This is a genomic window from Arthrobacter sp. ZGTC212, assembly GCF_002929255.1.
GTDB lineage: Bacteria > Actinomycetota > Actinomycetes > Actinomycetales > Micrococcaceae > Arthrobacter_B > Arthrobacter_B sunyaminii.
On the sequence record NZ_PJIJ01000001.1, the window covers coordinates 280399 to 335115 of the forward strand.

The 54717-nt window shown below is 65.3% G+C and carries 58 protein-coding genes and 1 tRNA gene (2 of these 59 cut by a window edge); 28 read left to right on the forward strand and 31 right to left on the reverse strand.

Translation table 11 applies throughout. The features are described from left to right. The 3 genes from pstS to CXQ89_RS01420 all read left to right on the forward strand — a co-directional run. Positions 1-591, forward strand: partial view of a phosphate ABC transporter substrate-binding protein PstS gene (pstS, locus tag CXQ89_RS01410; protein ID WP_237688626.1) — the 3' portion only. It extends 525 nt beyond the left edge of the window; 591 of the gene's 1116 nt are visible here — the last part of the coding sequence; the start codon falls outside the window, past its left edge; it ends in the stop codon at positions 589-591. A gap of 112 nt (positions 592-703) precedes the next feature. Next, a complete protein-coding gene (locus CXQ89_RS01415) occupies positions 704-904 on the forward strand; it encodes a hypothetical protein (protein ID WP_237685543.1) in 201 nt (66 codons plus the stop codon). 31 nt (positions 905-935) lie between these two features. Continuing rightward, positions 936-2207 (forward strand): AI-2E family transporter, encoded by a 1272-nt coding sequence (locus tag CXQ89_RS01420; protein WP_181032196.1) that lies wholly within the window; start codon positions 936-938, stop codon positions 2205-2207. A gap of 3 nt (positions 2208-2210) precedes the next feature. Here the strand turns inward: CXQ89_RS01420 and CXQ89_RS18280 are convergent, their stop codons facing one another. Beyond that, entirely contained in the window at positions 2211-2357 is a 147-nt protein-coding gene (locus tag CXQ89_RS18280; protein ID WP_181032197.1) for a hypothetical protein, read from the reverse strand. 282 nt (positions 2358-2639) lie between these two features. Beyond that, complete coding sequence (locus CXQ89_RS01425) at positions 2640-3593, reverse strand: lantibiotic dehydratase C-terminal domain-containing protein (protein ID WP_181032198.1); 954 nt, start codon at positions 3591-3593, stop codon at positions 2640-2642. Between the two features lie 635 nt (positions 3594-4228). On the opposite strand from CXQ89_RS01425, the gene CXQ89_RS01430 reads away from it, so the two are divergent. Then, positions 4229-4744 carry a hypothetical protein gene (locus CXQ89_RS01430; protein WP_104160039.1) on the forward strand — a complete coding sequence of 172 codons (516 nt, stop codon included), beginning with the start codon at positions 4229-4231 and terminating at the stop codon, positions 4742-4744. A 114-nt stretch (positions 4745-4858) separates the two neighbouring features. Here the strand turns inward: CXQ89_RS01430 and CXQ89_RS01435 are convergent, their stop codons facing one another. Next, a complete protein-coding gene (locus CXQ89_RS01435; RefSeq protein ID WP_104160040.1) occupies positions 4859-6130 on the reverse strand; it encodes a multidrug effflux MFS transporter in 1272 nt (423 codons plus the stop codon). A gap of 86 nt (positions 6131-6216) precedes the next feature. Here CXQ89_RS01435 and CXQ89_RS01440 point away from each other — a divergent pair, with 86 nt between their 5' ends. Beyond that, positions 6217-6693: a MarR family winged helix-turn-helix transcriptional regulator gene (locus CXQ89_RS01440; protein WP_258059784.1), complete on the forward strand. Its 477-nt coding sequence runs from the start codon at positions 6217-6219 to the stop codon at positions 6691-6693. On the opposite strand, the gene CXQ89_RS01445 is transcribed toward CXQ89_RS01440, so the two are convergent. The 4 genes from CXQ89_RS01445 to CXQ89_RS01460 all read right to left on the reverse strand — a co-directional run bounded on the left by CXQ89_RS01445 (position 6686) and on the right by CXQ89_RS01460 (position 9607). After that, complete coding sequence (locus tag CXQ89_RS01445) at positions 6686-7159, reverse strand: PGPGW domain-containing protein (RefSeq protein WP_104160041.1); 474 nt, start codon at positions 7157-7159, stop codon at positions 6686-6688. The two genes, CXQ89_RS01440 and CXQ89_RS01445, sit on opposite strands and share 8 nt — an antisense overlap. Before the next feature lie 55 nt (positions 7160-7214). Beyond that, entirely contained in the window at positions 7215-7862 is a 648-nt protein-coding gene (locus CXQ89_RS01450) for a hypothetical protein (protein WP_104160042.1), read from the reverse strand. Between the two features lie 161 nt (positions 7863-8023). Beyond that, positions 8024-8281: a hypothetical protein gene (locus tag CXQ89_RS01455; protein ID WP_104053407.1), complete on the reverse strand. Its 258-nt coding sequence runs from the start codon at positions 8279-8281 to the stop codon at positions 8024-8026. Positions 8282-8356: 75 nt separating this feature from the next. Beyond that, on the reverse strand, positions 8357-9607 hold the full coding sequence (locus tag CXQ89_RS01460; protein ID WP_104160043.1) for an MFS transporter: 1251 nt from the start codon (positions 9605-9607) through the stop codon (positions 8357-8359). A 168-nt stretch (positions 9608-9775) separates the two neighbouring features. Between CXQ89_RS01460 and CXQ89_RS01465 the strand changes: the two genes are divergently transcribed. From CXQ89_RS01465 to CXQ89_RS01485, 5 genes are all read left to right on the forward strand, one after another. Next, complete coding sequence (locus CXQ89_RS01465; protein WP_258059785.1) at positions 9776-10111, forward strand: ClpX C4-type zinc finger protein; 336 nt, start codon at positions 9776-9778, stop codon at positions 10109-10111. Positions 10112-10183: 72 nt separating this feature from the next. Then, positions 10184-11065 carry an alpha/beta hydrolase fold domain-containing protein gene (locus CXQ89_RS01470; protein WP_104053404.1) on the forward strand — a complete coding sequence of 294 codons (882 nt, stop codon included), beginning with the start codon at positions 10184-10186 and terminating at the stop codon, positions 11063-11065. A 65-nt stretch (positions 11066-11130) separates the two neighbouring features. Next, a complete protein-coding gene (locus CXQ89_RS01475; RefSeq protein WP_258059786.1) occupies positions 11131-11805 on the forward strand; it encodes a TetR/AcrR family transcriptional regulator in 675 nt (224 codons plus the stop codon). Between the two features lie 35 nt (positions 11806-11840). Beyond that, positions 11841-14381: an MMPL family transporter gene (locus tag CXQ89_RS01480; RefSeq protein WP_104160044.1), complete on the forward strand. Its 2541-nt coding sequence runs from the start codon at positions 11841-11843 to the stop codon at positions 14379-14381. Between the two features lie 199 nt (positions 14382-14580). Beyond that, the gene (locus CXQ89_RS01485) at positions 14581-15558 is read left to right on the forward strand and encodes an aldo/keto reductase (protein WP_104160045.1); all 978 of its coding nucleotides are present in this window, start codon (positions 14581-14583) and stop codon (positions 15556-15558) included. Positions 15559-15575: 17 nt separating this feature from the next. Here CXQ89_RS01485 and CXQ89_RS01490 read toward each other — a convergent pair whose 3' ends face one another. Together CXQ89_RS01490 and CXQ89_RS01495 are read right to left on the reverse strand one after the other, a co-directional pair. Continuing rightward, a complete protein-coding gene (locus tag CXQ89_RS01490; RefSeq protein WP_104160046.1) occupies positions 15576-16052 on the reverse strand; it encodes a hypothetical protein in 477 nt (158 codons plus the stop codon). A 141-nt stretch (positions 16053-16193) separates the two neighbouring features. Beyond that, positions 16194-16688 (reverse strand): NUDIX domain-containing protein, encoded by a 495-nt coding sequence (locus tag CXQ89_RS01495; protein ID WP_104160047.1) that lies wholly within the window; start codon positions 16686-16688, stop codon positions 16194-16196. Positions 16689-16794: 106 nt separating this feature from the next. Between CXQ89_RS01495 and CXQ89_RS01500 the strand changes: the two genes are divergently transcribed. The 3 genes from CXQ89_RS01500 to CXQ89_RS01510 all read left to right on the forward strand — a co-directional run bounded on the left by CXQ89_RS01500 (position 16795) and on the right by CXQ89_RS01510 (position 19152). Next, a complete protein-coding gene (locus CXQ89_RS01500; RefSeq protein ID WP_104160048.1) occupies positions 16795-17697 on the forward strand; it encodes a Rieske 2Fe-2S domain-containing protein in 903 nt (300 codons plus the stop codon). 148 nt (positions 17698-17845) lie between these two features. Then, on the forward strand, positions 17846-18610 hold the full coding sequence (locus tag CXQ89_RS01505) for an aminoglycoside phosphotransferase family protein (protein ID WP_181032200.1): 765 nt from the start codon (positions 17846-17848) through the stop codon (positions 18608-18610). A gap of 53 nt (positions 18611-18663) precedes the next feature. After that, on the forward strand, positions 18664-19152 hold the full coding sequence (locus tag CXQ89_RS01510; protein ID WP_104160050.1) for a hypothetical protein: 489 nt from the start codon (positions 18664-18666) through the stop codon (positions 19150-19152). Between the two features lie 43 nt (positions 19153-19195). Here the strand turns inward: CXQ89_RS01510 and CXQ89_RS01515 are convergent, their stop codons facing one another. From CXQ89_RS01515 to CXQ89_RS01525, 3 genes are all read right to left on the reverse strand, one after another. Continuing rightward, on the reverse strand, positions 19196-20659 hold the full coding sequence (locus tag CXQ89_RS01515) for a serine hydrolase (protein WP_104160051.1): 1464 nt from the start codon (positions 20657-20659) through the stop codon (positions 19196-19198). Positions 20660-20744: 85 nt separating this feature from the next. Further along, a complete protein-coding gene (locus CXQ89_RS01520) occupies positions 20745-21263 on the reverse strand; it encodes an NUDIX domain-containing protein (RefSeq protein ID WP_258059788.1) in 519 nt (172 codons plus the stop codon). Further along, the gene (locus tag CXQ89_RS01525) at positions 21260-21802 is read right to left on the reverse strand and encodes a GNAT family N-acetyltransferase (RefSeq protein ID WP_104160052.1); all 543 of its coding nucleotides are present in this window, start codon (positions 21800-21802) and stop codon (positions 21260-21262) included. Before CXQ89_RS01525 ends, CXQ89_RS01520 begins: the two co-directional genes overlap by 4 nt. A gap of 118 nt (positions 21803-21920) precedes the next feature. On the opposite strand from CXQ89_RS01525, the gene CXQ89_RS01530 reads away from it, so the two are divergent. The 3 genes from CXQ89_RS01530 to CXQ89_RS01540 all read left to right on the forward strand — a co-directional run bounded on the left by CXQ89_RS01530 (position 21921) and on the right by CXQ89_RS01540 (position 24413). Next, entirely contained in the window at positions 21921-22745 is an 825-nt protein-coding gene (locus tag CXQ89_RS01530; RefSeq protein WP_104160053.1) for a DUF1295 domain-containing protein, read from the forward strand. A gap of 144 nt (positions 22746-22889) precedes the next feature. Further along, on the forward strand, positions 22890-23624 hold the full coding sequence (locus tag CXQ89_RS01535; RefSeq protein WP_104160054.1) for a glucose 1-dehydrogenase: 735 nt from the start codon (positions 22890-22892) through the stop codon (positions 23622-23624). 96 nt (positions 23625-23720) lie between these two features. After that, positions 23721-24413: a TetR/AcrR family transcriptional regulator gene (locus CXQ89_RS01540; RefSeq protein WP_104160055.1), complete on the forward strand. Its 693-nt coding sequence runs from the start codon at positions 23721-23723 to the stop codon at positions 24411-24413. On the opposite strand, the gene CXQ89_RS01545 is transcribed toward CXQ89_RS01540, so the two are convergent. The 5 genes from CXQ89_RS01545 to CXQ89_RS01565 form a co-directional block, all read right to left on the reverse strand. Further along, positions 24404-25057, reverse strand: a complete 654-nt coding sequence (locus tag CXQ89_RS01545) for a GNAT family N-acetyltransferase (protein WP_104160056.1) — start codon at positions 25055-25057, stop codon at positions 24404-24406. The genes CXQ89_RS01540 and CXQ89_RS01545 overlap by 10 nt on opposite strands. Before the next feature lie 50 nt (positions 25058-25107). Beyond that, a complete protein-coding gene (locus CXQ89_RS01550; protein WP_104160057.1) occupies positions 25108-27192 on the reverse strand; it encodes a xanthine dehydrogenase family protein molybdopterin-binding subunit in 2085 nt (694 codons plus the stop codon). Next, on the reverse strand, positions 27189-28268 hold the full coding sequence (locus tag CXQ89_RS01555) for a xanthine dehydrogenase family protein subunit M (RefSeq protein WP_104160058.1): 1080 nt from the start codon (positions 28266-28268) through the stop codon (positions 27189-27191). Before CXQ89_RS01555 ends, CXQ89_RS01550 begins: the two co-directional genes overlap by 4 nt. Beyond that, positions 28265-28882, reverse strand: a complete 618-nt coding sequence (locus CXQ89_RS01560; protein WP_104160059.1) for a (2Fe-2S)-binding protein — start codon at positions 28880-28882, stop codon at positions 28265-28267. Before CXQ89_RS01560 ends, CXQ89_RS01555 begins: the two co-directional genes overlap by 4 nt. 129 nt (positions 28883-29011) lie before the next feature. Further along, positions 29012-29088, reverse strand: a tRNA-Met gene (locus CXQ89_RS01565). A 97-nt stretch (positions 29089-29185) separates the two neighbouring features. Between CXQ89_RS01565 and CXQ89_RS01570 the strand changes: the two genes are divergently transcribed. Next, positions 29186-30067, forward strand: a complete 882-nt coding sequence (locus CXQ89_RS01570) for a metal-dependent hydrolase (RefSeq protein WP_104160060.1) — start codon at positions 29186-29188, stop codon at positions 30065-30067. On the opposite strand, the gene CXQ89_RS01575 is transcribed toward CXQ89_RS01570, so the two are convergent. The 3 genes from CXQ89_RS01575 to CXQ89_RS01585 are packed head-to-tail and all read right to left on the reverse strand — an operon-like array spanning position 30064 to position 33315. Next, positions 30064-32469 carry an excinuclease ABC subunit UvrA gene (locus CXQ89_RS01575; RefSeq protein WP_104160061.1) on the reverse strand — a complete coding sequence of 802 codons (2406 nt, stop codon included), beginning with the start codon at positions 32467-32469 and terminating at the stop codon, positions 30064-30066. The genes CXQ89_RS01570 and CXQ89_RS01575 overlap by 4 nt on opposite strands. Before the next feature lie 43 nt (positions 32470-32512). Further along, on the reverse strand, positions 32513-32884 hold the full coding sequence (locus tag CXQ89_RS01580) for a VOC family protein (protein WP_104160062.1): 372 nt from the start codon (positions 32882-32884) through the stop codon (positions 32513-32515). Between the two features lie 29 nt (positions 32885-32913). Next, positions 32914-33315, reverse strand: a complete 402-nt coding sequence (locus tag CXQ89_RS01585; protein ID WP_258059913.1) for a VOC family protein — start codon at positions 33313-33315, stop codon at positions 32914-32916. 215 nt (positions 33316-33530) lie between these two features. Here CXQ89_RS01585 and CXQ89_RS01590 point away from each other — a divergent pair, with 215 nt between their 5' ends. Beyond that, positions 33531-34010 carry a nucleoside deaminase gene (locus tag CXQ89_RS01590; RefSeq protein ID WP_104160063.1) on the forward strand — a complete coding sequence of 160 codons (480 nt, stop codon included), beginning with the start codon at positions 33531-33533 and terminating at the stop codon, positions 34008-34010. A 32-nt stretch (positions 34011-34042) separates the two neighbouring features. Here CXQ89_RS01590 and CXQ89_RS01595 read toward each other — a convergent pair whose 3' ends face one another. After that, positions 34043-34573 carry a GNAT family N-acetyltransferase gene (locus tag CXQ89_RS01595; RefSeq protein WP_104053383.1) on the reverse strand — a complete coding sequence of 177 codons (531 nt, stop codon included), beginning with the start codon at positions 34571-34573 and terminating at the stop codon, positions 34043-34045. A gap of 135 nt (positions 34574-34708) precedes the next feature. Here CXQ89_RS01595 and rlmN point away from each other — a divergent pair, with 135 nt between their 5' ends. Further along, the gene (rlmN, locus tag CXQ89_RS01600) at positions 34709-35962 is read left to right on the forward strand and encodes a 23S rRNA (adenine(2503)-C(2))-methyltransferase RlmN (RefSeq protein ID WP_237685545.1); all 1254 of its coding nucleotides are present in this window, start codon (positions 34709-34711) and stop codon (positions 35960-35962) included. 269 nt (positions 35963-36231) lie between these two features. On the opposite strand, the gene CXQ89_RS01605 is transcribed toward rlmN, so the two are convergent. Together CXQ89_RS01605 and purB are read right to left on the reverse strand one after the other, a co-directional pair. Then, positions 36232-36645, reverse strand: a complete 414-nt coding sequence (locus CXQ89_RS01605) for a VOC family protein (RefSeq protein ID WP_104160064.1) — start codon at positions 36643-36645, stop codon at positions 36232-36234. Between the two features lie 93 nt (positions 36646-36738). Next, on the reverse strand, positions 36739-38160 hold the full coding sequence (gene purB, locus CXQ89_RS01610; protein WP_104160065.1) for an adenylosuccinate lyase: 1422 nt from the start codon (positions 38158-38160) through the stop codon (positions 36739-36741). Between the two features lie 233 nt (positions 38161-38393). Between purB and CXQ89_RS01615 the strand changes: the two genes are divergently transcribed. Together CXQ89_RS01615 and CXQ89_RS01620 are read left to right on the forward strand one after the other, a co-directional pair. Next, the gene (locus CXQ89_RS01615; RefSeq protein WP_104160066.1) at positions 38394-38681 is read left to right on the forward strand and encodes a hypothetical protein; all 288 of its coding nucleotides are present in this window, start codon (positions 38394-38396) and stop codon (positions 38679-38681) included. After that, positions 38682-40049: a hypothetical protein gene (locus CXQ89_RS01620; RefSeq protein ID WP_104160067.1), complete on the forward strand. Its 1368-nt coding sequence runs from the start codon at positions 38682-38684 to the stop codon at positions 40047-40049. Here the strand turns inward: CXQ89_RS01620 and CXQ89_RS01625 are convergent. After that, on the reverse strand, positions 40026-40424 hold the full coding sequence (locus tag CXQ89_RS01625; protein ID WP_104160068.1) for a phage holin family protein: 399 nt from the start codon (positions 40422-40424) through the stop codon (positions 40026-40028). The genes CXQ89_RS01620 and CXQ89_RS01625 overlap by 24 nt on opposite strands. Before the next feature lie 104 nt (positions 40425-40528). Between CXQ89_RS01625 and CXQ89_RS01630 the strand changes: the two genes are divergently transcribed. The 5 genes from CXQ89_RS01630 to CXQ89_RS01650 all read left to right on the forward strand — a co-directional run bounded on the left by CXQ89_RS01630 (position 40529) and on the right by CXQ89_RS01650 (position 45768). Beyond that, positions 40529-41668 carry a histidinol-phosphate transaminase gene (locus CXQ89_RS01630; protein WP_104160069.1) on the forward strand — a complete coding sequence of 380 codons (1140 nt, stop codon included), beginning with the start codon at positions 40529-40531 and terminating at the stop codon, positions 41666-41668. A 145-nt stretch (positions 41669-41813) separates the two neighbouring features. Further along, entirely contained in the window at positions 41814-43019 is a 1206-nt protein-coding gene (gene pdhA, locus CXQ89_RS01635) for a pyruvate dehydrogenase (acetyl-transferring) E1 component subunit alpha (RefSeq protein ID WP_374952966.1), read from the forward strand. Beyond that, on the forward strand, positions 43016-43990 hold the full coding sequence (locus tag CXQ89_RS01640) for an alpha-ketoacid dehydrogenase subunit beta (RefSeq protein WP_104160070.1): 975 nt from the start codon (positions 43016-43018) through the stop codon (positions 43988-43990). The genes pdhA and CXQ89_RS01640 overlap by 4 nt, the downstream gene beginning before the upstream one ends. Before the next feature lie 45 nt (positions 43991-44035). After that, positions 44036-45490 carry a dihydrolipoamide acetyltransferase family protein gene (locus CXQ89_RS01645; protein ID WP_104160071.1) on the forward strand — a complete coding sequence of 485 codons (1455 nt, stop codon included), beginning with the start codon at positions 44036-44038 and terminating at the stop codon, positions 45488-45490. A gap of 68 nt (positions 45491-45558) precedes the next feature. After that, entirely contained in the window at positions 45559-45768 is a 210-nt protein-coding gene (locus CXQ89_RS01650; RefSeq protein ID WP_104053370.1) for a hypothetical protein, read from the forward strand. Here the strand turns inward: CXQ89_RS01650 and CXQ89_RS01655 are convergent. The 7 genes from CXQ89_RS01655 to CXQ89_RS01685 form a co-directional block, all read right to left on the reverse strand. Further along, positions 45765-47057: a PLP-dependent aminotransferase family protein gene (locus CXQ89_RS01655; RefSeq protein ID WP_104160072.1), complete on the reverse strand. Its 1293-nt coding sequence runs from the start codon at positions 47055-47057 to the stop codon at positions 45765-45767. The two genes, CXQ89_RS01650 and CXQ89_RS01655, sit on opposite strands and share 4 nt — an antisense overlap. A gap of 47 nt (positions 47058-47104) precedes the next feature. Next, positions 47105-48070: a LuxR C-terminal-related transcriptional regulator gene (locus CXQ89_RS01660; protein ID WP_104053368.1), complete on the reverse strand. Its 966-nt coding sequence runs from the start codon at positions 48068-48070 to the stop codon at positions 47105-47107. Positions 48071-48130: 60 nt separating this feature from the next. After that, entirely contained in the window at positions 48131-48598 is a 468-nt protein-coding gene (locus CXQ89_RS01665) for a ribose-5-phosphate isomerase (protein WP_104160073.1), read from the reverse strand. A gap of 7 nt (positions 48599-48605) precedes the next feature. Beyond that, on the reverse strand, positions 48606-49412 hold the full coding sequence (locus CXQ89_RS01670; RefSeq protein WP_104160074.1) for a triose-phosphate isomerase: 807 nt from the start codon (positions 49410-49412) through the stop codon (positions 48606-48608). 9 nt (positions 49413-49421) lie between these two features. Beyond that, on the reverse strand, positions 49422-51155 hold the full coding sequence (locus CXQ89_RS01675; protein ID WP_104160075.1) for a dihydroxyacetone kinase family protein: 1734 nt from the start codon (positions 51153-51155) through the stop codon (positions 49422-49424). Between the two features lie 3 nt (positions 51156-51158). Then, positions 51159-52154 (reverse strand): 3-hydroxyacyl-CoA dehydrogenase family protein, encoded by a 996-nt coding sequence (locus tag CXQ89_RS01680; protein ID WP_104160076.1) that lies wholly within the window; start codon positions 52152-52154, stop codon positions 51159-51161. Between the two features lie 136 nt (positions 52155-52290). Next, on the reverse strand, positions 52291-53004 hold the full coding sequence (locus CXQ89_RS01685; protein ID WP_104160077.1) for a GntR family transcriptional regulator: 714 nt from the start codon (positions 53002-53004) through the stop codon (positions 52291-52293). A gap of 231 nt (positions 53005-53235) precedes the next feature. Here CXQ89_RS01685 and CXQ89_RS01690 point away from each other — a divergent pair, with 231 nt between their 5' ends. Both CXQ89_RS01690 and CXQ89_RS01695 read left to right on the forward strand, forming a co-directional pair. Beyond that, positions 53236-54657 carry a GntP family permease gene (locus CXQ89_RS01690; RefSeq protein WP_104160078.1) on the forward strand — a complete coding sequence of 474 codons (1422 nt, stop codon included), beginning with the start codon at positions 53236-53238 and terminating at the stop codon, positions 54655-54657. 30 nt (positions 54658-54687) lie between these two features. Then, positions 54688-54717: the beginning of an SDR family NAD(P)-dependent oxidoreductase gene (locus tag CXQ89_RS01695; protein WP_104053361.1), read on the forward strand. The gene runs 741 nt beyond the window's last position; the window shows 30 of its 771 coding nt (coding positions 1-30); it begins with the start codon at positions 54688-54690; the stop codon falls past the right edge of the window.

Consider the following 54717-nt stretch of genomic DNA (forward strand, 5'->3'; position numbering starts at 1 on the left):
CCTGACCTCCCGGTAACTCCGGTCAGCCGGGCCGATGACTCCGGCACCACCGAGAACTTCACCGAGTATTTGCATGACGCCGCTCCTGATGCCTGGCAGGACAGCCCTTCGGGGACATGGCCGGGCGGTTTGGGCGGTGAAAACGCACAGGGGAACGCCGGTGTGGTCAGCACGGTGACCCGCACCGAGGGTGCCGTGACCTACGCGGACGATTCCGTCATCGACGACTCCATGGGCACCGTCAATCTGCTGGTCGGGGAGGAGTACGTTCCGATCAGTGCAGAGGGCGCGTCAATCGCCGTCGAACAGGCCAGCCGCGTTCCGGACCGCGGCCCCCATGACATTGCCCTCCACCTGGACCGCACCACCACGGTCCCCGGCGCCTATCCGCTGGTTCTTGTTTCCTACCAGATCTACTGCAGCGGCTATGAGGATCCGAACACAGTGGAGCTGGTAAAGGCGTTTGGGCTGTACGTGGTCAGCGACGAAGGACAGGCGGCCTCGGAGGACGCTGCCAAGAGTGCTCCCATCCCGGCAACCCTGGCGGAACAGGCCCGCGAGTCCATCGAAAGCATCGGCACCCTGCCCTAGCTGGGCGCATCGGCCGCCTGTCACCTTGGGCGGCCGCCACTTAGGCAACCCCCCTTGCGCGGTCCGGACCGCGGTGGCAACGTTGTTTCACCGCGAGTTTAAGGGGGCAGCAATGCAACCGATCCAGATCGAGCGCTGGTGGCCGTATCTAGACGGTTCGGCCAAAATGTGGCTGCGGGAGAACCTTCGTGACGAAGGCCTCCCACGAAAGGTGCAGGACCGCATCGCGGAAGCGGGCGGCCCGGTGATTGAGCCGATTCTTGGGGAACGGGACTGGGTCTTCATCGAAACCCAGCCGCAGCTGACGGAATAACTTCCCCTGCCGGGTGAGGCAAGATGGAACGGTGACTACGACCGATTCTCCAGCCTCGCCGCCCCAAAAATCTTCTGTCGAAGCGTCATCTGCGGCCGGTGCGGTTTCCGGCAGCGGCAGGTTGAAGCCCCGCGGCACCTTTGCCCGCGGCCTCGCCGCATCATCGGTATGGGTTGCCCGGGGGCTGATCGTGCTGGCCGGGCTGGTGGTGGTGTGGTTCGGTATCCGGTCGCTGTGGTCCATCGCCCTTCCCGGCCTGCTGGCCCTGCTGCTGTCCTCAATCCTGTGGCCGGTGAACCGGGTTCTGCGAAAGGCGCTGCCCAAGGGGATTGCCGCACTGCTCTCCCTCGTGGGCCTGCTGGCTGCCGTCGCCGCCGTGGCCGTTCTGGTGCTTCCCTCAATCTCGTCCGGCTCGAAAGAACTGGTCCGGCGGGCAGGGGAGAATCTTCAGGATCTCAGCGACTTCGTTGCCGGGCTTCCCTTCGCCGTCCAGACGGTTGACTTCAATGAACTGCTCGACGCCGGTCTGGCACAGCTGCAGGAACACAGCAGCGACATCATTTCCGGTATTACCGCCGGGCTGGGAACCGTCACCTCTGTCACCGTGGTGTTCCTGCTGACCCTGGTGTTCACGTTCTTCTGCCTGAAGGACGGGGACAAATTCCTGCCCTGGGCCAGCCGCTGGACCAACAACCAAGCCTTTGTGCACGCGGTCCGGGTGTCCGAAGAGGCATGGAAAACCCTGTCCGCCTACATCTTTGCCCAGGCAACCGTAGCTCTGGCAGATGCCGTCTTAATTGGCCTCGGCCTGTGGTTCCTGGACGTGCCGCTGGCCCTGGCCCTGATGGTGCTGATCTTCTTTGCCAGCTTCATACCCATTGTCGGAGCCGTGGCCACCGGGGTCCTGGCCACCATGGTCACCCTGGTGGCGCACGGATGGGTGACAGCGCTGATTGTCCTTGGTCTGGTGCTGGTGGTGCAGCAGCTGGAGTCCAACATCCTGCAGCCCTTCCTCGTGGGCAAGACCCTGAAGCTGCATCCCGCCGTCGTGCTGGGAGCCGTCACCGTCGGAAGCACGCTCTTTGGTATCGTCGGCGCGTTCCTGGCGGTCCCGGCCACCGCCGTCGGCATCGTGGTGCTGCGGTATCTGCGGGACCAGTCGCTGACCCCGGCCAACGCCGCCGTGTCGGGTGAGGTGCCGGCTGCGGCCGGGGCGGACGAGGTTCACGGACCGCAGCCGCAGCCTCCCGAGCCGGTTGAGGCTCAGATGTCGCCGGACGCTGGCCGGCCCGGCAGTGTGTGAAAGCTAACCGCGGAAGATGTAGTTGGGCTCGTATTTGGTGGAGCCGGAGACGCGGTGCACCCGCTGAGTGCAGAAGGGGTCGTAGACCTCAATCTCCAGCCGGGCAGTCACCGGATGGGGATGGTAAATGCAGGTGCAGGAGAAGTGCATGCCCGGGGCCGCCTTTCAGATTCCCGTTTACCGTGTTGCGTGCCGCGGGAGGGCACGCGCTTCGTCCCTTCATATTTTGTCAAAGTGGACAGACGGGGAAAAACGGGCCGGAAACCGGCGTTGACCGGTTAGTTCACCGGTTAGAGGACGGGTTAAAGAGGCGGGGCGCCTCCGGTGGTCTCACTTCCGGAAGCGCCCCTCGCGTTGCCTTATTAGTATTACCAATTGACCTGTGAAGATCCTGAAAGTGCTGCGGTAATGGCGGGCGCCGCAGGCTTTTCCCTAGGGGGCCATCCGAAGGAAGTCCGCTTCACGTTCCTTGCTCCAGGACCGTGCATATAGTCCCAGCCCGGCCTCGTCCCGGACGGATATGCCCAGCCGGTTGAGCATGAGGCGGCTTTGGTACACGGTCAGCTGCTGGGCGCTTCGGCTGGCCCTGACCTTGTCCGCCCGGTACAGGTAGGTGTCGATGGCCCGGGACCAGCGCTTGCGCCAATTGTCCACGGCCGGCTCCGAAGCTGTTGCGGCCATCAGTCGGTGGGCCGGAAGGATCCGTGGCGCCAGCTGGGACGTCAGGGCGTTGCGCATGTGGGCAGCCTGGGGGCCGGATCCCGCGGTGCAGCTGCGAAGATGGCTGTCCCAGTAGAAGTCCCACGAAATGGCCCGGCGGTCCGCCCAAACCGGGGACCGCGGCCCGCGCATCATGGCGTAGCCGGCATCAAAGAGAAGCAGGGCGGCCAGGGAAGACCGGCTGTTTACCTTCGGAAAGCGGGATGTTGCCCAAGCTGCCAGATCAGAGGACAGCTCGAAGACCTCTTCCGCCAGGGCCAGTCCTTCGGCCCCGCCGTACTTTGCCAGATCGGATTCGGCTCGGGGGGAGACGGGCCCGTAGTCCCACCGGGTGGGTACGGCATCCTCCCGGTATTCGGAAGTCTGCAGCTCCCCGAGGCGGGGGGCGGCCTGGTCAACGAGTGCGCGCATCAGGGATTCCAGCCGGTCCAGGACCCGGGGAGAACCAAGGATCCGGACCTGAATGAAGGGGTGCGCCGGATCCATGCACCGCGTATGGAACCACCGCTGGGCGCCCCAGGACCTGCCCTGAGCTGCCAGCGGGATGACAACGTCAGCAAGGACGGCGTCGCACAAGTCCGTATCTGTAGGCTGGATGGTCAGTGACCACCACTCGGCTCCGTTGGTCAGCGGCTTAACCTGTTGTGCTGCTGCTAACTGGCTCATTGGAGATCCTCCCGTTTGCGTCATGCCGAAGGTGATTTCCGGCCTTTGGAGAAAAGAGATTGAAAACCGCTGCCCGTCCGGCCTGGGGCAAGTCGGGCGGCGGTGCGGACACAGTGGTGGCGCTGTCGAACCACTGTTGGGGTGGGGGTCGCCATCGGGCGGGATCCGGCGCCTGCGCCATGAATCAGAAGATTTCACTTGCCGCGCCGGCCGGAGGGTGGAAACTTAGACGGGTGCTTGGATACGGATACAAAATGTCTGCCGGCTGGATGAAGATGTGATGCCGTCAGGCTCACATCCTTCCAGCAGCCACGCCGTAACCACCAGAGACTTTTTCAAATTATCTTCAAAACCGAGAAACTAGTTGCATCTGCGGAAAAAAGGGGTACAACACCCGCAGGAGACATGCGCGGAGCGCGCTGCCTCATGCCGGCTCGACACCGTCACAGCGGAAGTCGATTTCTCGTGGGCACGGGGAGCGGGTGGAGAACCGGCATGTGTCCGGTCCCTCTGGTGCGGACGGTTGCCGAGCCTTACAATCCAATACGTTGCCGACGACGACATTTTTGCCGGCAAGGCTGATGCAACCGCGGCCCGCAGCTGGTCAGCCAACATTTACGGATCGGCAAAGGCACATGAAAGACCACTGGTGGGCGGCGGAAGTTGCCGGCAGGCTCAGCACCTTTTTGGAGGGTGCCTTCTCCGGAGTGCAGTTCGAGGTCCTCCCTCTCGTGGCCTACGACGTTGCCACCATCGACGTGGCTTGGACCGACGGTCCCGCGCTCCACGAGGTGGATCTGATCGCTATGGAGTACGTACTGCGCCTGCATGTGGACCTCTGCGCCGCAGCCGGCGGGCTCGGCCCCAGGATTGACCGGATTTCCAAGCGGCGAACGATGAGTCCGGGGGTCGAGGGCAGGTTGTTGAAAGTGCTGGCAGCAGACCTGAACACCGACGTGGAGGACCTCGACAGGCAGCGGATGTATCCGCTGCCTTCGGTTCTGGCTCCGTCCGGGTGCTGTGCCAAAGGCTTAGTGGGTGAATTTTTGGACCAGCTCTTCGAATCGACCAGTCTCAGCGGCGTGGGGCAAATGTCCGGGGGAGGCGGCAGTTCGGACTCGCTCCCGTGCCGGTGCGTCTTGTGTGCATGACCGTCGCGGCCGGCACGGTGGGGCCGGTTAAACAGATTCCCTTCCGGTTGCCTTGACGGCGTCCGGAAGGGAATCAGCGAGGTGCAGACGCGGGGCGTCCAGCAGGTTAAGCAACTAGGAGGCGGACCGGAGGGCATCCTTGACCGGCAGATCGGATTCGTCACCAGCGGGGGCTGTGCTGGTCTTGCGGGTCAGTGTTACGTAGGAGATGGCTGCCAGCAGGGCAAAGCTGACCATGGCGATGCCCATCGGCACGGCCGTTTCCTCTCCGCCGAGACCCACCAGGGGTGCCACTGCAGCTGCCAGCACGTACTGCAGGCAGCCCAGGAAGGCTGAGCCCGTTCCGGCATGATGGCCGGCTTCTCCGAGGGCCAGGGCTGTGGCATTGCCAAAAATGAAGCCCAGGGATCCCTGGAACACAGCGAACAGGACCAGCATCGGAACCATGGGTGTCCCGGAAAGCGCGAAAATCAGCAGTCCGGCTGCCGCCAGCACAGCCACTACCAGGCCGATGGAGATCATCGTGCGGTAGGCGACCTTGCCGGCAAGCGCAGCGGCGATGACGCTGACAATCGTGATGCACAGGGCGTTCATGGCGAAGACCAGGGAGAACCGGGTTTCCGACAGGCCCATGATGTTCTGGATGATGAACGGGGAGGCGGAAATGTAGGCAAACAGCCCGGCAAAGGCGAAGCAGAAGGTCAGCAGGTAGCCGGTGTAGTTGCGGTTGCTAAGGACCATGCCGGCAACGTGCAGGGTGGTCTTGATGCCGCCGCGGTTGCGGTCTTCGGCGGCCAGAGTCTCCTTGACTCCAAACAGGCCCCAGACGGAGAGCAGCAGGATCAGGGCGGCCAGGGTCCAGAACACCGCACGCCATCCCGCGGCGGCAATGATCGCACCGCCGGCCAGAGGTGCAATGACGGGGGCGATGACGCAGATGATGGTCAGTACGCCCAGCAGCTTGGCAGCGGCGGCACCGCGGGCGGTGTCGGAGACAATGGCCCTGGCGAGGACGACGCCGGCAGCACCGCCCAGCCCCAGGAGGAACCGTGCGCCGGCCAGGATTTCCGCGTTCGGAGCAACCGCACAGACAACGCTGGCCGCGGCGCAGACAAAGGTGCCCACCAGCAGCGGCTTGCGCCGTCCGATGCCGTCCGACAACGGACCAATAAACAGCTGCCCCAGGCCAAGGCCTACCAGGAAGGTTGTCATGGTCAGCTGGACGCCGGCTGCGGTGGTGTCCAGATCAGCTGCCATGCCCGGGAATGCGGGGAGGTATAGGTCAATGGACAGCGGGCCCAGCGCGGTCAGCAGGGCCAGGAGAAGAATGAGTTGTCCGCTCGTGCGGTGCACGGCGGAGGGAGGAGTGGTGCTGGAATCAGGCATGGTTTCTTTCGAGGGGGCGGGTGGGGGAGCGCTCAACTATACATATGTGCACATATGTATGTCAAGATATGAGCTAGGATTGGCGCATGGTGGACAACACGGATGCTGCGGCGCGACGGCGCGAATTGGCCATGCTCCTGCGGGACCTTTCCTGGACCATCCATCGGCGGGTTCCCGATGTCACGGGGATCGAGCCGCTGACCTCGACGGATCTTGCCGTGCTGAAGCATGTGCTGGAGGCGCCCGGGATGACGGTGACTGAACTGTCGCGGCACATGGCACTGAAGCAGAGCAATACGAGTGCGGCCGTCCGGACACTCGCCGACCGCGGACTGGTGACCAAAGAGAGCAGTGCAAGTGACCGGCGTATCAGCCGGTTGTTTCCGACGGACAAAGCAATGGCCCAGGATGAGGCCATTGGGGATGCATGGGCAGGTCCCATCCGAAAGGCGCTGGCAGGGTTGGATGCTGCGCAGGCCGCCGCGCTGGATGATGCCGTACAGGCGCTTCAGGAGCTGAACTCCCGGCTGCGTTCAGACCAGACCTTCCCGGGTTCTAGCTAAGATCTTCGGATTTCGCCTGCTGCGGCGATCCCGTCCCGCGGAACCGGCGGTAGCTGTACGCAATCAATGCCAGTGCGATGAGCCCTGAAAGAATCAGGCCCGTCCCTGTGCCCCAGCCGCCGGGCAGCCACAGGCTCTGGCTGTAGGGCCACCAGCGCGGCGGCCTGGCCCACACGCCCCAGACAACGCCGGTGGCCATAACCAGGAGTGCGCCGGTGATGCTGGCGCTAATCCTCAGCCAGGTCTGCACACCCTGCTCCGCCGCCTTGAATGCCTTGGCCTTAACCGGACGCAGGAGGCGGTTGGCCCACCGGTACCGCAGCGACAGGACGGCCAGGCCGCCGACCAGGCCCAGGAGTCCGGGTCCGGGCAGTACCAGGGCAACAAGCCCGAAGGCGATCAGCAGCCAGCCTGCAACTTCGATCCCTGTCCGGCGCACCCACGGCGGAAAGCTGTCTGATTTCACCGGTCCGCCGAAAATGGGCAGTGCTGTGCTGCATGCTGTGGTGGGTGCATTGTGTTCAGTCGCCCAGCCCGGCCTTGTCGACGCGGCGGTGGAAGCGCATCCCGGCCAAGCCTCCGAGGACGGCGCCGCCCAGGGCAACAAGGGCAGCAATGACCGCGGAGATGACAGCCGCTGCCGTGTTGTCGCCGGAGAGCTGGGGGTAGGTGTTGAGCTGGGCGTTGATGTCCAGTTCGCTGCTCGCCACAGCGCCGATGAGGGCCAGCACAAGGGCGATCACGATTCCCCAAATCCACACGGCCACGCCCTGCATAACGCCGTTAAACCGGGCCATCCGCCCAGCGACGTAGCCGCCGCAGAAATAGGCCACAAACAGGATGACCATGAGGAGGATGACTCCGGCCACGCCTGCGCCCTGAGGATTCGCTGCGGCCTCCCCGGCGGCATCAACGTTGTTGGCGAGCAGTGCCGCCCCAAAAGCTGTGGCAATTGCACTCAGCAGCACCGTGGTTCCCGCTGCTGCTAGCCAGCCGAAGAAGGCGGAGCCGATCTTGACGCCGCCAAACTGTTCCTTCTCCCGGCCGACAACCCGTTCGCGGCTTTCGGTTCCGCCGTCACGGGCAGCCGGGTTTGCTGCCCCCTGGCCCGTGCCGGCCCGGTTCGGTTTGCGGGCAGGCTGCCCCGCCGCTCCTGCGCTGGTACTCATGGGAGGACTCCTTGCGGTTGCTGGGTATGGGCGCCTCCGAGAACCCCTCTCTCAAGAATAGAAAGAATGAGACCCAAAACACAGGGCGCTTACTAACTCATTCGAACAGCCGATCAGCAGATCCAGGCCCCGCAACCCGGAAATGCCTCATGCACGGGGAATCAGGAGGCAGGCTTCGCCTCGGAGGCGGGGCTTTCCTCATCAATTTCCAGAGCCGGCTGCTCCTCGCGTTCTTCGCGCTCTTCAGCCTCCCGGCTGGGGGACTCCTCGTTGTTGTCCTCCGCCTTTGCCTGCTTCTCCGCCTTCACTTCGTCGAGAAGCTGAGCAGTCACCTCGTCATTAAACTCGTCCCGGGTGCCGGCGAGGTTGTTCTCGGTGGCGTCGGCTCCGAAATTGATGGGCTGGTCCTGGTTGCTCATGGTGTTCTCCTGCCGATGGTTGGATCGTGAAGTCAAAGGATGAGACTTTCAGTACCCTCCACCCTTGCATATCGCTCACCGATACTCCGCCAGTTCCCGCGAGCGAATCACCGGAACAGCGGCGGCGCCGGCAAGTACGATCCACACACCCAGCAGCGGGAGGGTGCCAGCCAGCCCGGCCGCAGCTCCTCCCAGCAGGGCGGCGGCCGGCATCACCCCCAGCGTGATTGTCCGCTGCGCCGCGGCCACGGACGCCAGTTTGCCGGGCGCAACGCTCCGCGGAAGCACCTCGGCTCCTGCCACGCCTGACACTGACACGAGAAAACTCCAGCCCAGTGACTGAACCGCCAGCCAGGCCAGTTCCGGCCCGGGGAGCCAGGGGCAGAGGGCTGCTCCGGAGACGCACAGCGCCGACGCCGCCGCGGCGCCTGTCCGCAGGTTACGCAAACCCCATGCAGCCGTTAGAAACGGTGCCGCTGCGGCGCCGCCGATGGCTCCTGCGGCAGCCAATGCGCCCAACCCCGCGAATAGGGGAGGGGCTATGTCCAGGTCCCGGAGAATAAACACCGGCAACACGGTGTTGCCCAGCATCGCTCCGGCATTGGTAAGGGCCCCCGAAACTGTCAGTGCCCAAAGTGCGGGCGTGGCCCGAAGTGTGCGGAAGCCGCTGCCCAAATCCCGGCGGATTTTTGCTGTCCCTCCCTTGGCAGGAGCCGGTGCAGCGCCGAGCCTGATGCCCAGTTGCAGCATCGCAGACATGCCGTAGGAAGCTGCGGCGGCAGCCAGGGCCGCGCCCATGCCCAGGATGCCCAACAGTGCTGCGGTGCCGGCGGCGGCCGCCGTTGACGCGGTCTGGGTGGCAACAGCCAGTTGCGAGTAGGCATGTTTCAATGTGCCGGCGGGTGTCACCCGCGGAATCACGGTGCTGAGAGCGGTGGTGAAGACAACATCGGCGATCCCCACCGTGACGGCTGCCCCGAGCAGCAGCGGGCCGCTGAGCCAGCCGGTGAAAGTGGAGATGGCCAGCGTTGCCGTGACAAGGATACGCAGGCATGTGGCTGCGGTCATGACGCGCCGGCGGTCCTTCAACCGATCGATTACGGCACCCGCCGGCACGCCTAGAAGCAGAAATGCGGCCAGCCCTGCTGCGTTGAGCACACCCAGAAATTCCGAGCCCAGCCCAAGCGCGGTCACCGCGAGGATTGGCAGCAGGGTTCGGGTGAGGGCGTCCGCGAACCCCTCGACAGTGTTTGACCCGAGCAGGAACCGGAACGAAGCCTTTTGTCTGCCCGGCAGGTCGGTGCTGATTGCTTGTTGTCGTGCCATGGTTCCCCCGAAGCGTTCTGTCAGGCCACTCCTGACGTCCGATATACTGTCAGGTAATTCCTGACAGAACAAGGGGTCATTTTCAGCATCCGGCAAACGAATAGACTGACCTCTATGCCCGACTCCTCCAGAGATGCATTAGTGCCGGCATCCACCGCGGCACCGTTCATGTGTTCTTTCTGTCTGCGTTCCAGGAAGGAAACGGGACTGTTGGCCGGGGCGCCTACAGCCTCCATCTGCCGTGACTGCGCCGCTCGCGCCACCGCTCTGCTCGATGCCGCCCCGGTTTCCGGGGAAACGCTTCCGGATACTCCTTGGGGCGGGCTCTCCGATGACGAACTGATGGCCCGGCTGCCGCAGGTTGCCGAGGCGCGGGAGCAGGTCGAAGCCCATCTCCGGCGCTGGGTCGAAGCCGCCCGGGTGCGCGGAATCAGCTGGGCCAGCATTGGTTCGGCCCTGGGGATGTCCCGGCAATCCGCCTGGGAGAGGTTTCGTCAGCACTAGGGGTGGGGGATTTCTTTGTCGGTGCCCTAGGCTGAATCCACTCAGACGAGCAACGGCAAAACCGGAGTTTCCATGTCGCTTTCAATGAGGTTGGCCGGGCTGGCCCTGCGTGCGGCGCCGCGGGCCTTCCGGACACCGGAGGTGGTCCGGCGCACCGCTGCACGGCGGCGCCGGCCTTCCGTTCCGCTCACTCTTCGCCGTTTATGCCGGGTGCGGGAGGAAGTCGTGGCCGGGTTTCCGGTGATGACGCTGACCCCCAGAAAACCGTCGGGACGGGAGCTGATTTACCTTCACGGCGGTGCTTACGTCTTCCCGCTGCGGGAGGCCCACTGGTGGATCATCACCGCCCTCATCCGCCGTACCGGAGCCACGGTTACGGTGCCGCTGTACGGGCTGGCACCGTGGCACTCGGTGGCAGAGGCCCTGCCGTTCGTCGAGGCCGTGCACCGGGCCGTTGCCCGCCGGGCAGCCGGCGCCCGCGTCTTCCTGGCGGGTGATTCAGCCGGCGGCGGACTGGCTCTGGCGCACGTGATCGACCGGCGCAACCGGAGCGAAAGCCAGCCACAGGCTGTGTTTCTGTTCGCCCCCTGGGTGGACTGCACCATGTCCAACCCGGGCATCCCCGTGCTGGAACGGCGGGATCCCATGCTGGACATCCCCGGGCTGGTGTACTGCGCCCAACTTTGGGCCCGCGGCCTTCCGCTGGACTCCTGGCGGGTCAGCCCGATTAACGACACCCTGGCAGGGCTGGCGCCGGTGTATCTGTTCCAGGGAGGACGGGATCTGCTGTTGCCGGATGCAGAACGCTTCGCGGTCAAAGCGGCCGCGGCGTCATCGCCGGTGGAGCTGCAGGTCGCCCCCGACGGATTCCATGTCTACGTTGCCGCCACCTTCACCCCCGAAGCCCGGGCCGCACTGGATGGTGTTGCCAGGGTGGTCAACGGCGTCGAATAAACGTCGCACCGAGGGTATCGGAGGCAAATTGCACTTGGTGCATCGTTGCACGTAGTGTATGAAGCGTGCAGACTTCCGTGCCCGCAGAAGACCGCCGCCAGGCGCTCAAGGACCGCCACCGGCAGGCGATCATAACGGCTGCGGCGGCGCTGATGCATGAGGGTCAAACCACGGATTTCTCCGTTGACGAACTGGCGCAGCGTGCGGACGTTTCCCGCCGCACCGTGTTCAATCACTTCGCTTCCATCCGTGACATTGTGTCCGAGGTGTGCAGCGGCGTCCTCAGCTCCGCAGTGGAAAGCCTCACCGCGGTATCACCGGTGGATGCTGCCCGCCCAGGCATGTTCGCTGAGATTGCCGAAGCCTTCCGTGCCGCCGACCTTGTAGCGCCCATGGCGTATCTCACCCGCCTGCTTGGCCCGGGCGCAGTTCCGGACTCCACGCCGCGCCAGGCGCAGGCCCATCCCATCGCCCTGCGTGCGTTCACCGAACTGAATGACCGGCTGTCCGTGGCGATGCTTAGCCGGTATCCGGAAGCGGACCGGCTGGGAGTCGACCTGCTCGTTGGTTCACTGACCAGCGGGTTGGGCGTTCTTTATCATCACTGGCACTGTGCCACCGGGGCCGTGGATACCCCCGAAGCGCGCCGGGTCTGGTCGGACCTGCTTGATGCGCTCCTGGAAAAGGTGCGATCGGGCTATGTCTCCGACCCGGCCTCCCCACAAACACTCCACCCGTAGTTCCCACCCATTCCCATATAAGGACAGACCCTCAAATGGCTGAATTCCTCTACCGCCTCGGAGCCGCGGCCGCCCGCCGCGCGAAAACCGTGCTCGCGGCATGGATCGGAGTGCTGGTGCTTGCCGGAGCGGCCTTCGCCCTCTTCGGCGGCACGCTTGCCACCGGCTTCTCGATTCCCAATACCCCCACCACTCAGGTCACTGACCACCTGCGGGAGAAACTTCCGCAGGCTTCCGGCGGTTCCGGCTCCGTGGTGGTCCAGACCGAGGACGGTTCGGCGTTCACCGATGCCCAGCGTGAGGACATCTCCGCGCTGGTAGCCAAGGCCGGTGACGTGGACGGCGTGGAAACCGTCGTCGACCCGTTCGCCACCGAGGCGGAGCGTGCCGCGCAGGCTAAGCAGCTTCAGGACGGGCTGGCCCAGATCGAGGCCGGCCGAGCCCAGATCGACTCCGGCCGGGCCCAGTTGGAGGCCGGACAAACCCAGCTCGACGCCGCGCGGGAGCAGGCCGAAGCGGCCGGTGCCCCGGCGCCGATGATTGCCGAGCTGGATGCTCAGCAGGAGGTCCTGGACGCCAACCGTGCCGAGCTTGACGCGCAGAGCGCCGAGTTGGAAGCCGGCGCCGTGCAGGCCGAACAGGGCGCCGCTCTGTTGGAGATGGCCACTGAAATCCGTACCGTGTCCGAGGACGGAAGCGCGGCAGTGGTCAACGTGGTCTTCAGCGAAACGCAGATGGAGGTCGAACAGGACACCAAGGACGCCCTGGTCGCAGCCTTTGAGGATGAGCCGATCGACGGCGTCAAGGTGGACTTCTCCTCCGAGGTTTCCGCCGGCGTCCCCAGCATCCTGGGTGTCGGCGAGGTGGTGGGCCTCGCGGTTGCCGCCGTCGTGCTGGTGGTAATGCTGGGCACCTTCATCGGTGCCGGCCTGCCGCTGGTGACCGCACTGATCGGTGTGGGCATCGGCGCCGCCGGCGCGCTGGCCTTCTCCGGCGTCGTCGAAATGGCGTCCGTCACCCCCATCCTGGGCGTCATGCTCGGTCTGGCCGTGGGCATCGACTACGCCCTGTTCATCGTCAACCGGCACCGCCGCCAGCTGAAGGCCGGCTACGGCCTGGAGGAATCCATTGCCCTGGCCAACGGCACCTCCGGCAACGCAGTGGTGTTCGCCGGCGCTACGGTCTTCATCGCCCTGCTGGCGCTGAATATCACCGGCATCCCCTTCCTGGGCCTGATGGGAACGGTGGGTGCGGCCTGCGTGGCCATTGCGGTCATGATCGCCACGACACTGACTCCGGCGCTGCTCAAGCTGGCCGGCATGAAGATCCTCAGCCGCAAGGAGCGCGCGGCACTGGACAAGGACCAGGAGGCCTCCGCCTCCGCCGGCAAGCCGGAATCCATCCCGGTGAAGCAGATGTCCACCCTGCGCGCCGTGCTCACCGTGGTGGTGTCCATCGCGGGGCTGCTCGTTATTGCCATCCCGGCGATGGACCTGCGCACCAACCTGCCCGACGGATCTTCCGAGGCCCACGACTCCACCCAGTACCAGGCGTATGAAGCCGTCTCGCAGAAGTTCGGCGAGGGCCAGAACGGCTCGCTGTTGGTGGTCGCGGACCTGCCCGGCAACCCCAGCGAGGAAGAAGCACTGGTGGCACAGGGCGAGATCGCCCGTACGCTGTTCGACCAGCAGGACGTGGCGGCCGTGGCTCCCATCGGCTCCTCCGAGGACCGCACCGTCACCGCCTTCCAGGTCATCCCGGCTGAAGGTCCCACCAGCGAGTCCACCCAGGAACTGGTGCACACGCTGCGTGACCTGTCCCCAATCGACACCGAGAACGGTGAGGTGGAGCTGGGTGTGGCCGGCACCGCCAGCGGCAACATCGACATTTCCGAGAAGCTCTCCGAAGCGCTGCCCATCTACCTGGGCGTAGTGGTGGGCCTGTCCCTGCTGATCCTGATCCTGGTCTTCCGGTCCATTTTTGTTCCGGTGATCGCGACGCTGGGCTTCATCCTGTCCTACTTCGCAGCCATCGGCGGCGTGGTGGCCATCTACCAGTGGGGCTGGCTGGCCGGCATCTTCGGCGTGGAGACCCCCGGCCCGGTACTGAACTTCCTGCCGACCATCCTGGTGGGCATCCTGTTCGGCCTGGCCATGGACTACATGCTCTTCCTGGGCTCGGGCATGCGCGAAGCCTTCGTGCACGGCTCGCCGGCGCGCGTGGCCGTGATGCAGGGCTTCCGCAACGGACGCTCCGTGGTCACCGCGGCCGCGATCATCATGGTGTCGGTGTTCGGCGGCTTCATCTTCTCGCACAGCACCATGATCCGGCCCATCGGCTTCGCGCTGGCCTTCGGTGTCCTTGTGGACGCCTTTGTGGTGCGGATGCTGCTGATCCCGGCCCTGATGCACCTGGCCGGAGACAAGGCCTGGTGGCTGCCGAAGTGGCTGGACAAGATCCTGCCGGATGTTGACGTCGAGGGCGCGTCCCTGGAACGACGCCACCCGCATGAGACGGGGGAAGCAGGGGAAGATACTCCTTCCGCGAAGGCCGACGGCGTGACTGCCCGCAGCTGATCTGCCTCACCCGCTGCAGTGCCAAGGTGCCGCTCTTCTCCGGTCGGAGTTGGGCGGCACCTTCGCTTAACCTCCCCGGCGCGTGCCCGCCCGGGTGGCCGCGGACCCTTCCCGCGGACCGGTTCGCCCTCCTAGCCTTGAAGTGGCCCGTGTTCCGCGGCCCAAACGGCCTCAGGCCAAACCACCAGAGGAGCCTGCTATGCGTACCACCACGCTGGGAATCAACGGACCGGAGGTCGGCGTCATCGGCCTGGGCTGCATGGGCATGACCTACGCCTACGACATGAACGCCAAACGGGACGAGGAAACGTCCATCTCGGTAATCCGCGGCGCCATTGAACTTGGTGCCACCCTGATTGACACGGCGGATGTGTACGGGCCGTACACCAATGAGGAGCTGGTGGGCCGGGCGCTGGGCGACGGTTACCGGGACCGGGCCGTGCTTTCCACCAAGGTTGGTTTGGAAGTCAGCAACGCCGCTCCCGCCGCCGGCACCATGCCCGGGCTGGTGAAAAACGGCAGTCCCGAGCACATCCGCACGTCCATTGATGCCAGTCTGCGCCGGCTGGGCACCGACCACGTTGATCTGTACATCCTGCACCGGGTAGATCCGGAGGTGCCGCTGGAGGATTCCTGGGCCGCCATGGCACAGACGGTCACGGACGGCAAGGCCCGTGCAATCGGGATCTCGGAGGCGAGTGTGGAGGAAATCGAACGGGCGCAGTCGGTGCATCCGGTGACCGCTGTGCAATCCGAACTGTCACTGTGGACGCGGGACCGGCTGTCCGACGTCGTGCCTTACTGCGAGGAGCACGGCCTCGCGTTCCTGCCGTTCTCGCCGCTGGGCCGCGGCTTCCTCACCGGGCGGTTCACCTCCTTTGACCAGCTGCCCGCCGATGACATGCGCCGCAGGCTTCCCCGCTTCCAGCAGGACAACCTCAAAGCGAACCTGGCCATTGTGCAGCGGGTGCACGACGTCGCCGAACGGGTGGGTGCGACGCCGGCCCAGGTGGCGCTGGCCTGGGTGGTGGCCCAGGGACAGCGGATCATTCCCATTCCGGGCACCAAGACCCCCAAGTATCTGCGGGACAACGTGGCCGCCGGGGATTTGATGCTCAGCGGCGAGGACCTGATGATGCTGGACAGCGCGCCGGCGGCATCGGGCGGCCGCTACTAGCTACTCCGCCGCCTGAGCTACTCCGCCGCCTGATTGGCCGAAAGCCGCGGAGCCAGGGCGGCGAGCAGCTCATCGGGGCGGCTGCAGGACACGAGCAGGTTCCCGGTCCGGCACTCGATCCGGACCGAAGGTCCGCCGACGAGGTAGCCGGTGCCCTCCGGCAGGATCCGCAGGCCCATTCCGTGCCGCATGCCGGTCACGGGGCCCCGGGAGACGGCCGTCATCTCCCGGTAGGGAACCTCGGTCGAGAAGATTCCGGCCACACGGATCCGCAGGCCCTCTTCACCGACGTGGAGGCGAACGGTGATCATAATGACGGCGAGAAAGAGGACGGCCACCAGCACACCGGTGATGACGGCGGCCCGTCCGCCCTCGGCGACGGCCAGCACACAGGCGGCCGCGCCCGAAAGCCCCAGGAGTCCCAGGACCAGCCGGTAGCGCAGCGGTATGGCCGTGCGGAACGTTCTTGGTTGAGTTTCTTCCCCCGAAGTCATGGGGCCAGTCTGCCGGATTAGTGCCCGGTTTGTCCTTTCGCTGCCGTGTTGGGATTTCACTGCCGGTGCGCACCGGCAGTGAAATCCCAAAACGGCGGCGGCTGCTCAATGCGGCGGTGAATTGACATGCCGTTCCCGCGCCTACCGAGCCTGAAAGATCCCCGTCTGCAGGTATTGCCCGTAGAGCCGGAGAACTTCGCGGGTGGGGGGATGGAGCGGGTCAGGAACCCCGCTCAGCGGAAAGAAGCCAATTTCGGAAACCTCGGACTTTTCCGGGGTCACTGATCCTTCCCAGCCGGTCAGGCAGAAGCAGAGCGCGAAGGCGTGCACCCGGTCTCCATTGGGATACTCCAGCTGATGCAGGTTCGGGTCGGAAAGACTGGCAAAAGCCACCAGATCGGCGGGATCGGTGCGGATGCCGGTCTCTTCAAAGAGCTCGGCCACGGCAGCTCCGGCAAAGCTCTGGCCCGGTTCGCAGGCACCGGCAGGAAGTTCCCACACACCGTTGTCCACACGCCGCTGAAGCAGAGCTGTGCCGTCGGTGCGCAGCACCAGGACCTGCGCGCCCGGCAGCAGAAGCTGGCGTTTTCCGACTTTCTGCCGCAGTTCCCATACATAGGATCCGATGTGCCCCATTCCTGCTCCTGTCCTGCCGAGAATGAAATCCAGCTTACGGGTGGTGCCCGGCCGGTGCGGTGGCTAGCCTGATGACCATTCCGCCAGCACGTCTGAGGAGAAAATCATGCCGCGTCTGCCTTTGGTCAGTACCGTTGACAAGCTGGAAGGCGCAGCCTGGCTGGATCCCGCCGCCGGCACAGTGTCCCGCATCGTGAAGAGGGTGCTGCCGCAAGGGACCGTCACCGATGCGCTTCACGGCGTTCCGCTGGGGCACCCGGTGCATCCGCTGATGGTGACCGTGCCGCTGGGGGCCTGGGTTTCGGCGGCCGTCCTGGATGTGCTGCCGGGCAACGAACGGGCCGCCAAAACCCTGGTGGCCCTGGGCGTGCTGTCGGCGATGCCCACCGCGCTGACCGGCGTCACCGACTTCTCGCAGCTCGACACGCAGCAGCAACGGACGGGCGTGGTCCACGAGGCCAGCACCGCCGTTGCCACCGTGCTGTACGCAGCATCGTGGCTGGCGAGGAACCGGGGCAACCACGGCAGCGGAAAGCTGCTCGGGTTCGCCGGACTGGCGGTCGCAGGCATCGGAGGCTTCCTGGGCGGACACCTTTCCTACCGGCAGGGAGCGGGCGTGAACCGGAACGAAGACCTTCCTGAGGAGGTTCCGTCCGGATGGCATTCGCTGGGCCCGGTGGAGGGATTCCCTGACGGGCGGCCGCGCCCGGCACAACTGGGCGGCGTTCCGCTGATGGTGCTGCGCCGTGAGGGTACGGACGGCGAAGACGGAACCGGCATCATCTCGGTGCTTGCCGATACCTGCTCCCATTTGGGCGGACCGCTGCACGAAGGACACCTGCAGGAAACCCGCGGCCAGCTGTGCGTGGTGTGTCCCTGGCACGGCAGTGTCTTCTCTGTGGAGAGCGGGGAAGTGGTGCACGGTCCGGCTACTGCGCCGCAGCCGGTGTTCCGGACCCGGGTCCGGGAGGGCCGCCTTGAAGTGAGCCTGACCGGCGCTGAAGATTAGCTCCGGGGTCCCCGGTCCCGTGCACAGCGCTGGTGCCAGCCTGCCCGGAAGGGACAGTCGCCCGTCCGACCCCTGGGCAGCGCTCCGCTCCATTTGGCCGGATCTTCCCTGGGACGCGGCGCAGTTTCGGCGCGGAGCCTTTCATCACGTGGCGGTGCTCGGAGAAGCCGCAGTTGTCCGCGTTGTCTACGGGCCACGCCACGTGCAGAGCACAGAGGGTGAAGCGGGCAACCTGGCCGCATTTACCCATACGGGGCTGCCGTTCCTCATCCCGGCCGTGCTGCGGACACCGTTTCACGGCTCCGGCTGGTCCGCACAGCTCAACAGCTACGTTCCCGGCGACCACCGGCCGCTTGAAGCATGGACCGCGGTGCGCGAGCCCCTTGCGCGGATCTTGGCGGCGCTGGCCGACGTCATTCCGCGGTCCGGAGGCAGCCTCCGCCCGGTCCGGGAATGGTGCGGTGCGGGGGAGTGGCCCGCCATAGTTGCCGGCATCACCGTGGCCCTGCCGGGCCGTGAAGCCAAAGCAGCCGGCCGGGTGGTGGCGGACGTCCTGGCAGCCGAGGAAATGGTGATTCCCGCCGTCGTGCACGGCGACCTGGGCCTGCACAACGTGCTGTGGAACGGCCCCGGGGTTTCAGGGTTGGTGGACTTTGACAACGCCTGCCTCGGGGATCCCGCGATGGACCTGGCGCCGTTGATCGGCGCCTTTGGCGCTGCTGCGGTCACTGACATTGCTGATCCGGACCTGGTGTCCCGGGCGCAGCTGCACCGCGCGTCCCTGTCGCTTCAGGTGGCGGCGGCTGCTGAGCTTGCCGGAGACGGGGAACTGCGCGACTTTGCCCTGGGCAATTTCAGCGACCGCTTCTCCAACGGCACACTTTACGACCCCGGCCCGCGACGCACGGTGTAGGCAATGCACCGTGTAGGTTCAGGGGAAACGGGACTGTGACGTGACGGGGGGACATGATGGGCGAAAGGAACCTGTCCACGCAAAGAACCCGGATTGGGCTGGGCAACCTTGCCTTGATCAAGGGGTGGTTCGTTGCCACCGCGCAGTGGCTGGGGCTGGTAACGGTCGTGTACATCGTGGCGGCCATCCCCGCGGGGCGGGACGAGCCTGCGTGGGACATGGAAGCCTTCATGTTTTGGCTGGCGCTGATGACGTGGGGAGCCGGCGGAGCCCTGTTGCTGGGCGGTCCCCTGGCCGTGGTCCTAGGTCTTCTGCTGCGCCGGGTGCGCGGGCAGTGGATCCACGTGGTCGTGTTCTTCGCGGTGCCGGCGGCCATGCTGTGGGCCTGGACCGGGTTCAGCACCGACCTGCCGGTCATAGGATGGATCCTCAGCATTGGTGCGGCGGCAGCGCTGGGCCGATTCTCCGTCCGCGGCGACGTTGAAGTGGTGTCCGCCGGCCGCAGGGAGCGTCTGGAGGAGAATGACAGTGGCCACGGGTAAGGGGATCCGGACCGTGGCTTATGAACCGAAGCACCGCTCGGGATCAGTCCCTGCCCTCCGCCGCCAGCAGGGCAATGGCGTCCTGCGCCGGTCCGAAGAACGTCATGGGATCAGCTACCTCTGCCGGAGATGAGGAAGCACCCTGCTGCACCACGACAAAGCGCTCGCCGTCGCTGCGTTCCAGGTACCAGGAACCGGCCATCACGCCCGGTGCGCTGCCGCCCTTGAACCCGATATAGGTCCAGTCGCCGCCGATTTCCAGGTTGAGTCCGTTGTTGGCGCCGAGGATGTCCCGCAGCGGCGCACCAGCGTCGGTTGCGGCCCGCTCCTGCAGGGCCAGATGCGCCCGCATCAGATCCTCCGCGGTGGCAAACCAGTCCAGGTCCTGCTGCCATACCGGGGTGGTGACCGCTGCGGACGGAGTGTCCAGCACGCCGCCCGGCAGGGTCTGCAGCAGCTCCCGGCGGGCGTCGTCGTCGGCCTCCGCCCACTGCCCGCGCACGGAATCCTCCACGCCCCAGCCCAGCTGGAACAGTTCCCGTGTGTTCAGGAACGGGGTGTTGCGGTCCGGATCTGAGTGCCCGGCGTCGCTGAGCGCCTGCTCGACGGCGGGGCGGCCGACGGCGTCCATCAGCAGGTCGGTGGCGGTGTTGTCACTGATGGAGATCATCTTCTGCGCCGCGTCCCGGACGGTGACGGCGGTCCCGGCCGGTGCGTCCTGCAGTTCTCCGGAGGGCAGGCTGCGCAGGTCATCGGTGACGGTGAGCTTGGCATCCCAGGACAGCGTGCCGGCAGCCACCGCATCGCTGACCGCCACCAGCACGTAGAGCTTGAAGATGGAGCCGACGGGCTTGGCGGTGTCGGCATCGATATCCAGGATTGAGGTGCCGTCCGCAGAGCCGTCCGCTATGCGGTAAACCGCCATGGCGGAGCCGTCCGGCAGGGCTGCCATATTGGTTTCCACTTCTTCCCAGCTGGCAGCGGGCGTGCGGGCCGGGGTGCCGGGACCGAAGAAAATGCCGTTGATCAGTCCTGCCTCATCGACCGAAAGCTGCAGGTCCATGAGGTCACCGGGGGTGCTTTCCATCGTGAAGACGCCCTGGGCGTCCGTCGCGTTGACAGTGATGGGCGTCCAGGGGCCCTGGGAGCGCACCTGTTCCAGCACCTCCGCCAGTTGCTCTGTAGACAGTTCGGAGAGGATCACGTCCGCGAACTTGTCCGCAAAGCCATCAGTTGCGACCGCCGTTTCACTGTTGATCAGTGTCAGGACCCACTGTGCCTGGAGACCCGCAGGCGTATCGGGAAGCCCTACCGCAGGCTGCAGAGCTGCTTCGGTGGCGCTTTTGGCTTCGGTGGGTTGGGATTCCGGTTCTGCCTGCGCCCCGGTACTGGAACAGGCAGTCGCCGCGAGTGCCAGGGCGGCGGCCAATCCGGCCATGAGCCCGTGCCGGCGAAATCTCCGGGCGGTGGTTGTCCTGCGGCGGAAACGGAAAAGTCCTGTCTGCATGCTGCCCTTTCACTGCTGTACGTGCGGAACGTGTAAGCAGTGGGACAGTGCTCCGTGCAGTTCCCCAGCCGCCGGTCTGGACAGGCTAGCAGGTCAGCGCTGCATCACCCGTCCCGGTGTCCTGCGAGAACCCGAGGGTGAGCAGCGGCGTCACCGCATCCTGTGACAGGGCTTCAAAGACCATCCGCTCGTGCGGAACCATCAAAGTGGGAAGTGCTGCGAGGGGAAACCAGTGCAGATCGGTAGCCCTCTCCGGCTCCTGCAGCTCTGGCTGCCCGGTCCATCCGGTACACAAGAAGAAGAAGTCCACCCGGTCCGGACGGCCGGGGTCTTTGCGGTGCAGGGTTGTCAGCGGTGCCAGCTGATCGGCGCCCACGGTGAGTCCCAGTTCCTCCCGCGTCTCGCGCACAGCGCAGCCGACGGCGGACTCACCCGCCTCCACATGCCCGGCTGCCGCCGTCGCCCAGAAACCGTCCAGATATCCGGTGGTGCCGCGCCGCTGCAGCAGCACTGAAGGTCCATTGCGGAAGATGACGTAGGAGACCGCGATCAGGCCCGGTCTGTCGGTCGGCGAGGCTTCGTGCCTACGCCCTTCTCCGCTCACGGCAGCCTCAACTCGAGCAGCTGAAGCGCCGGAACCGGATCGGTCGCCAGCCGGGCGTGGATCTCCACATCAAACCGTTCCCCGTCATAGTGCAGCTTGTCCCGCTGAATTCCCTCGGCGGCAAACCCAGCGGACCGGGCGACTCGACAGGACGCAGGGTTGTTGGTGCGGTGTCCGAGCTCCAAGCGGTGAAGCTGCAGTTCTTCCGCTGCCCAGTGGGCAAGGGTTGCCGTTGCGCGTGCCGCCAATCCCCGTCCCCGGGCCGGTGCCGCCAACCAGTAATAGGTCCATGCCGTGCCGTGACGAGGATCGATACGGCTGAGGCCCACATTGCCCACCGCCGTACCATCGGCCACGATGGCCAGATTGCAGGCCGTCTGTGAATCCCAGCCCAAATCCTCCCCGATGACCCGTTCCGCGCCGGCGGGTGTTTCCGCGACCGGGTCCAGCTGCCGGTCCAAATCGGAGCTTGCGCGGTAGGCGGCTGCCAGCGCGCCGCCGTCGGATTGCCGCCAGGGCCGCAGCAAAAGTGAGGTCATGCGCCGAGGCTACCAGCCGCCGTCGTTAGGGGTCCGTGCGGAACGGACCGTCTGCCGTCGCCTCGTGAACGGGCATCCACCGTTCCCCCGCTACTGCTCCCGCGCGTATTCTCCAAAGATGAATCCGGTCATGGTGTGTCTGTGGATTTTTGCCGCCGTCTGTGCGGGCACCTGGGTGCTCTCGCTCATCACGCGGGAGTACTCCTGGACCGACCGCATCTGGTCCCTGGTTCCCCTCGCCTATGTCTGGGTGTTTGCCGCGGCGTCCGGCTTTGAGGGCCGCCTGGTCCTGATGGCTGTGCTGGTCACTCTCTGGGGTGCCCGGCTGACCTTCAACTTTGCCCGCAAGGGCGGCTACGCTCCCGGCGGGGAAGACTACCGGTGGGCGATCCTGCGCCGGCGCCTGAAGCCGTGGCAGTTCGCCGTCTTCAACCTCTTGTTCATCAGCATTTACCAGAACATCATCATCTTCCTGATGACTCTGCCGGCCCTGACCGTGTACCAGAACCCTGCCCCGCTCAATGCCGGAGACTGGATCCTCGCAGTGCTGTTCGCGGGCGCCCTGGCCGGAGAAACTGCTGCCGACCAGCAGCAGTGGAACTTCCAGCAGTGGAAGGGTCAGGAGCGAAAGTCCGGGCGCACCCCGAAGCCAGGCTTTTTGCAGTCCGGGCTCTTTCGGTACTCCCGCCACCCCAATTTCTTTTTTGAGCAGGCGCAGTGGTGGCTGTTCTACGGTTTTGCGGTGGCAGCCACAGGGGCGTGGCTGCACTGGACCGTCCTGGGGGCGTTGCTGCTCACCCTGCTCTTTATGGGATCCACCGTGTTCACGGAGAGCATCTCGCGGTCCCGTTACCCGGATTATGTGCAGTACCAGTACCGAACGTCCGCCATCATTCCGCTGCCGCCGCGGCAAGGGCTGCGGCCTGCGGCGGAGGCCGGCTAGAGGCCGGCAGCGGTCTTTCGGGCGAGGTGCGCGCGACACGCCGCGTTGTTCCCTGTGCCACAAACGGGTTCAATTGGGACTAGAATCTTTTCGACAGGTGTTGAATAGCAAAGAACATCGTGTTCACACCTAAGGAGATTTGTAATGGAACGCGTCAGCGGAAAAGTGGCATTGATCAGCGGCGGTGCACGGGGCATGGGCGCTGCCCACGCCAAGCGCCTGGTGGACGAGGGCGCCCGGGTTGTCATCGGCGACATTCTCGACGACGAGGGTCAGAAGACCGCCGAACAGCTTGGCGAGAACGCCCGCTACGTCCACCTGGATGTCACGAAGCCCGAGGACTGGGAAGCTGCCGTCCAGACAGCAGTGACCGAGTTCGGCGGACTGGACGTACTGGTCAACAATGCCGGTATTGCCAACTTCGGCCATATCGAGGACTTCACGCTGGATCAGTGGAACGCCATCATGAACATCAACCTCACCGGTGTGTTCCTGGGCATCAAGGCGGCCATCCCGGCGCTGAAGGAGTCCAAGGGCGGTTCCATCATCAACATCTCCTCCACCGCCGGCCTGCAGGGCTTTGTGGAGCTTCCCGGCTACACGGCCACCAAGTACGCAGTGCGCGGCCTGACGAAGTCGGTGGCCCTGGATCTGGGCAAGTACGGCATCCGCGTCAACTCGGTGCACCCCGGCGTCATCAAGACGCCGATGACCGAGGGCATGGAGAATCCCATGAACCATGTTGCGCTTCACCGCATGGGCGAGGCTGAGGAAGTCTCCAACATGATCCTGTTCCTGGCCAGCGACGATTCCTCCTTCTCCACCGGAGCCGAATTTGTGGTGGACGGCGGCGAAACGGCCGGCCTGGCCAACCACTAACGGCAACTACATAAGCTTGCGGCGTCCCCCAGCGCCGCGGCACGGAAGGGCTTCGCTTCGGCGGGGCCCTTTCGTGTATCTGAGAAGATAAGTTCCATGCCTGAACCGGAAGACCCCAAGCCCCAGCGGCGTTCTTCTCACGATGAACCCCGGACAGCCCGTACCCGGGAAGCTCTGGAAGCCGGTTTGTGGGAATTGCTGCGCGATCACGAACTCGCGGACATCAGCGTGGCGGCACTATGCCGCCGGGCCGGGGTGCACCGCACCACGTTTTACGGCCACCACCGCAATATTTTCGATTTTGCGGCATCGGTTTACGCCGGCGTCGTGGACCGGCTGGGCACCGTGGACGTGGATCAGCGCGGCACGGGGCGGACCGTGGATGAAATCAACGTCCTCTACATTGATTCCGTGCGCCGCATCCTCCAGCACACCAGGGAGGAGGAGCGGGTCTATCGGGCGTTGTTCCATACCGAAACCTTCCTGGGCGTCATGGCCGGCGGGCTGGCCCAACGCTTCCTCCTGTCGCTGCACGTCTGGAAGGCGCATGGCGTGGTGCCGGCAGTCAATCTTGAAGCAACGGCTGCGTATCTGGGCGGCGCCTATGCGGCATGGATTGAGCAGTGGGTAGTCTCCGGGGACAACGACGTCGACGGCTGGCTGGGTTCGCTGGTGTATCTGCTGCCTCCGTGGTGGCCTCGGTCCGGATACCCGGGAGTCCGCCGGAGCGCGCCTGAGCCGGCAGTTGGTTCCACCACGCCGGGTGGACCGGGCCCGGATCAGCGCTGACGCTGCCCCTGCACGGTCGGACCGGCGTTCGCCACGCCGGAGAAACGGCTAAGCCTGTCTTCCAAGGCCACCCGCACTCCGGGCCACTCCGGCGCGAGGATGGAATAAACCGCAGTGTCCCGCCAGCTGCCGTCCGCGCGGAGCCGGTCCCGGCGCAGGATCCCCTCGAACGTCCCGCCAAGCTTTTCGATGGCGGCCCTCGACCGGACATTGCGGGAATCGGCCTGAAGACTGACACGGCCAAACCCCGCGCCGAAGGCATGCTCCAGCAGCAGGAGCTTGGTCTCGGCGTTGACGGCAGTGCCCCAGACGGAAGGGCTGTACGCAGTCCACCCCAGCTGAATCGTCTCCTGGCGCAGGTCCAGGTCCGCGAGGGTGCTGGTGCCCGCCACGGGACCGGGCCTGCCGTCTTGGAGCAGCCGCACCGCGAATGGCAGGGCATCCCACCGGTAGTAGGTCTGCGCCCAGGCGGCGAAGGCGTCCGGCTCCGGGTGCAGCCCCGCGGGGCCGCCGCCGTAGCCCCCGGCGAAGACTTCCGGAACGGCGATGGCACGGTGCAGCTCCGGAAGCAGACCGGTTGTGAGCGGTTCAAGCCGGACAAACCGGCCGGTGAGGACGGAGGAGGCGGGGCGCACGGCAGTCATGCAGTCAGCCTAAGACGCCGGCTCCTCCCGGCACCCTTTATGACGGACGGTCAGAGCAGAAACTTATCCGGCGTCAGCGGCAGGTCCCGGACCCGGATCCCGGAGGCGTTGTACGCGGCGTTGGCGATCGCTGCCGCGCTGCCTACAATTCCAATTTCACCGATGCCGCGGGCGCCCAGCGGGCCGGCATGCTCGTCCACGTCCTCAATCCACAGCGCTTCCATGTCCAGCACATCAGCGTTGGTGGGAATGTGGTATTCGGCCAGGTCATGGTTCACGAAGATCCCGAACCTCGGATCCAGGACACTCTGCTCATGCAGCGCCATGCCCAGCCCCATGGTCATCGCCCCCAGGAACTGGGACCGCGCGGTGCGCGGATTGATGATCCGTCCCGCGGAAAAAACGCCCAGCATGCGGGGTACCCGGATTTCGCCGGTGTCCGAGGAGATCCGGACCTCGGCGAAATGCGCGCCGAAGGAATACAGGGCCAGGTTCTCCGCCTCGGGGTCCTCCGGAGCGTTCGCCTCGGTCTGCGCCCCGGGGGAGGGATGTTCTCCGTGGTCGGCCCGGAACGCACGCGCGGCGGCAATAACTGTTCCGCCCCAGCTGGCCGTTCCGGAAGATCCCCCGGCCACCGAGGCGGCAGGGAAGGCCGTGTCGCCGATGCCCAGCCGGATCCGGTCGATCGGCACGTCCAGCGCGTCGGCGGCGATTTGCGTCAGGGCCGTCCAGGCGCCGGTGCCAATGTCCGCCGCCCCAATCTGCACCGAGTAGATGCCGTCCTGCTCATAGCGGATCCGCGCGGTGTTGGACGGCTGGCGCATGAACGGGTAGACGGCGCTGGCCGTGCCCAGGCCCACCAGCCAGCCGTCCTCCTGCACGGAGCGGGGCCGGGTGACCCGCCGGTCCCAGCCAAAGCGATCGGCGCCGAGGTCAAAGCACGCCAGCAAATGCCGGCTGGACCAGGGATTCCCGGTCTCCGGATCCACCTCCGGCTCATTCCGGCGCCGCAGTTCAATGGGATCCACCCCGGCTGCGGCGGCGAGTTCATCCATCGCGACTTCGGGACCGAACATGCCCGGACACTCGCCCGGTGCGCGCATCCACGAGGGCACCGGGATATCCAGTGGCGCCAGGCGGGTGGTGGTGCTCCGGTTGGGGGCGGCATACATCATCCGGAACGGCGCCGGGGTTTGCTCGGCGAATTCCTTGATCCGGGAGGTGTGTTCCACGATGTCCAGTGACATGGCGGTGAGACGGCCGTCGTCGGCGGCTCCCAGCCGGATGCGCTGGAGGGTGGGGGTGCGGTGGCTGGTCAGCGTGTACATCTGCTGGCGGCTGACCGGAAACTTCACCGGCCGCCCGTCGGTGACCTGCGCCGCCAGGGCGGCCATCACCACATGGACGTGCGGCATGCCCTTGGAACCGAAACCGCCGCCCACATGCGGGGCAATGACATGGACCTGTTCCTCTTCCAGCCCGAGCACCTGCGCCAGCGTGCCCTTCACGGCATGCACGCCCTGGGTGGAGTCCCACAGGGTCAGCACGGCGCCGTCCCACTGCGCCACGGTGGCGTGCGGTTCCAGCGGATTGTTGTGCTCGGCCGGAGTGGAATAGGTCTGGTCGATCTTCAGCGCAGCGGTGTCAAAGGCGGCATCCACGTCCCCCTCGCTGCTGTCCGTAGGCGTGCCGGCATTGAGTTCCTCGGGCGCATACAATTCCGGACCATCTGCGCGCAGCTGGGCGGAGAACGGCTCCTCGGTGTAGGTGACGGTGACGGCAGCCGCGGCTTCCCGGGCAATTTCCGGGGATTCGGCCAGGACCGCGGCAACAATCTGTCCCCGGTACCCGATGGCGTTGTCCTGCAGGACTGCCAGCTCCCGGTCGGACGGGTCTTCCAGGCGGGGCGTTGTCTCGGAGGTAAGGACCGTGAAGACGCCGTCGATGGCTTCGGCGGCGGCGGTTTCCACCCGCTCCACAGCGCCGCGGGCAATGGTCGAAAGCACGGGATACAGATACAGCGGGTTCTGAACCGGCTGCTCATACGCGTACGGGGCGGTGCCTTTGACCTTTAGTTCGCCGTCGAGGCGTTCATACGGCGTGCCGATGGCCCTCCCGGGCAGCAGGTTGCTCATGAATCCAGTTCCTCCCAGCCGGTGTCCCCGGGTCCGTCAGGGCCTTCGGGATGATCAGTTCCTGCAGCGCTTGCGTCGGGGGCAGGGGCCCCGGCCAGATCCCGCAGCACCGCGGCCAAAGTATTGCGGACCATGGGGATCTTGAAGCCGTTCTCGCGCAGCGGTTCAGCCGTCGCCAGCTCGAGGTCCGCGGCAGCGCGGAAATTCTCTTCGGTTGCCTCCGCTCCACGCAGTGCGGCCTCCGCCTGAAGTGCGCGCCAGGGCTTGTGCGCCACGCCGCCCAGGGCAATGCGCACGTCACGGATCACCGGAGGGTTCGCGCCGTCGTCCTCCAGTTCCAGGGCGGCCGCCACGGAGACCAGTGCGAAGGCGTACGACGCGCGGTCCCGCACCTTGCGGTAGGCGGACCGGGCGGGTGCCGGGGGGAGTTCGACGGCGGTGATGAGCTCGCCGTGTTCCAGCACCGTGTCCCGCTGCGGCTCGTTCCCGGGCAGCCGGTGGAAGTCGCTCAGGGGAATGATCCGTTCCCCGGCCGGCCCGAGGACCACCACGGCGGCGTCCAGTGCGGCCAGGGCCACCGCCATATCCGAGGGGTGGGTCGCTACGCAGTCCTCCGATGCGCCCAGGATGGCGTGGTAGCGGGTGTAGCCGTCGACGGCGGAGCACCCGGTTCCGGGTTCGCGCTTGTTGCAGGGGGTGGTGGGGTCCTGGAAGTACACGCAGCGGGTGCGCTGCAGGAGGTTGCCGCCGGTGGTGGCCAGGTTCCGCAGCTGTCCGGAGGCCCCGGACAGCAAAGCCGCCGACAGCGCGGAATAGCGGCGGCGGATGTGGGTGTTGGCCGCGAGGTCTGCGTTACGGACATTGGTGCCGATCCGTACCCGGCCGTCGTCGAGCACGTCCACGGTGTCCAGCGGCAGCCGGCTGACGTCCACCAGCAGGGCGGGTGAGGCAATCCCGAGTTTCATCCGGTCCACGAGGTTGGTGCCGCCGGCCAGGAAGGCGGCGTTGGGATTTGCTGAGACCAGGGCAACGGCGGAGGCGGCATCCTCGGCACGCCGGTAGTCGAAGGGGATCATGACCGGTCCTCCGGATGGGAGGGCATCGAGGCTGCGGTGGGGGAATCCGGGACGGCAGGTTCGGCGGGATCGGGCAGTCCCTTGCGGAGGGAAGCGGCTGCCTCGGCCGCCTGCCGCACTGCGGCCACAATGTTGACGTAGGCGCCGCAGCGGCACAGGTTCCCGCTCATGCGCTCGCGGATCTCATTATCGGTGAGGTCAATGCCGCCCTCGGCTGCCGGATCTGTAGCGGTGGAGGGATGCCCGGCAGCGGCTTCTTCGATAATTCCGGCCGCGGAACAGATCTGCCCCGGAGTGCAGTAACCGCACTGGAAACCGTCCTGTTCCAGGAAAGCCTGCTGCACCGGATGCAGATGACCGTCCGGGACCACATCGGCCAGTCCCTCCGCCGTGATGACCTCCGCGCCGTCGTGCGCCACCGCGAGGGTCAGGCAGGAATTGGCCCGCCGCCCGTCCAGCAGCACGGTGCAGGCCCCGCACTGCCCGTGGTCGCAGCCCTTCTTGGGGGACGTCACTCCGAGCCGGTCCCGCAGCGCGTCCAGTACGGTGGTGCGGGTGTCCACGGTCAGTGTCCGTTCACTGCCGTCCACCTGCAGGGTTATTTCAGCATCCACTTACGTACCGCCCTTGAGTAGAGTCCCATTGGTGCTGAAACCTACCGGAGCCGGTGTGATGCCGACAACCGTCCTGTCCGCTTAAACAAAACGGTCCCCACCGGTTTTCACCGATGGGGACCATCTTCTTGGTTGCGGGGGCAAGATTTGAACTTGCGACCTCTGGGTTATGAGCCCAGCGAGCTACCGAACTGCTCCACCCCGCGTCGTACTTAGAACTCTACCCCCATGTGAGCCGGGAAGAAGAATCCAGTGACCGCCGTCACGCTCGAGGCGGCAATGTTTCCTCGGTAGGGTGGGGCTGTGAGCCTGCCTACCGTAGATACAACTGTCACCTATCCCGCCGGCGCCGTGGAGTCCTCCGGCACCGTGCTGCACGTTTCAGACGCCGACGGCGCCCGCGTGGTCCTGCTGGACACCACCGCCGTGCATCCGGTGGATGCCGGGTGGCCGGACCAGGGAGCGGACCGTGCGGTGCTGACCACTGCCGACGGCACCTCTCATGAAATCCGCGACGCCGTGGTGGCGGCCACCGACGGAACCGATCTGTTCCTGGGGGCGGACATTCCGGTGAAAAAGGGCACCGAAGGCTGGGTCTTCACCGTGGCGCACCTGCTCCCTGCCGGTGCAGCCGTGCGGGAAGGGGACTCCGTGCGGATTGAGGTGGACGCCGCCTACCGAAGCGCCCTGTCTGCGGGACACACGGCCTGCCACCTGGCGTCGCTGGCCCTGAACCGGCAGCTTGCCGGAGCCTGGAAAAAGGACGTGTTGTCTGATGCCGCCGGCAACCCGAACTTCGACGCCCTGGCCATCGAGACCTCCACCATCACCGAGCACGGCTCCACCGATGTGTACCGGCTCGGCAAATCCCTGCGCCGCAAGGGCTTTGTCCCGGACACCCTGCTAACGGACCTGCCCGCTGCGGAAGCCGGTATCAATGCCATCCTGGCGGACTGGACCGCCACCGGGGCAGAGGTTCGGATCGAGTGCGACGGCGTCGGCCTCACCGACATGCGCCGCTGGAGCGTTGACCTGCCCGGGGGCACTGTTTCCATTCCCTGCGGCGGAACGCACGCTGCCTCCCTGAAGGAGACCGGCGGCATCCAGGTCACGCTCACCGCAGAAGAGGGCGACGGTGCGGTAACCGTCACCATGGACACCATCTGCGTGCAGCCGGCCGGCTAAACCGACGCGCCCACATAAGCCGCCAGATGCTGGCCGGTGAGCGTGGTTTTGCCGGCCACGAGGTCCGCCGGGGTGCCCTCGAACACTATCCGGCCGCCGTCGTGCCCGGCACCCGGCCCCAGATCGATAATCCAGTCGGCGTGCGCCATTACAGCCTGGTGGTGCTCAATGACAATCACCGATTTACCGGAATCAACCAGCCTGTCCAGCAGCCCCAGCAGCTGTTCCACATCCGCGAGGTGCAGTCCGGTGGTGGGCTCGTCCAGGACATAGACAGTGCCCTTTTCGGCCATTTGGGCGGCCAGCTTCAGCCGCTGCCGCTCGCCGCCGGAGAGCGTGGTGAGCGGCTGGCCGAGGTGCAGGTAGCCGAGGCCGACGTCGGCGAGCCGAACGAGGACCCGGTGGGCTGCGGGGGTGGGGGCTTCACCGCTGCTGCCAAAGAAGAGCTCGGCGTCGGTGACGGACATGCCGAGCACTTCGGAAATGTTCTTGCCGCCCAAGGTGTATTCCAGGACGGCCGCCTGGAAACGCTTGCCTCCGCATTCTTCACAGGTGGACTCCACCGTGGCCATTACTCCCAGGTCGGTGAAGATCACGCCTGCCCCGTTGCAGATTGGGCAGGCACCTTCTGAATTGGAACTGAACAGTGCGGGCTTGACGTTATTTGCCTTCGCAAAGGCCTTGCGGATCGGCTCCAGCAGTCCGGTGTAGGTGGCCGGGTTGCTGCGCCGCGAACCCTTGATAGCCCCCTGGTCAATGACGACGACGCCGTCCCGGCGGGCCACCGACCCGGAGATCAGGGAGCTTTTCCCCGAGCCGGCAACCCCGGTGAGCACGCAGAACACGCCCAGGGGGATATCGACGTCGACGTTCCGGAGGTTGTTCGTTCCGGCGCCGCGGACCTCCAGTACGCCGTCGGGGGTGCGGACACTGTCTTTCAGGCGTGCCCGGTCGTCCAGGTGATTTCCGGTAACGGTGCCGCTGGTGCGAAGGTCCGCCACCGTGCCTTCAAAACAGACCGTTCCGCCGTCGCTCCCGGCTCCGGGACCCAAATCGATGACATGGTCGGCGATGGCGATGGTTTCGGGTTTGTGCTCGACGACCAGCACGGTGTTGCCCTTGTCCCGCAGTTGCAGGAGCAGCCGGTTCATCCGTTCGATGTCATGCGGATGCAAGCCGATGGTCGGTTCGTCAAAAACGTACGTCACGTCCGTCAGTGAGGATCCGAGGTGGCGGATCATCTTGGTGCGCTGGGACTCCCCGCCCGAAAGCGTTCCCGAGGGCCGGTCCAGGCTGAGGTAGCCGAGACCGATTTCAGCGAAGGAGTCCAGCAGGTGCTGCAGCCCGGCCAGCAGCGGTGCCACTGACGGCTCGTTAAGGGTGCGGACCCATTCCGCGAGATCGGAGATTTGAAGAGCGCACGCGTCGGCGATGTTCTTGCCGTTGATCTTCGAGGAACGGGCCTCGGCGCTGAGCCGGGTGCCGCCGCACTCGGGACAGGTGGTGAACGTGATGGCCCTGTCCACAAACGCGCGGATGTGCGGCTGCATGGCCTCCGGGTCTTTGGATAGCATGGACTTCTGTATTTTGGGAATCAGCCCCTCATAGGTCAGGTTGATGCCGTCCACCTTGATCTTGGTGGGTTCCTTGTACAGCAGGTCGTGCAGTTCCCGCTTCGTGAACCTGGCGATCGGCTTGTCCGGATCGAAGAAGCCGGTGCCGCTGTAAATGCGGCCGTACCAGCCGTCCATGCTGTAGCCGGGGATGGTGAGCGCGCCCTCATTCAGGGATTTGCTGTCATCGTAGAGCGCTGTCAGATCGAAGTCAGTCACGGACCCCATTCCTTCGCAGCGCGGGCACATGCCGCCGAGCCGGTTGAAGGTGGCCTTCTCTGCCTTGGTCCGGCCGCCGCGTTCCACTGTGATGGCTCCGCTGGCCTTCACCGAGGGGACATTGAACGAATACGCGTTGGGGGAGCCGATCTGCGGCTGGCCGAGCCGGCTGAAGATGATCCGCAGCATGGCGTTCGCGTCTGTGGCGGTGCCCACGGTGGACCGCGGGTTGGCTCCCATCCGCTCCTGGTCCACGATGATGGCCGTGGTCAGCCCCTCCAGCAAATCAACATCCGGGCGGGCCAGATTGGGCATGAAGCCCTGCACGAAGGCGCTGTAGGTTTCGTTGATCAACCGCTGCGACTCCGCCGCAATCGTGCCGAAGACCAGCGAGCTCTTGCCGGAGCCGGAGACGCCGGTAAAGGCAGTGAGGCGGCGCTTGGGGATCTCAAGGCTGATCCCCCGGAGGTTGTTTTCCCGTGCTCCGGAGACCCGGATCACGTCCTGGCTGTCGGCTGCATGCGCAGACGGGGAGCCGGTCTGCGCTGCGGTTCCTGGACTGATGGCCATGCCCGTGGGTTCCTTCGGTAAGTGTCAGTACTTCCGCCTGAGGCTACAGGTTCCCCTCCCACGGCTCGCCGTCCCGGCATAAAAAATCCCACAAGTGCCCATCCGGATCCGCGGCCGTTCCCAGATAGACGCCCTTGTCCCGGAGCCGGGCACGGGACACCACCCTGCCGCCGCTCGGCGCGCAGGCGGCGAGAATCTCATCCACCTCGCCGCGGGTGGGAAAGGCCAGGGCCGTGCGGCCTTCCTGGCTGACCGGCCTGGGCAAAAGCACCAGCACAATGGCGGCAGAAATGTTCAGGGCCGAGAGATCAACATTGCTGAGCCGCTCATTGAGGGTAAAGCCCAAGCCCATGTAAAAGCCGGTGGACCGGTCCAGGTCGGATACCGGGAGGTGCGGATAAATGACGGGATACAAGCGAAGCCCTCCCAGGCCCTGCCGGGTCTCTACTCGGGGATGGACGGATCCATCCACATGAACTCCCAGACGTGCCCGTCCGGGTCGGTGGCGGCGCCGGAATACATGCCCGGCATCTGTTCGCGCGCGGGTTGAAACACGACTCCGCCGTTCTTCGCGGCGTTCGCCAGGAAAGTGTCCACTTCTTCGCGGGTGTCGCAGCTCAGGCAGTTCAGCACTTCCTTGCCCGCCGCGCGCAGGTGCGGGGTGTCGCCTTCGGGAAGGAACCCCGAGAAGAACTCTTGGTGAAGCAGCATGACAACAATGGTGTCGGAAATGATCACGGCGGCGCAGTCGTCGTTGCTGAATTGGGGGCTCTGCTTGAATCCCAAACCCAGATAAAACTCAGTGGATCTGCGAAGGTCGGCAACAGGGAGATTGGGAAAAATCATGCGCTCCACGGCCATGTCCTTTCGAAGGTGCAGCCATCCGTCCCCCTCTAAGAACGCTGTCACAGCTGCGCTGCCCCGTCCAGAGCCGGATCACGGTGCAGCCCTTTATCGGCCTGCGATGTTAGCCTTGTGCTGCCGAAGGCGGGCACCGCATGGTGCTATCTACCTGGCAGATCCGGCAGCTGTTGCCGCCATCCGCATTCAAGGAGATATCCATGACCACCAGTGACGCTCAGTACCTTGCCCGTGCCATCAAGCTGGCCACCGCCAACGTTGCCGCCGGCGGCGGTCCGTTCGGTGCCATCGTCGTCACGGCCGACGGTTCGGTTTTTGAGGGCCTCAACCGGGTCACCGCCAACAATGACCCAACGGCGCACGCCGAAGTGACGGCCATCCGGGCCGCCGGTGCCGGTACCGGAAGCCACGACCTCAGCGGCGCTGTGCTGTACACCAGCTGCGAACCCTGCCCCATGTGCCTGGCGTCTTCACTCTGGGCTCGTTTGGACCGTGTGGTTTTTGCGGCGGACCGCCATGATGCGGCCCGCGCAGGCTTCGATGATGCTGTGTTCTACGAGTACTTTGAGAAGCCGGTTGCGGAGCGCTCGCTTCAGGTGACGCAGGCTGCGGCTCAGGACGTGTCGGCAACCGCCCCGTTTGAGGCCTGGACTGTTGCGGAGAACCGCGTCGACTACTGACGTGCGGTTGCGCTCGGCCGGTTGGCCACGCCTCAGCCGAGCCTGCCCCAGGGAGCGGCCGCCGGAGGGATCGGCGGCTGGACGCCCGGGCCGATGGTCTTCGCGAAGCACACCGAGTCCGCCACCTCGGCGTAGGGGCCGAAGTTGGGCACCACGGTGTAGCCGCCGTGCCGGTAAAAGCGCTGGCCGTCGGGCTGGGCAGACCCTGATTCGGCGGCGATGACTGCATATCCGGCGGCCCGCGCCCGGTACTCCAGGGCGGTCAGCACGGCGGTGGCCACCCCGGATCCCCGGGCGTAGGGAAGAACATAGATCCGTTTAATCTCGGCCGTCGAGTCATCCAGCCGCCGCAGCCCGCCGCAGCCAAGCGGCTGGCCGGAGCTCTTCTCATACGCAACGAGGAAAACGGCCACGTCTTCGGCGGTGGGCGGCGCCGGTTCGGGTGCGGATGTTCCCCAACGGCTGTTCAGTTCTGCCTGCTGGGCGGCGCGCAGGTCAGCACCCACGGGGTTGCTCCAGGGCACTTCGCGGATGGTGAGGTGCGGCGGCTGATCGGCAAGCATAGGGCCTCCTGCTGAGGGTGCTCCGGAACGGGATTTTCCTTCAATCTAGGGGCGTGCCGTTTCAGCGGTGTTTCAGCTGCATGGCAAGTTGGCTAAGAGAAGCGGAGAATCCGGATGCATGCAAAAATGGAAGGGATGACTTCCCTCGATACTTCCCCCGCAAACCCGTCCAGACCGGTTGGCACCTCCAAGGCCCAGCTGCAGGCACGGAAGACGCAGGTGCGGCCCGCCACCGAGGGCTGGGAACAGGCCAAGGAACCCGACGGGCGCCCCCTGCTCCAATTCAAGTCCCCGCGGGTGTCGCAGCCGCCGGTCCATCTGGCTGACCTGACCCTGCCCGAGCGCCAGGCCAAGCTTAAAGAGCTGGGCCTCCCGGCGTTCCGCGCCAAGCAGCTCTCAGTGCATTACTTCCAGCACTACACCACGGACCCCGAAGCCATGAGCGACCTCCCCAAGGAGCGCCGCGATGACCTGGTGAAGGAAATGTTCCCGACGCTGCTCACCGAGGTCAAACGCCTGACCACGGACAACGGCGACACCATCAAGTTCCTGTGGCGCCTCTTCGACGGTTCCCTCGTGGAGTCCGTCCTGATGCGTTACCCCGGCCGCATCACGCTGTGCGTGTCCAGCCAGTGCGGCTGCGGCATGAACTGCCCGTTCTGCGCCACCGGCCAGGCCGGCCTGACCCGGAACATGTCCACGGCGGAAATCCTGGACCAGATTGTCCAGGCCAACCGGGTGATCAAGGAAGGCGGCCTCGGCGGCAAGCGCCGCGACGGCGGGCACGACGCCGAGCGCGTCACCAACATTGTCTTCATGGGCATGGGTGAGCCGCTGGCCAACTACAAGCGCGTGATGAATGCCGTGCACCGGATGGCCGCAGAGGTTCCCGAGGGCCTGGGCATGAGCGCCCGGAACATCACCGTTTCCACCGTGGGCCTGGTGCCGGCAATCAACAAGCTGGCCGAGGAGAACATCCCGGTGACGTTCGCTCTGAGCCTGCATGCTCCCGATGACGAACTGCGTGACGAGCTGATTCCGGTGAACAGCCGCTGGAAGGTGGACGAGGCCCTGGACGCCGCGTACAACTACTACCGCGTCACCGGCCGCCGCGTCTCGATCGAATATGCGCTGATCAAGGACATGAACGATCATCCGTGGCGCGCGGACCTGCTGGCCAAGAAGCTGAACTCCCGCGGCCGCGGCTGGGTGCACGTGAATCCGATTCCGCTGAACCCCACGCCGGGTTCCATCTGGACCTCGCCGGAACCGCACGTGACCCGCGAGTTCATTAACCACCTGATCGACGCCGGCATCCCCACCACCCTGCGCGACACCCGCGGCAAGGAGATCGACGGCGCCTGCGGCCAGCTGGCTGCCGCGGACTAGGAACCCGGTACCCCGAAGCGGGTAGGGGCATCAGCCCCCTACCCGTCGCGGGCCGCGTGCCAGCTGTTGTGCAACATCTGGTGCTCAGCTGCCACGAAGGCTCCGCACCTCCGGCACGTTAAGTGTGCTGCGCGTGTTGCTTTCTCATACTGGTCGAGTACCTTTACCGGCTCCACGCCGAGGTATCGCTGAATCTTAGTCATGAACCCCATGACGCCCAGTCTGCCTTTCACGGGCCCGCCGCCCAAATGCGGGGTCTTGAGTCCGCTTTACGCTACGAAGATGCAGAACGGGTGCCCGGCCGGGTCGGCGTAGACGTACAACGGCTCCTCGGGATCATCCGTCCGGTCGAAAAGGAGTTCAGCGCCCAGCGCCATTGCCCTGCAGTGTTGGTCTTCGAGGGTCCCGCGGTCGGGAACGGTGAGGTCCAGATGCATCTGCATGGGCACATCAGGCCTGGGCCAGGTGGTCCGTTCAAGCTGTTCCACGTGCTGAAAAGCGAGTTTTCGGTTGCCGTGCGCGTCGGTCAGTACCAGCCAATCGACGTCGTCGGGTGCGCCTTCCGGCGCGGGTTCATCTCCGTGGCGATACTGCAGCCCGAGCAGCTGGCGGTAGAACTCCGCCAGGGCCCGCACATCAGTAGTGTCCAAAACCGTGTGGAGCAACTGCGGGAAACCGGTCATGGGCCAACCCTAAAGGTCCGGCGTGTTCAAAACGACGACGGCGGGAGGCCGGGTTGGAAAACCCGGACTCCCGCCGTCGTCGTACGTTTTGGACTACTTGGTGACGTGGTCCACCAGGGAATCGGCAATGCCGATGTACTTGCCGGGGGTGAGGTCGAGCAGGCGGGCCTCAGCCTCGGCGGGCAGTCCCAGGCCGGTAACGAATTCACGCATCCGCTCCGCGTCCACGCGGTGGCCGCGGGTCAGTTCCTTGAGGCGTTCGTACGGGTTTTCCATGCCGGGAGCACCGGCGATGGCCTCGGCGCGCATCACCATCTGGATGGCTTCGCCGAGCACCTCCCAGTTGGTGTCCAGATCGGCGGCGAGGACGTCGTCGGCCACATCCAGCCGCTCCAGGCCCTTGGCCACGTTGGAGATGGCCAGCACGGAGTGGCCAAAGGCCACGCCAATGTTGCGCTGGGAAGAGGAATCGGTGAGGTCGCGCTGCCAGCGGGACGTCACCAGCGTGGAGGCCAGGGTGTCCAGCAGGCCGTTGGAAATCTCCAGGTTGGCTTCGGCGTTCTCGAAGCGGATCGGGTTGACCTTGTGCGGCATGGTGGAGGAACCGGTGGCACCGGCCACCGGGATCTGCTTGAAGTAGCCAATGGAGATGTAACTCCACACATCCGTGCAGAAGTTGTGCAGGATCCGGTTGAAGCGGGCGATGTCCGCGTAGAGCTCGGCCTGCCAGTCGTGGGACTCAATCTGCGTGGTGAGGGGATTCCAGGTCAGGCCCAGGCCCTCCACAAAGCTGCGGGCCACCTGCTGCCAGTCGGCGCCGGGCACCGAAGCGTAATGCGCGGCGTAGGTGCCGGTGGCGCCGTTGATCTTGCCCAGGTACTCGGTCTTCTCTATCCGGCGCAGCTGGCGGGTGAGCCGGTGCGCAGTGACAGCCAGTTCCTTGCCCAGCGTGGTGGGCGTAGCCGGCTGTCCGTGGGTGCGAGAGAGCATCGGCACGGAACGGGTCTCTTCGGCCATGACGGTGATCCGGTCCACCAGGTCATGTGCTGCGGGAAGCCAAACGTTTTCCACTGCACCCTTAATACCCAGGGCGTAGGAGAGGTTGTTGACGTCCTCGGAGGTGCAGCCGAAGTGCACCAGGGCCGTCAGGTTTTCAATGCCGACCGCTGCCAGCCGGCGGCCGATGTAGTACTCCACGGCCTTCACGTCATGGACGGTGACCTGCTCAATCTCGGCCAGTTCCGTGATGGAGGCGCCGTCGAAGCCGGTGACGATTTCGCGCAGCTGTGCCTGCTGCTCATCGCTGAGCGGGGAGGTGCCCGGCAGCACTGAGTTGGAGGTGAGGTGGATCAGCCACTCCACTTCCACGTGCGTGCGGTCGCGGTTCAGGGCCGCTTCGGACAGGTAGTCCACCAGCGGTGCCGTGACGCCGCGGTAGCGGCCGTCCAGCGGGCCAAGGGCAATGGCGGGGGTGACGGAGGCAAGGGGGACGCGGGGAGCAGCGGATTCAGCCATGCGGTAATTCTTTCATGTTCCACCGGGGCCTCCCGCTCTGTGACATAGGCGCTCTGTGACATGGGAGGGCCGGGACCCGGTCCTTGTCCTCCACAGGTCCCCGTGCACTGTAACGACGGCGAATGCTCCTCCCCACCCCCAGCCCGGAAGAACCGCTGGGGGGCCGGACATGAAAGAACTGAAACGGCAATCGCTGAACGGGTGTTCAGCCCGCCAGGAAAGGGAGGTGGCTGATGGACAGGTCTGCGGAGTCGATTGTGGTCAACCCGCGCGATGTCTACGCTGCGGGCGAGGCAGCCGCTTGGGTCGCCCGGGCGGTGAAGGACCTGGCGGGTATCGAACAGGATCTGCCGGCGCTCATCCGGATGGACTGGTATTCCCCGGCGGCGGGAGAATTCACGGCCCTCCTCCGGCAGCACATCAAGAACGTGTCGACCACGCTGGAAGATCTGAGAACCTGTGCTGAGGCCGTTGCCCGGCACGTGGAGGAAATCCGCGCCTCTGGTCATGAGGTGTCGTAGATGTCTTATCAATGGTCCACGGAAGACAATGCCGCGGCGGGAATCCATGTCCGGGGCGGTGCACACGGCCTGACGGTGGAGTACGGGGAGCTGGAGTCAGTGGCCGGCGCGTTGGAGGAAACCGTTGGACAGCTCACCTCCCTGCGGTCCGGATGCATGGAAATGTATTTGCTGCTCGTTGGAACGAGCGCGGTGCACATCCACGCCCGTGAGGCAGCCGGCGCCGCGGAGCTCGTCATCAAAGGCCTTTCCCGGAACCAGCAGGAGCTGGAGGAAGCCGCCGTTGATCTTCGCCGGGCTGCCTGGAATTATCTGGACACGGAAGGCCGGTTGGAAGAAGCGATCTCGTGGTTGGCCGTCGGAGTGCCGGCGGGGATCGAAGTGTGGCGGAGAGGCGGTGGCGGCTTCCCCGAGCGCAGCGTGAGCGAACTGATGGTTCCGCCGTTTGACGGCTTTCTCATTGAAAAGTTGCTGGAGCGGCTGGCAGAGGGCAGGTTCGGAGAGCTTAGACCGATCGACGTCACCGCGCTGGAGGACAGCGGGGTGCCGGTTCCGCTTGCCGGATCGGCCCGGGGTTTGCTGGAACGTTCAAAAACCCTGCTGGACGGACCGGAACGGGGCGTGGTGGAAATACTGACCGTGGACGAGGGTGAACGCCGTGTCCGGATTGTCACCCTGCCCGGCACTCAGGACAGCGGCAGCATAGTTGTGGGACCGAACCCCTTCGACAACTACGGAATTGCGGAGGGCCGTGCACGGGACAGCCAATATATTGCCGATGCCGTGGCGGACGCCCTGCGGCAGGCGGGAGCCTCAGCAGAGGACGCGGTCATCCTGGTCGGCTACAGCCAGGGCGGGATCCACGCCGTGAATACCGGAGCACGCCTGGCGGAGTCGGGAGAATTCTCCGTTGAGATGGTGGTGACGGCGGCCGCGCCCGCAGGGGACAGGAGCACGCCGGATGGAGTGAAAGTGCTCCACCTGGAGCACTTTCAGGACTGGGTCCCCGGCGCGGACGGAACCCTGAACCCGGACACCGCCGACCGGGTTACGGTGACGGGACGGACCGCGGTTCCCGCGGATGCCAGCCGTGACGGGCTGGGGCCGGCGCATGACCTGGACCTCTATTTGGAGCTGGCCGACCAGACGGATGCCAGCGCAGACCCGTCCTTGAAGGATTCGCTGGGATACCTCGCGGAGATCATTCCGCCCGCATCAATCGCCACGAGGAGCCTCTTTAGTTTTTCCCGGAAACCGGCGCCCGCACCTTCGAAGAGTGCGGCCGGCCAGGCGAAACGACCGCCGTCGCCCGCGCCAATGCCTTCTCCGCCGGCACCATCCCCGCTACCGGCGGGTCCCGGTCAGTGAACCGGCCACCATGGAGACCAGGCTGATGATGATTGAGGCGAGTATGGCGGTCCAGAAAAAGGAATCCACGCTGAAATCAACCGGGGTGTAACTGCTCAGCCAAGACGTCAGCATGAGCATGGCCGCGTTGACGACAATCGTGAAAAGTCCCAAAGTCAGGATGGTCAGCGGCAGAGTGAGAAGCTTGACGACCGGCCGGATCAGTGCGTTGACAATACCGAACAGCAGGCCGATAAAGAGGAACGCCAGCACCAGATCAATGGTGGGGTTGCCGGTGACGGCGTCGCCCGTTTCGAAGACCGTGATGCCGGGAAACAGCCACGCGGCCACATACAGGGCGAGGGCATTGATGATGACCTGGATCAGGAAGCGCATGGCTCCATGCTGACACAGTCGCATGCTCAAGACGCGGAGGGAGGCATGGACCGGCTTCAGTGTTCCAAATCACCCACTGGTGGAAGGCGACTACGCTTAAGCCCATGACGACCACCGAAAAGGACACCCACGCCGCTGAGGTCCGGGCTCCCGAGATCCGCCCCCGAAACGTGATGGGGAAGCTGCCCCGCTACGCCGCGGGCAAGCCGCCGGCGATTATCGAGGGGCTGCAGAGCTACAAGCTGTCATCCAATGAAAACCCCTTTCCGCCCCTGCCGGCCGTGCTTGAGGCCATCAGCAACAGGCAGGACATCAACCGGTACCCGGACCCGCTGTCCACAGCCCTGCGTACTGAACTCGCGGCGTTCCTGGACGTGCCGGCTGAGGATATCGTCACCGGCGCCGGCAGCTTGGGTGCCCTGAACCAGCTGCTTTCCACGTTTGCCGGACAGAACGAGCACGGCGTTCCGGACGAGGTCATCTACCCGTGGCGCTCCTTCGAGGCCTATCCCATCAGCGTGGGGCTGTCCGGGGCGGACGGCGTCCAGGTGCCGCTGCGGGCGGACGGCACCCATGACCTGGAAGCCATGGCGGCGGCTATTACCGACCGGACGCGCGTGATCCTGCTGTGCACGCCCAACAACCCCACCGGTCCGGCTTTGACCTCCGTCCAGGTTGAGGACTTCCTTGTCCAGGTGCCCGCTGACGTACTGGTGGTGATCGATGAAGCGTATGAAGACTTTGTCCGGGATCCGGAGGCCGTGAACGGGATCGAGATGTACCGGGAACACCCCAATGTTGTGGTGCTGCGGACGTTCTCGAAGGGTGCCGGACTGGCGGGCCTCCGCGTCGGGTACTCCGTGTCGCACCCCCCGGTGACCCAGTACCTGCGGGTGGCGGCTGTGCCGTTTGCCGTCTCCCAGCTGGCGGAAACAGCTGCCGTTGCCTCACTGCAGCACCACGGTGAACTTGTGGAAAGAATACAAGGACTCGTTGAGGAGCGGACCCGTGTTGTGGCGGGTTTGAAGGCGCTCGGTTGGCGGATACCCGAGGCGCAGGGAAACTTTGTATGGCTGGATTTGGGGGAGAATACCCCCGAGTTTGCGGCACTGGCGGAGCAGCAGGCCCTGGCTGCGCGGGCGTTCGGAACGGAGGGTGTGCGGGTCACCATCGGTGAGCAGGAGGCCAACACTCGATTCCTCGCGCTATGTGCGACCTATACAAAGGGACCCGGGGTTTCCTAGCGTGTCCTGACTGCGGACCGGGACGCGGCCCTCGTTAGGCTGGGGAGGTACGTTCCGCATATATGCCGCAGTGGTGATCTATTCCTTCTGAGGCATATGTATCTAGCGCGGGGCAGGTCGCTGACCGCCCCGGCGAGGAGTAAGCATGGATCTGAAGCACCTGGCTGTCCGGCCGGAGGCCAACGCTTCCGGCCTGCCTGAAGACGAGGCAGGCAACGCGGACATCGGCATTTTGGGCAGGGAGGCCGATCCGGCCATGGTCCAGATGCTCAGCCCGGAGGGTGAGCTTCTCCTGCAGGGTCCCTACGGTGCCTATGCTGCAGAGCTGGACGCCGAAGATCTTCGCGGCATGTACCGGGACATGTACACCATCCGCCGCTTCGACCAGGAAGCCACGGCGCTGCAGCGCCAGGGTGAATTGGTGATGTGGGTGCCGATGACCGGGCAGGAAGGCGCGCAGATCGGCTCCGGCAGCGCCCTGCTGCCGCAGGACTACGTCTTCCCCACTTACCGGGAGCACGGCGTCGCACTGACGCGGGGCCTGGAACTGTCTTCGCTGCTGCGCCGGTTCCGCGGTGTATCCCACGGCGGGTGGGACCCCAGCGAAACAAATTTCCACCTCTACACGCTGGTCCTCGCCGCACAGGTGCCGCACGCCGTCGGCTACGCCATGGGCATGGCCCGTGACCGCAAGCTGGATCCGCAGCTGCCCGAGGCCGCCACGGTGGCCTACTTTGGCGACGGTGCCAGCTCCGAGGGTGACGTCCACGAAGCCATGGTCTTCGCGGCCTCCTACGACGCGCCCGTGGTGTTTTTCTGCCAGAACAACCACTGGGCCATCTCGGTGCCGACCGAAGTGCAGTCCCGCATTCCGCTCGCCAACCGGGCCAAGGGCTACGGTTTCCCGGGCATCCGCGTGGACGGCAATGACGCGGTTGCCGTTCGGGCCGTCACGAGCTGGGCGCTGGAACACGCGCGCTCGGGCAAGGGGCCGGTCCTGATTGAGGCCTTCACCTACCGGATGAGTGCCCACACCACCGCCGACGACCCCACAAAGTACCGTCTCAGCGCCGATGAGGAAGCCTGGATCTCGCGTGATCCGCTCACCCGGCTGGAGAAGCACCTCCGTGCCGCCGGGCTGGCGGATGACGAATTCTTCGAGACGCTGGCGGCGGAAGGACAGGCCATGGCGGAGAAGCTCCGTCAGGATGTGCTTGCCATGTCATCACCGGGGTTTACGGAGGCCTTTACCGACGTCTACGCCGAAGCACACCCGCTGATCCAGGAGGAACTGGAGTTCCACCGCCGATACGAGGCCGGCTTTGCCGACTCCCAGGAGCCCACCGCATGAGCACGATGACCATGGCCAAAGCCATTAACGCCGGACTGAGGGCAGGACTGTCACAGAACCCCAAGTCGCTGCTGATGGGCGAAGACATTGGCGATCTGGGCGGCGTTTACCGCGTAACCGAAGGGCTCAAAGCGGACTTTGGCGCGGACCGGGTAATGGACACTCCGCTGGCGGAATCCGGGATCATCGGTACCGCTATCGGTCTCGCGCTGCGCGGCTACACGCCTGTCTGCGAAATTCAGTTTGACGGCTTTGTCTTCCCCGGGTTCAACCAGATCACCACCCAGCTGGCCAAGATGCATTCGCGAAGCGAGGGAGCCCTCAGCGCGCCGGTGGTTATCCGGATCCCCTACGGCGGAGGAATCGGATCCATCGAACACCACTCGGAATCACCGGAAGCACTGTTTGCCCATACGGCAGGGCTGCGGATCCTTACCCCGTCCAACCCCCAGGACGCGTACTGGATGATCCAGCAGGCCATGACCTGCCTTGATCCGGTGATCGTTTTCGAACCCAAGCGCCGCTACTGGCTGAAGGGCGACGTCGACACGGAAAAGCCCTCGGGCGATCCGTTTGCGGCCCACGTTCTGCGCGAAGGCACGGACGCCACCATCGTGGCGTATGGACCGCTGGTGCCGGTGGCCCTCGCCGCCGCGAAGGCCGCTGAGGAAGACGGACGCAGCATCGAAGTGATTGACCTGCGCTCCATCTCGCCGATCGATTTCGACACCGTCACCGAGTCGGTCCGCAAGACCGGCCGCCTCATTGTCACCCACGAAGCCCCCACGTTCGGCGGAATCGGCGGGGAGATCGCGGCACGGGTAACCGAACGCGCGTTCCTGTCCCTGGAGGCACCTGTGATCCGTGTCGGCGGTTTCCACATGCCGTATCCGGTGGCCAAGGTCGAAGAGCACTATCTGCCGGACATCGACAAGCTGATGGATGCCCTGGACCGGTCTTTCGCCTACTAACCTCCGGCCGCCAAGCAGTTTGCCGCACATAAAGATTGAGAAACCATGACTGAAAGAACGTTCCACCTTCCCGACGTGGGCGAGGGTCTGACCGAGGCCGACATTGTCCAGTGGAAGGTTCAAACCGGCGACACCGTGGCCGTCAATGACGTCATCGTTGAGATTGAGACGGCAAAATCACTGGTGGAGCTCCCCTCGCCCTACGCCGGCACCGTGTCTGCGCTGCTGGTGGAGGAGGGGCAGACAGTGGATGTCGGAACGCCCATCATCAGCGTCACGGCCGGTTCACCGGCCCAGGAGAGCGGCCAGCAGCCGGGGGCGCCCATGACTCCCGCGCCCGTTCCGGCGGCAGCCGACGACGACGGGCAGCCCAGCGCTTCCCTCACCGGCACAGGCCCCAAGGCCGACGCCGTGAAGCGGCGGCCGCGGACCGGCCGGACTGCTCCTTCGCCCGTCAGCCAGCCGGCCCCGGCTGCACCGGCTGCACCGGCTCCGTCACCCGCGGCACCCTCACCCGCGGCGCCGTCGCCGGCACCGAACCCCGGGCGCTCACTCGATGCCCGCACGCCGGCCGTCGCTGCTGCAGGCGCCGCGGTGCAGGACACCCTCTCCCGCCTGATCCAGCGGGTGCTGGCCAAGCCCCCGGTGCGCAAGGCGGCGAAGGACCTCGGCATCAACCTGGCGGAAGTGCCGGCAACCGGCGCCGGCGGCGAGGTGACCAAGCAGGATTTGATCAGCTACCAGGCGCAGCGCGAAGCCGAGCAGAAGTCCGCGGATACCTTCTGGGCAGGCGCGCAGAAGCCCCGTGACGAGCGGATTGAACGCATCCCGGTCAAGGGAGTGCGCCGGGCTACGGCCAAGGCCATGGTGGACAGCGCATTTTCCGCACCCCACGTCAGCATTTTCGTGGATGTGGACGCTTCACGGACGATGGAGTTCGTCAAGCGCCTGAAGGCGTCACGGGACTTTGACGGCATCAAGGTCTCACCGCTGCTGATCCTGGCAAAGGCCGTGATCTGGGCTGCCGCCCGCAACCCGTCGGTCAACGCCACCTGGGCCGGGGACGAAATCCTGGTCAAGCACTTCATGAACCTCGGAATTGCTGCCGCCACGCCCCGCGGACTAATGGTCCCGAACATCAAGGACGCCCAGGACCTGTCCCTGAAGGAACTGGCCATTGCCCTCAACTCCCTGGCGACGACGGCGCGGGCAGGGAAAACCCCGCCGGCGGACATGTCGGGCGGAACCCTCACCATCACCAACATCGGTGCCCTGGGCATCGATACCGGCACACCCATCATCAACCCCGGTGAAGTGGCCATCGTGGCCTTCGGGACCATCAAGCAAAAGCCCTGGGTGGTGGACGGCGAAGTCGTTCCGCGCTGGGTGACCACCCTGGGCGGTTCCTTCGACCACCGGGTGGTGGACGGTGACCTTTCCGCGCGTTTCATGGCCGACGTCGCGTCCATCCTGGAGGAGCCTGCACTGCTGCTGGATTAGGCAGCGGAGAGGCCAAACGCACAGCAGGCACTGCGTTCGCGGCTGACGGCGGATACGATCGGGACACTATGACTATTCCTCGGAGCCCCCAGGGGCAAGGCGGCCCGCCGCGCATTGACCTTAAACGCACGCTCATCCTGCTGGCAGTGGCCTTTGTCATCTCCAGCCTGCTGATCATGCTGTTCCCCGGACTGGGCACCTTCTGGCGCCTGCTGATCATCCTGGGCCTGTTTCTCGTCGTCTTTCCGTTCCTGGAACGGCGGCGAAGGAACCGCTAGCCTGCAGCGTGGTCCATGGCGCGGCGCAGGACCGGGGCGAGCCGCCGCACGCCCTCGGCAATGTCCTCTTCTGAAACAGCGCTGAAGGCCAGTCTCAACTTGTTGGAAGGTTCGTCCGACGGCGAGAACGCGGCTCCGGGGATGAACACCACACCTGCATCGATGGCCTCGTACAGCAGGGGATAAGTGTCCACGCCTTCGGGCAGGCTCAGCCACACAAAGAATCCGCCGTCGGGCACCGTCCAGCTCACGCCGTCGGGCAGTTCTTCGGACAGCGCCGCGAGCATGGCGGCGCAGCGCGAGGCATACAGCATCCGGGAGTCGCGGATGTTCTGCATCCAGTCGTAGTCGCGCAGATAGGCGGACACCAGCATTTGCGTGAGCGGCGACGGGCAAAGCACCACGGCCTCGCAGGCCAGATAGAAGCGTCGGTGCAGATGGCGGGGGACCAGCGCCCAGCCCACGCGGACGCCGGGGGCAAAGATCTTTGAGAAGGAACCCAGGTACAGGACGTCATCGGGATTGCCTGCCCGCAGCGGTACGAGCGGGTTCCCGTCAAAGCGGAGCATTCCGTAGGGGTTGTCCTCGAGGATGAGGATGTTCGCCCGCGCGCAGATTTCGACGATGCGGGGCCGTCTGCGGGCGGCCAGGGTCACTCCGCTGGGATTGTTGAAACTGGGAATGGTGTAGAGCATCTTGATGGTCTTGCCCTGCTTCCGCAGCGAAGTGATCGCTTCCTCCAGCGCTTCAGGCACCAGGCCCTCGCTGTCCACCGGAAGGGCGTGCATCTGAACCTCGTACGCTTCGAAGGCGTTCAGTGCCCCAACATAGGTTGGGTCCTCGCACAGCACCACGTCTCCGGGGTTGCAGAATACTTTGGCGGCAACGTCCTGGGCGGACTGGGAGCCCGTGGTGATGACAATGTCCGCAGGATCGGCGTCGGTAATTCCTTCCGCTGCCATGACCTCACAGGCCTGGATGCGGAGCTCCTCCATGCCCTGTCCGGCACCGTACTGCAGCGCTTCGAGTCCGTGTTCGGCGATGATGCGCTGCGCCGACAGGCCCAGTTCGGCCAGGGGAAGCGAACGCAGGTAGGGGCTGCCTCCCGCCAGCGAGATCAGCCCCGGCCGGATGGAGATGTCAAAGACGTCACGCACCGCCGACTGCTTGATATGGAAGGCACGGTCTGAAAAGAGGGCTTCATGGCGGTGCGTGGAAGAAACGGCACGGTCAAGGGCTGCCTGGGTCTCTGCCGTCAGGACTGTGGCGGTCGTCTCCTCGGAAGTCATCCCCACATCCTAGCCCGGCTTGTTGCTCTCTCGGCAACAATAGTTGTCTAGATCCACCCGGCCCGGTGGGCTTTTACTCCGGCCTGGAAGCGGCTTTCTGCGCCCAGGTCCTCCAGCATCTTGGCGATGTGGCGCCGGCAGGTCCGCACGCTGATGCCCATCCGGCGGGCTATGACCTCATCGGGTTGACCGGAGGCGAGGGCACGAAGGATTGAGCGCTGCACACTGCTCAGCTGATTTCCGCGTGGTTCTTCGGCAAGGAACGGCTCGCCCAGCTCCCAGGCGAACTCAAACAGCCGGACAAAGACGGAAACCACGTTGGGATCCCGGATGACCAGCCCCGCCCGGTCCTGGGCATGTGCTGCCCGCGGGATCACTGCAACCTTGCCGTCGAAAATCACTGCCCGGAGCGGCATCTGGGGGAGGGTCCTAAACTCCCCGCCGGCCGCAGTGACAACCTCAACGGCTCTGCGCGTGGGCATATGGTCCCGGATGCTGGAGTGGTAGAGGGTGCGGCGGGACACCCCTTGCTGCAGCATGTCCACATCTTTCTGGATGCTCTCTTCCTGGGTGTCGGCGGTGGCCCCCTGCCCGGGCCGCGCCATCAGGACACACTCGGACGCCGATCTGGCGTATTCGATCAGGATGCGCATCACCTGGTCCGGATCCTCCAGGACCTCCACCGGGGCATCGGTGGATACCCGCCGGCTGGCCTCGGCAAAGACGGGAACCAGTGCGGACAGCTCACGGCGCTTGGCTCCGATCCGCGAACGGAGATCCAGGAGCGCCCTCTCGTCCGGATCAACCAGTTCAGCCAGTGCGACGTCGGGGGAGACGGCCGTGTAGCTGCGCCGGCCGGTGTTGGCCTGGACCAGCAGGCAGCGCTCCACCAGAGAGTTCACGGCCGCCTCGATGGAACGCGTGGTGAAGCCCAGCGCCTCGGAAGCATCGTCTACGGTCCAGCCCGGACTGCTTACGGCGTAACGGTAGACAGCTTGGGACAAGTCATCCACATCCGTTCCTTTCGATTCGGCTGAGGCTACCTTATCCGGCGCTGCGCCAAAGGCATGCTGTCATCCTTTGTCATAGCCGGAGATGGCATCCACCTTCTCCGCTGAAGCACCGGCAGGGTCAAACACGTAACCCAGCCATTCCTTGGCGAGGCGCCGCGCCAGCTCAATGCCGACCACTCGCTGGCCCATGCAGAGCACCTGGGCATTGTTGCTGAGCACGGAGCGCTCCACGGAATAGGAATCATGGGCGGTGACCGCCCGGATGCCGGGGACCTTGTTCGCGGAAATGGCCACCCCCAGGCCCGTGCCGCAGATCAGCAGGGCACGGTCCGCTTCGCCTGCGGCTACTATGCGTGCGGCGTCGACGGCGACGTGGGGGTAGGCAGTATTCTCCGAGTCGGAAACACCCACGTCCACCACGCTTTCAACGCGGTCATCCGCCTCCAGGTCCCGGCGCAGAACCTCCTTGTAATCAAATCCGGCGTCGTCTCCGCCGATCACTATCCGCAGTTTCCGGGCCTCGCTCATGATTTCCTCAGTTCCTTGTTCGGCTGGTGGTTTTGTTGTCGATAGGGTCGGGGATCCGGCACCCTGCAGTGTCCGCGGCAATGTCAAGCAAGTTCAGATAGGCGTCCACCTGCCATGCGGCGCGGCCGATGAACAGTCCGTTTACGTGCGGGATCCCGAGCAGGGCGGCGGCGTTGCACGGTGCCACCGATCCGCCGTAAAGCAGCCCGGCCACCTGGTGTCCCCAGCTGCGTGCGAGGGCTGCGAACGGATCCCGGAGCTCATCCGGTTCGGCAGGCCGCCCGGCGGCACCGATCGCCCAGACAGGCTCGTAGGCAATCAGGACCCGGGCGATCTCCGGCCCGGAAAGGCCGTCCAGTGCCGCGGCGGCCTGCCGGACGATGAACTCGGCGGAGTTTCCCGCAGCCAAGACGTCGGCAGGTTCACCGACGCACAGCAGCGGAGTCAGTCCGTGCCGCAATACCGCTGCCACTTTGAGCCGAACCGTTTCATCGGTCTCCCCAAAGTGCGCGCGGCGCTCCGAGTGGCCAATTTCCACCAGCTGCGCACCGGCGTCGGCCACTTGGGGAACGGAAACCTCTCCGGTCCATGCGCCGTTGTCCTCCCAATGGGCGTTCTGCGCTCCCAGCAGCACCCGGCGGTCATCTTCCAGGATCCCGGCCACCGCGGACAGAGCCGTGACCGGGGGGATGATGAAGGGCTGCACGGCGCCCAGCCGCCGGCCGTCAAGACCGGTGAGCAGGCCGCGGGCGTATCCTTTGGCCTCGGCGAGGGTTTTGTTCATCTTCCAGCTGGTGCCAACCCAAACAGTCACGATTGTTCCTCAGGAGGTGCCGGGTGAGGAGCTGAGGAAGTTCCCCAGCGCATCCATCAGGACCGAGAAGGAATGGGCGCCGGGATCGGGCGTACCCAGACTCTTTTCGCCCAGGATGCGGGACCTCCCCAGGCGGGAGGTGATGTCTGCCGTGGCTTCGGCCGCCTCCTGCGCCGCGGCCGCGGCTTTTTTCACCGAGCCGGCCAGGTCACCGGTGGAAGCGAATTCCGCCGCGATGACGTCGCGGAAAGGAAGCGCGGCGTCCACCATGGTTTTGTCCCCGGGGCGGGCCCCGCCAAGCCGGACAACGGCGTCGATTCCCGCGGCAAGAGCCTGGACAATTTCGGGTGCCGCCACGGCGCGGGTGTCGTCAAAGACGCTGCCGGCCGCGGTGAGGGCCGCCCCCCACAGTGCCCCGGAGGTGCCGCCTGCTTCCTCTGCCCAGGCGTCTCCTGCATGAAGCAGGACCGTCCGCGCTCCGGCGCCTTTGGCTGCAGCCTCGCTGCCGGCCTTCGCTGCACCCCTGGTTCCGTAGGCCATCCCCTGGCCGTGGTCGCCGTCGCCGGCCACCGCGTCCAGCCGGCCAAAATGCTCTTCGTGCTCCGCCGCCGTGTCGCGCAGCATTTCCAGCACCTGCACGATCCCCGCAGCGGATGCCCGGGATTCCTCCGCCGCTTCCGGAATGGGATCCTCGCCCGGAACGTGCACTCCGGTCCGGGGCGGTGCCGACGGCTCTTGGGCCGCGCTTCGCCGGAAAGCGGGGGTGTCCGCCGGTGCCAGCCAATACTGCTCCAGTTCATCGTCCAGGAACACGATGCTCAGCGAGAGCCCGGCCATGTTGAGGCTGGTGACATGTTCGCCAATTTCCGGGGCCACCACCGTAAACCCCTTCTCGGACAGCCGCTCAGCCACCCGGCCGTAGACCACAAAGAGTTCCTCGTACTTGACCGTGCCGAGGCCGTTGAGTACCACTGAGACCCGGCCGCTGTAGGAGCCGTTCCGCTCCGGTTCCTCTTCGAGGACGCCGTTGAGCAGCAGGTCTGCGACTTCCGAAGCAGTTCCCATGGGCACCTCGCGGATGCCCGGTTCGCCGTGAATTCCCAGGCCGATGGCCATCTGTCCGTCCGGCACGTGGAACAGGGCCTCCCCGGCTCCCGGCAGCGTGCAGCCGTCGAACGCCACGCCAAAGGAGCGGGTAGCGTCATTGGCCTTCCAGGCCACCCGCTCGGCCTCATCCAGATCTGCACCGGCCGCAATGGCCGCACCGGCGATCTTGAAGACAATCAGGTCCCCGGCAATTCCGCGGCGGTCCCGGTGGGATTCGGCGGGGCCGGAGGCGATGTCATCCGAGACCTTGATAATTCGGACATCGACGCCCTCGGCGCGCAGCTTTTCGGCCGCCTGGCCAAAGTGCAGGACGTCCCCGGCATAGTTCCCGAAGCCCAGGAGAACGCCTCCGCCGTTTTCCGCCGACCGGGAAACGGAGTACACCTGGGAGGCGGACGGGGAGGAAAAGATGTTGCCGCACGGTGCGCCGTGGGCCAGGCCCGGGCCTACCCAGCCGGCAAAAGCCGGGTAGTGCCCGGAACCGCCGCCGATCACCAGGGCAGGCTGGTTTTCCGGCGTTTCCGTGGAGCGCACCACACCGCCGTGCGCGGGCATCACATGCGCCGGGTGCGCTGCAGCGTATCCGCGCAGGGCGTCGACGGCGAAGTCTGCGGGGTCGTTCAGGAGGTACGTCATGGGTCAGCGGGTTTCCGTGGAAGTGTGGGCGGTGTCCAGGCCTGCCTCCTCGGCGGGACTGGGTCCGAGCTCCTTCAGCAGCCCGGACATGGCAACATACGCCTTGTTCCGGTAGGCCACAAGGTCCTGGGATTTGTCCGCGGGAATCTGCAGGAAGCCGGCTCCCGACTTGGTGCCGAGCTTCCCGGCATCGACAAGGTCCTTCAGGATTCCCGGGGTTGCAAACCGTTCCGGGAAGGAAGTCTGCAGCGATGCGTAGCAGAAGGAGTAAACGTCCAGGCCTGCCATGTCGGCGATCGCAAACGGGCCAAAGAAGGGTAACCGGAAGCCGAAAGTGGTCCGGACCAGGGTGTCCACGTCCTCCGCGGATGCAATGCCCTCCTCAACCACCTGGGCGGCCTCGTGGAACAGCGCGTACTGGAGGCGGTTGAGCACAAAGCCCGTGACATCCTTCACGACGGCGGCATGTTTGCCCGTGAGCGCGACAATTTCCCGGGCTGTTTCAACGGTTGCTGCGGTGGTGCCCGCGTGGGGAATGACTTCCACTCCGGGGATGAAGGGAGCGGGGTTGGAGAAGTGCACCCCCAGGAAGCGGCCCGGGTTCGAGACTGCCTCGGCCAGGGTGGCGATCAGGATGGTGGAGGTGTTGGAGCCGATAACAGCGTCCTGCTGTGCAGCATCACTGATCCGCCGCAAAGTGGCGTGCTTGATCTCAAGGATCTCAGGGACGGCTTCTTCGATGTAGGAGGCATCCGCCACGGCATCTTCAATGCTGGGGGCCGCCCAAAGGTTTTCCCGCAGCCGCCGGACCGCGTCTTCGGGAAACAGGCCGTCCGAAACGAACAACTCCGCTTCGGCGAGCAGGCGTTCGAGATTCTTCTCGGCTACTTCCTGCGACACATCGGCAAGCGCAACTCGTGCGCCTCCCAGGGCGAGGACCTGCGCAATGCCTCCGCCCATGTATCCGGAACCTACTACGGCTACTGTTCGCTGGGTCACTGGCGAGTCCTCCGATGCACTGGTCAATGATTCGTCCGATCGGATTCGACCGGAGCTATTTCATCTTTCCTATAGGATCCATGTGCAGCTCTGTGATGTCAACCACACCGTAGACGGCTCGGTCGGGAGAGGGGTGTCAGTCCGGCTGTCCGGTGCCGGTGCGGGTTGCCTCGTGTTCCCGTGCAGCACGGTCCCGAACGCCGCAGATGTGGCCGGCCATTGCGGCGCGTGCTTCCTCAGCGTCACCCCGGCGCATGGCGGCGACAATCCGGGTATGTTCCTCAATGGCACTGCGTGCATCGCGGACTCCGGTTCCTCCGAACAGGCGGAAGCGGTGGACGTGTCCGCCCAGGGAGTTGTAGGCGCCCAGGAGGAACCGGTTGCGGGTTTGTTCGGCGATGGCCCGGTGGAAACGCTCGTCTGCTTCCCAATAGGACCGGTAATCGGAAAAGTTGGGTCCGTTGGGCGCCTGCCGCAGGTCTTCGATGGAACGCTCGAGCTCCGCCAGAAACGCCTCGTCTGCGTGCCTGCAGGCAACCTCGGCGGCGTGCCCCTCGATCAGCAGCCGGGCATCCATGAGGTCCAGGAGTTCGTCATGGCTCAGGACGGGTGCCACGCGGTAGCCGCGCAGGGCGGCGCGCACCACCATGCCGGTTGCTTCCAGCCTGGCCAGTGCCTCCCGGACGGGGGTCGGTGATACGCCAAGATCCCTGGCGGTGCCGTCAATGCTGAGCGGGTCCCCCGAGGCAAGCTTTCCGTCCATCAGGCGCGCGAGAATCTCCGTGTAAACCTGATCCGCCAAAACGCTGCGCTGCACCCAGGCACCGCTCCCTGCTGCATCCGTACCCATGGTGCTCCTCTTGGTCCCGCCGTTGGTGTGCCTTCAAGATTTTCCCACAAGGCAGTGATCCGCCCCGCCCGGGGGTTTGCAGCGTGGCGGCTGAGGGCTCGCCGTTCCATGCGGGTCGGCGGCCAGCTGGACAGCATCCCAATATCCTATAGGGTATAGCCCAGACGTGCCGAACTATGGCCCACATCACATACCCGTGGAGCAACTCCAGCGAACAAAGGTGTTCCCTCTATGCGCATTCCCGCTGTTCTACCCGCTGAAACACTCGTCCTGGCCGACAGGCCCTCCTGGGCACTGATCTCGATCGCCGTGGCGGCCATCGCAGTCCTGCTGCTGATGATCATCAAACTGCGGATCCATGCCTTCTTCGCCCTGATTATCATCAGCGTCCTAACCGCGCTGGCAGCCGGCATCGGCATCGGGGACGTAATGACCGTCGTCGTTGCCGGATTCAGCACCACCGTTGGAACCGTTGCCCTGCTGGTGGGGTTTGGTGCCGTCCTGGGGCGCCTCGTGGAGGTATCGGGAGGTGCCCAGGTCCTTGCGGATGCGATGCTTCGCCGTTTCGGGGAGAAGCGGGCACCTCTGGCGCTGGCCGTCGCCTCGTTGTTCTATGCCTTCCCCATCTTCCTTGATGCCGGATTCATCGTGATGCTGCCGATCATTTACACGGTGGCGCGCCGCCTTGACGGCTCCTTCATGCTGTATGTGCTTCCCTCTATCGGCTCGTTCCTCATGATGCATGCGCTGACCCCGCCGCATCCGGGTCCCACCGCGGCGGCAACGGTCATGGGTGCGGACATTGGCATGGTGATTGTGGTTGCTCTGCTGGTTGGCCTTCCGGCGTGGTACTTCGCCGGGTACCGGCTGGCGCTGATTATTGCCAGGCGGTACCCGGACATGCCCGTTCCAAATCTGCTGGGGGAGGCGGATTTGGATGAGGACACTCCGCGGCCGGGGTTCTGGACCATCATCTTCGTGCTCCTGCTGCCTCTGGTCCTGATCTTCTTCAACACCCTCTTCAGCACACTCGAGGCAACCGGGGCAGTGGGCGAAGACAACATTCTCTTCCAGCTCTCCCGCCTGATCGGAAACACTCCCGTCGCGCTGCTGATTGCCACCCTGACGGCGATGTACCTGCTCTACATGCGGCCGCGGCGCGGCCGCGGCAAAATCGGCAGTGCCCTGGAGGACCTGGTCGACCATGCGCTGGCCCCGGTTTGTTCCATCATCCTGATCACCGGTGCCGGCGGCGCTTTCGGCCGCGTCCTGACCGAAACCGGCATCGGCGGAACCATAGCTTCCGGACTGGACGCCATTGGCCTTCCCGTCATCCTCGCCGGGTTCCTGGTGGCGATCGCCTTCCGCGTTGCGCAGGGATCCGCCACCGTCGCAGCCACAACGGCCGGTTCCATCATGGCCCCGGCTGTCATGGAGCTCGGTGTCTCCGGAATTGGCCTGGCGGCCGTGGTGGTGGCGATTGCAGCAGGCTCCATCACGTTCTCCCACGTCAATGATTCCGGTTTCTGGCTGATTGGAAAGTTCTGCGGCTTCGACACCCTGACCACTTTGAAGACCTGGACCGTGGTGGGCACGGCGATCGGTTTCCTGTCCTTTGTGCTGGCGTGGGTGGTCTACGCAGTAGCCGCGTGACGCCGGCGCCCCTAACCCTGAGGAGTTTTTATGGCCATTTTTCCGGAACGCCGGACCGCA

Coding starts and splice junctions, on each gene's coding strand:
- CXQ89_RS01465 (WP_258059785.1), top strand. CDS start 9,776: ATGTGTTCTTTCTGTCTGCGTTCCAGGAAGGAAACGGGACTGTTGGCC.
- CXQ89_RS01490 (WP_104160046.1), bottom strand. CDS start 16,052: ATGACTTCGGGGGAAGAAACTCAACCAAGAACGTTCCGCACGGCCATA.
- CXQ89_RS01640 (WP_104160070.1), top strand. CDS start 43,016: ATGAGCACGATGACCATGGCCAAAGCCATTAACGCCGGACTGAGGGCA.
- CXQ89_RS01425 (WP_181032198.1), bottom strand. CDS start 3,593: ATGAGCCAGTTAGCAGCAGCACAACAGGTTAAGCCGCTGACCAACGGA.
- CXQ89_RS01470 (WP_104053404.1), top strand. CDS start 10,184: ATGTCGCTTTCAATGAGGTTGGCCGGGCTGGCCCTGCGTGCGGCGCCG.
- CXQ89_RS01515 (WP_104160051.1), bottom strand. CDS start 20,659: ATGCAGACAGGACTTTTCCGTTTCCGCCGCAGGACAACCACCGCCCGG.
- CXQ89_RS01550 (WP_104160057.1), bottom strand. CDS start 27,192: ATGAGCAACCTGCTGCCCGGGAGGGCCATCGGCACGCCGTATGAACGC.
- CXQ89_RS01655 (WP_104160072.1), bottom strand. CDS start 47,057: ATGACTTCCGAGGAGACGACCGCCACAGTCCTGACGGCAGAGACCCAG.
- CXQ89_RS01605 (WP_104160064.1), bottom strand. CDS start 36,645: ATGACCGGTTTCCCGCAGTTGCTCCACACGGTTTTGGACACTACTGAT.
- rlmN (WP_237685545.1), top strand. CDS start 34,709: ATGACTTCCCTCGATACTTCCCCCGCAAACCCGTCCAGACCGGTTGGC.
- CXQ89_RS01555 (WP_104160058.1), bottom strand. CDS start 28,268: ATGATCCCCTTCGACTACCGGCGTGCCGAGGATGCCGCCTCCGCCGTT.
- CXQ89_RS01450 (WP_104160042.1), bottom strand. CDS start 7,862: ATGAGTACCAGCGCAGGAGCGGCGGGGCAGCCTGCCCGCAAACCGAAC.
- CXQ89_RS01480 (WP_104160044.1), top strand. CDS start 11,841: ATGGCTGAATTCCTCTACCGCCTCGGAGCCGCGGCCGCCCGCCGCGCG.
- CXQ89_RS01430 (WP_104160039.1), top strand. CDS start 4,229: ATGAAAGACCACTGGTGGGCGGCGGAAGTTGCCGGCAGGCTCAGCACC.
- CXQ89_RS01690 (WP_104160078.1), top strand. CDS start 53,236: ATGCGCATTCCCGCTGTTCTACCCGCTGAAACACTCGTCCTGGCCGAC.
- purB (WP_104160065.1), bottom strand. CDS start 38,160: ATGGCTGAATCCGCTGCTCCCCGCGTCCCCCTTGCCTCCGTCACCCCC.
- CXQ89_RS01595 (WP_104053383.1), bottom strand. CDS start 34,573: ATGCTTGCCGATCAGCCGCCGCACCTCACCATCCGCGAAGTGCCCTGG.
- CXQ89_RS01615 (WP_104160066.1), top strand. CDS start 38,394: ATGGACAGGTCTGCGGAGTCGATTGTGGTCAACCCGCGCGATGTCTAC.
- pdhA (WP_374952966.1), top strand. CDS start 41,814: ATGGATCTGAAGCACCTGGCTGTCCGGCCGGAGGCCAACGCTTCCGGC.
- CXQ89_RS01440 (WP_258059784.1), top strand. CDS start 6,217: ATGGTGGACAACACGGATGCTGCGGCGCGACGGCGCGAATTGGCCATG.
- CXQ89_RS01415 (WP_237685543.1), top strand. CDS start 704: ATGCAACCGATCCAGATCGAGCGCTGGTGGCCGTATCTAGACGGTTCG.
- CXQ89_RS01525 (WP_104160052.1), bottom strand. CDS start 21,802: ATGACCTCACTTTTGCTGCGGCCCTGGCGGCAATCCGACGGCGGCGCG.
- CXQ89_RS01435 (WP_104160040.1), bottom strand. CDS start 6,130: ATGCCTGATTCCAGCACCACTCCTCCCTCCGCCGTGCACCGCACGAGC.
- CXQ89_RS01665 (WP_104160073.1), bottom strand. CDS start 48,598: ATGAGCGAGGCCCGGAAACTGCGGATAGTGATCGGCGGAGACGACGCC.
- CXQ89_RS01460 (WP_104160043.1), bottom strand. CDS start 9,607: ATGGCACGACAACAAGCAATCAGCACCGACCTGCCGGGCAGACAAAAG.
- CXQ89_RS01645 (WP_104160071.1), top strand. CDS start 44,036: ATGACTGAAAGAACGTTCCACCTTCCCGACGTGGGCGAGGGTCTGACC.
- CXQ89_RS01535 (WP_104160054.1), top strand. CDS start 22,890: ATGGAACGCGTCAGCGGAAAAGTGGCATTGATCAGCGGCGGTGCACGG.
- CXQ89_RS18280 (WP_181032197.1), bottom strand. CDS start 2,357: ATGCACTTCTCCTGCACCTGCATTTACCATCCCCATCCGGTGACTGCC.
- CXQ89_RS01590 (WP_104160063.1), top strand. CDS start 33,531: ATGACCACCAGTGACGCTCAGTACCTTGCCCGTGCCATCAAGCTGGCC.
- CXQ89_RS01485 (WP_104160045.1), top strand. CDS start 14,581: ATGCGTACCACCACGCTGGGAATCAACGGACCGGAGGTCGGCGTCATC.
- CXQ89_RS01495 (WP_104160047.1), bottom strand. CDS start 16,688: ATGGGGCACATCGGATCCTATGTATGGGAACTGCGGCAGAAAGTCGGA.
- CXQ89_RS01675 (WP_104160075.1), bottom strand. CDS start 51,155: ATGACGTACCTCCTGAACGACCCCGCAGACTTCGCCGTCGACGCCCTG.
- CXQ89_RS01455 (WP_104053407.1), bottom strand. CDS start 8,281: ATGAGCAACCAGGACCAGCCCATCAATTTCGGAGCCGACGCCACCGAG.
- CXQ89_RS01540 (WP_104160055.1), top strand. CDS start 23,721: ATGCCTGAACCGGAAGACCCCAAGCCCCAGCGGCGTTCTTCTCACGAT.
- CXQ89_RS01630 (WP_104160069.1), top strand. CDS start 40,529: ATGACGACCACCGAAAAGGACACCCACGCCGCTGAGGTCCGGGCTCCC.
- CXQ89_RS01650 (WP_104053370.1), top strand. CDS start 45,559: ATGACTATTCCTCGGAGCCCCCAGGGGCAAGGCGGCCCGCCGCGCATT.
- CXQ89_RS01685 (WP_104160077.1), bottom strand. CDS start 53,004: ATGGGTACGGATGCAGCAGGGAGCGGTGCCTGGGTGCAGCGCAGCGTT.
- CXQ89_RS01620 (WP_104160067.1), top strand. CDS start 38,682: ATGTCTTATCAATGGTCCACGGAAGACAATGCCGCGGCGGGAATCCAT.
- CXQ89_RS01585 (WP_258059913.1), bottom strand. CDS start 33,315: ATGATTTTTCCCAATCTCCCTGTTGCCGACCTTCGCAGATCCACTGAG.
- CXQ89_RS01545 (WP_104160056.1), bottom strand. CDS start 25,057: ATGACTGCCGTGCGCCCCGCCTCCTCCGTCCTCACCGGCCGGTTTGTC.
- CXQ89_RS01500 (WP_104160048.1), top strand. CDS start 16,795: ATGCCGCGTCTGCCTTTGGTCAGTACCGTTGACAAGCTGGAAGGCGCA.
- CXQ89_RS01510 (WP_104160050.1), top strand. CDS start 18,664: ATGATGGGCGAAAGGAACCTGTCCACGCAAAGAACCCGGATTGGGCTG.
- CXQ89_RS01575 (WP_104160061.1), bottom strand. CDS start 32,469: ATGGCCATCAGTCCAGGAACCGCAGCGCAGACCGGCTCCCCGTCTGCG.
- CXQ89_RS01530 (WP_104160053.1), top strand. CDS start 21,921: ATGAATCCGGTCATGGTGTGTCTGTGGATTTTTGCCGCCGTCTGTGCG.
- CXQ89_RS01625 (WP_104160068.1), bottom strand. CDS start 40,424: ATGCGCTTCCTGATCCAGGTCATCATCAATGCCCTCGCCCTGTATGTG.